Raw genomic sequence first — 57,671 nt, 5'->3', positions numbered from 1 at the left:
TGAGCTAATCTATTACAAAAGTAAAGTAAAGTTCGCGTGCCTTGCCGCGCGCTTATGTTCCCGAATTTCATTATGTATTCCCACAAAGAACCCTGCGAAGGGTTCTTTGTTTGTTTGTGAGAAAAGCCGACGTTCTCTCACTCATCACCTTAGGAAAGTGAACAACTGGGAGCTTCCCGTCCACCTTATTGGAAGCGCAACCTGGGATCGCTGGATCGGAATGGTGAATTGGACTAATACTTGATCCGATAACTAAATAAAAGCCCGCATTTAAGCGGACTATATTAAAAGAATGTTCTGTCCTAAGACGGAATAATCCCCTCACTCTAAGATAAATATGAAATACCTGTCAGAGACTCCGACACGTCCCACAACTGTTTGGTTATCTGAGGGTCATATTTTTTCATCACGGATGTATCAATTTTAGGATAGCCTTTGATTCCACCTTCTCCATCCGGACCGATGTATTCACTCCCTGTGAGCTTTGGATAAGTTGCTGCATACAGTGTCGGTAAAGCTCCCATTTCCGCTGATTGTGTTCCTAAGAGTATCTTCACTAATTTCATTAAGGGGCCGGTTTTATCAGATCCAAGCGAGAACAGATTGGTATTTGCTCTGCCAGGGTGACTGCCCAAACTGATAGTCTTTGAACCGCTTGCCTTCAGACGTACATTCAGTTCTTGGGCAAATAATAAATTCGCCAACTTACTCTGGCCATAGAATTTTACCCTGTTATAACCTTTACTGCCATCCAGATTTTCGAAATTAATTTTGGCTCCGTTTATAGCTGTGCTACTTAGAGTAACAACACGAGAAGATTGGATATTACTCATTGTAGGTAACAAAAGTCCTGTGAGTGCAAAATGACCGAGATGATTACTGCCGAACTGGAGTTCAAAACCGTCCTTGGTTTTTTGATACGGTGGGGTCATGACGCCAGCGTTGTTGATTAACAAAGTGAGTGAATCAAAAGTTTGCTGATACTCATGGGCAAAATTACGGACGCTGGCGAGATTACTAAGATCCAGTTTCATAAGTTTCAGAACTGCACCCGGATACTCCTTCTTAAGTTTTCTGGCGACCTCTTCTCCTTTTTCTAAATTACGGATTGCAAAAACCACCTCTGCCCCTTTTGCAGCAAATGCCCGTGCGGTTTCATACCCAATTCCACTGCTCGCACCTGTAATCACAACCCTTTTTCCCTCTTGATTAGGCATCTGATCAGTTGTCCATATGTTTCCCATAAACGTGACCTCCTATTTGTTTGTAAAATCAACACGCGTTGATTAATCGGAGCTCGTTGATTATCATTGCATAGAGCTGTGAAGGGAATTCAATCGCTATTAGGATCGCTTTTGTTCCTTATTCAACAACAAGAACGAAAGTGTTTATTTACTGGAGGAAGCAAGAGAAGCATGGGGATGCAACCAAAATTGTCAGACGAATTATTTAGACTAAAGGATGCCATTAACAAGGCTTTTCTGGAGCTTTTTCTGAAAATGAACTCGAACAAATCACCATCAAGATACTCGAACAATAAAGCGCCAACCAAAAGGCTAGCGCTCTACAAATTTTCCATTACTCTCTGAACATCGCAAGCTAAGTAACATGTATGTTGGTTAATTGAGCTTCGAGCAATCCTCCAGAAACACTAAAACAAATGAAAAGGAGACCCGTAAATGATCGATTCTCCTTTTCATTTATACCCTTGATGAATTATCCCTGAGACGTGGAACGGCTGAGCCAATCCTGGAAACGTGTGGTAGTAATGCGCGCGTTGCTATCGCTCGGAACGAGAGATTGATCATTCACCACTGATCCGAAGTAGAGCGCGTTGGCGTCTGTGACAACCTGACGTGTGTCTTGATTTGCGCTCAAGAATTGTCGAACGAGTTCGTCGAGACGAAACTGTTCTGGGCCAGCCACCTCGACAATGCCATTCACTGGCGCCCCAAGTGTGAAATCGACCAACACGGCTGCAAGATCATCCGAAACGATAGGCTGCGTAAGGGCGGAAGGCAAACGAACGGTTTCCCCTTCAGTAGCCACATAGGCGATGCTGCCGACGAACTCGAAGAACTGCGTCGCGCGGACGATCGTATATGGAACCTTGGAAGTCGTGATTAGCTCTTCTTGGGCCATTTTCGCGCGGAAATAACCACTTTGGAGAAGACGGTCGGTACCAACGACCGACAGCGCAACGTGATGACTTACTCCAGCGGCTGCTTCAGCAGCAAGAAGGTTCTTATTTGAAGTCACGAAGAACTCCATAACTGCCTCGTCCTCAAACGAAGGCGAGTTTGTCACGTCGACGACAACCTGAGCGCCGCTAAGCGCTTCAGAGAGTCCTACGCCAGTGATCGTGTTGACGCCTAAGGAAGGTGATGCCGCCACTACCTCATGGCCAAGCCCACGAAGGTTGTTTACAAGTTTTGATCCAATGAGTCCACTTCCACCAATAACTACAATTTTCAAATTAATTCCTCCTAGTTTATGCGTAATATAATGGCTAGAGATGTATAAACGTATACATTGCTTTTGTAAATAATTAGTTCAGACCAGCTTTTGTCAATCCAAATGCTGCGTCAGCCGAACCCGGTACAGTCTTGAAGGCTACGTTGATGCGATTCCATGCATTAATTGCCATAACTGAGAAAGTCAGATCCGAGATTTCTTTTTCAGACAACTGTCCACGAACAAGGTTATACAATTCGTCGGGCACACCTTGCTCAGGCAGTTTGGTCAGGATCTCGGTCCATGCCAGCGCAGCCCGTTCGCGTGGAACAAAAAGCGTCGATTCCCGCCATATCGAAATGTGATAGAGGCGAAGCTCGCTTTCACCGTGGATTTTTGCTTGCTTGACGTGCATATCCAAACAGAACCCGCACCCATTCATTTGCGAAGCCCTGATGTGAACGAGATCGAGGATCCTCTCTTCAATTACGCTTTCCTTCTCGGCGTTGCTGAATTCCATCATTCCTTTGAAGAGTTCTGGTGATTGCTGCATGTAATTTAAACGTTGAGTCATAATTGTGTTCCTCCTATTTTTTTGACACTTATAAGACAATTGGCGACTTCAATGTGTGACATAGAAACTTAAATTAATCATTCAATCTGTACCCCAGCGAAATATATCAAAGCGATTTCTGCTGGAATAGAAATCATGAATATAAGTAAAGGGTGTTTAGCGTGTAATCGAAGCACTGGAAACGTTAGAATGTTGAACAATTCGCATATAACCCAAGGAATAGCAAAGTAGTGCAAGCAAATAACATATTTCAACTCCAATATAGCTTTGAAAAGGGAACAAAGGCTGATGTTACCAATGAGAATAATTTTTTATCAAGTAACAATTCTATCTGAACAATTCAAATGTATAAAAAAACTGACCAAACCTCTAACAAAAACCGTCAGAGCTGGGTCAGCTTTTATGGATTGACTTAAAGACTTTGTAATGCTTGATGAACTTCCTGAACAATGGATAATGCTATACTTCGAGCGCTGGAGAACGCTAGTTCTGCAAGCTCGCCCTTACCTTTACAGCCATCTCCACAGAAAAAGAAAGATACATTTTCTATACGAGTAGGCAGTAATTTATTTGTGGAAATGTTTTTCACGCTGGAGACCATCGCTTTTTTGGAAACGCGTTTCACCGCGGTAACTTCACGCCAGCCTGGATAGTGCTTATCGAAGAGGGCTTCCATCTGCATATTTTTCTCATCCAGATATGTTTTGCGTTGTTCATCACTATCAAAGCGATCGCTCAAATAAGCAATCCCCTGCAGCAACTGTCCGCCCTCAGGTACAAGAGTATGATCGGTAGCGGAAACGTCGCTGATAAATATCTTGTTGTCCATATCACTCTAGGTTGTTTTTCATCTTGAATAGTTGATCGTGAACATTTCATCTTCCTCAAGATGTTTCTCTTTTGGATACTAATAAGACAATTGGTGATATAACTGTGTGACATCTACCAAGCATCTACTTTTTGGATATTGGAGAACCATACTTGTCCTGAAATAAAACAAGTAAAAGTACCTAAAAAACAAAAAAAAGCCGTAAACACGCGGCACTCTCTCTGTTACACTATTTAAATGTAATGCGCACTATTAAGTTATTAGTCAGTCGTTATTAACCGACTTGTGAGCACTTATCGTGTTAGCTTTTATTTGTTCTTTTTTCCAGGGATAGAATCAGTTCCCTCAATAAGCTTTTGGCCAGAGTAGGGTATTCCCGAGTTGCCCCCGTTCCTACATGCTGACATTGTTCCCGATTACACATCCAGATGGTGATAGCCATCTTTTTTGCTAGTTGAAATCGACCAAGTTTGAATTCCAGCGGTCCTTCCTTTAATTCGATATAACCAAAAGGCTCAACAACACCTACTAGGCAAACCGGACAATTGCTTAAGTTCAAGGTTTTTTCATCCTTTCTGAAAGCAACGATAATAAGTTGATGGAACTTCAAGAAAATCGACGTCATAGTCCAAGCCAATAATCAACTAAGATCAATCGGAGCGGTTGGTAGGCAATTAAAATGACGAAGGTATAGGAGTAGCAACGAAGTATGAAAGTTAGTGGTTATCAAATGTTTGGCTGGTTAGTATCTCTTCCATCATCGTGCTTTCTTACCTTCCTAACCAGTTAGAGGAACGGCAGAATTACAAAATTTAGTCATGCATCATAACACGCCAATGATCGTCATCTTGTTATGTTTGTTGTTTCTTATTTTTTATGTGGTTTATAGAGGGGGGATAACGTCTATTAGCCGCTGCTCGGAGGTCATTGGTCCCTTTTTCGTCTTCCTAATTATATGCGCAGCTATTCCTGAATCCTCAGGACATGGATTTGAATAGAATATGATCATCTATGCGGACTCGGGCTTGATTCACATTCTGAGGGTAGGATGATAGGCAGTATACGGCAACACGGTAAAACGTCGAATCTCAATTAACCTTCAATTTAAGTGCTGTAATTTATCTGGATTCGCTATGAAGTAAATTCGTTGAATAGTCATCGTTTGGGCATCCCATTCAAAACAAATGACCCCGGTTGGAATGCCTTCTTTTGTTAACAAAATTCCTGGTTGATCATTGACCTTGACCAGTTGTGCTTTTGTTTCGGGAAATCGTTTAGATGAAAGGGCGTTCAATAAGGCGAGCACGCGTTTTCTACTATATATAGGATTGATTGCGGCGGACACTTTCCCTCCACCATCAGCAATAAATATTACATCCTCTGTTAACATGTCCACCAGTGATTGAATGTTACCATTCGAAAGGGCAGAAATGAAGCGAGTCACCAATTCCTTTTCTTCTATAAGATGCGATGATAGCATTTCATCTTTTTCGGAGGATAAATCTACTTTTTTCTTGACACGACTGAAAATCTTACGGCAATTGACTTCTGATTTATTGAACATTTCGCCAATTTCACTATGTTCATATGCAAAGACTTCTCTTAAGATAAAGACAGCTCGTTCCAATGGCGTAAGTTTATCCATAAGTATAAGAAAGGCATAAGAAATCGTATCATGACGCTCAACGCTATCTAACGGACTATGATCGTTTAATTGCACTGTAGGTTCTGGAAGCCAATTACCAACGTAGCTTATTCTTTTTTTTCGTACAGATTTTAATTCGTTCAAACATCGATTGACCATCATTTTGCTCAAGTACGATTTGATATTATTAATATTATCATTTAGATATCCATGTATGCTTATAAACAAATCTTGAACCATATCCTCAGCATCTGATCTAGAGCCAAGCATACGGTAAGCAATTGAAAATAAATGAGGTTTGTAGGTTTTATACAAATCTTCAATGTTTTTAGTTGATGGATCAATTGTATAACTTTGCATAATATCCGCCTTTCATTAATTCGTTTAGTCTCACCCATATCTACTTATTATAGAGCAAATCGAAATGGTCCATTCTTTGAAATAAATAATCTATATAGAATGAACTCGTGTTTTAAACAACCGACCAATTCGGGTAATGATGTAGAAAAGACCGAAAAGGAAGGGATCAGAGATGAAAAAAGAAAACGAACTAGAGATACTCGTAACAGCAATGAAAGAAACCAATAGCACTCGGATGTATGAACGCTATCTCGCTGTGCGTCTTCACTTGGAAGGACGAACCTTAACGGAAATCGCGGGTATCTTAGGACGGACTTACCAAACCGTCAGCACGTATTGAAACACCTACCGTAACCAAGGGTTGTCGGGTCTCGATCTTGGACATTCGCCTGGAGGTCCAAAGAAACTCACTGAAGAACAAGAAGACAAGGTGAAGGCTACCCTCACGACTCTGCGTCCTGTCGACGTTGGATTCAAAGCCCGGCACACTTGGACCCTGAACATCATCCGGAAATGGATACAGCGAGAATTTGACCAGAGGTTTACAGAAAAGGGAGTTTCCAAGCTGTTGACGCGGTTGGGTTTTAGTTACACAAAAGCCACGTACTCAGTGGTCAACGCCAATCCAGAGGAACAAGAACTGTTCCGCGAAGTAACGCTGCCTGAGTTGAAAGAGCAGTTGGATCAAGGGGAAATCGATCACTTGCTCTTCGAAGACGAATCCATGATTCTCACCTACCTGGCTTTGCAGTATAACTGGTTTCCCAAAGGACAGCAACGAAAAATCCCAACTTACGGACATCACAAAGGAGCCAAACTCTTTGCTGCTATCGACTACGCGACGGGCACTGTCATTCATCGTGAAGAGGAGGACTATACAACTGCAGCCTTTCAGCGTTTTTTGATGGATGTCCTGATTCATTATCCTGAGGGAAACCTCGTTATGGTTCTGTACAATGCTCGCATCCACCACGCAGAAGCTATCCAACTTTTTCTTCGTGAGCACAAACGACTACGGCTTGTCTATCTGCCCAAGTACAGTCCTGAACTGAATCCCGTGGAAGGTTTATGGAAGTGGCTAAAGCATGATGTCGTGAACAATGTCTTTTTCAGCAAGTTTTATTATATTCGCTCTCATGTCATTGCTTTCATGAAACGGATCAATCGACATCCACTTGAAATGTATCGACCGACCTCTTCTTCGTGTATAAAAATCTTTAGTTCAATCTATATAGGTAAACTAAATATTTACGGATTAGCAGTTTGGAAATCATTATGTAACATCATCGTTGATTCCTCTGGTTTTTTAGTTAAATCACTGATTAGACAATTGGCGAGGTCAATGTGTGACATAAATCTCAATAATTCTGAATTCATCAGTTGAGACGAAAATCTATTCAGCAACTTCGTGCTGGTTCACTTACCATTGCGGCTTTTCCTGTAAGCTTTTTTCGCTACTATCCCTTCGTATGACTGCTCACCGTCCTTAGCCTCGCCTTAGCCTTAGGTCTTGCACACGGGTTACCAAAAAATTGGGTCACGTCATCGACTTTCCCCCGAATCCAGTCCTCCTAACTTACGAGATCTATGGGTATTGGACGTCCCCTTCTTTTGCAGGGTTTTCCGATCTCGCCAGCCAACTTGGTTTAGCCGCCTGTTCCGGGATTTGCCTTCAAGCCCTCCGCACGCATCCTCGCGGATTACGCACTGCCTGTCAGCTATGTACTTCCGCCACCTCGCGGTATACTGGAGACTTTCACTCCTTAGTCGATGCGCTGCCAAGCGCACAAAAGACAGCCAATACTATTGGCTGCCTTTCCCCTAATTATTAATCTCTTTTTCTTTTTAATATTCGCATTCTATAAGTCAAGATATTACGAATCCGCCGTCAACTCCGATGATTTGTCCCGTGATCCAACCCGATTCCGAGTCAGCCGAATTCACAATCCATCGTGCTACATCATCTGTTTCACCTCGTCGGCCAAGTGGGATCATCTGACGCTCCTGCTCCTTAACCTTATCGCTCTGCTCTTCTGTAAGTCCAATTCGCTCTCGAAGAAAAGCTAGAGCCTCTTTCTGAACATGAGTACTGCCCTCGCGCAGATTCACATTGACACCGTAACCCTCCTGTCCGAGGTAGGCAAAGAAAAAACATCAGGGTGTGTGACCGTTGGATTATGAACGCTAGGCAACTTGTATTTTAATGAGACGTTTGGCTAATCGTGTATGTGAAAGAATCAAGCCGATTAGAGTTAGACCAGAATGTGCGGTCAGCGTTTCCATCGACTGATCTAGGTTGAAGCTTACGGGTTTCATTATTGCACCTCCGGGGTGAAATGGAGAAAAACGAAGAAATCCTCTCAATTCTCCATTTTAATCCACCATACGCTTATATTCTATTGTTTTCATATATTCGTTTTCACGGATTCAGGTGATCTTTAGTTCAACTTATTTAGATTCACATTATCAGTTAAAAAAGCCGCGATCGGCAAATTTGCCGCGCGGCTTTTTATTCATAGCTTCATACAAAACAGTGAACCCGATTTTTTTCAACAATACATCAGCGTAATCTTCATAGCGCTCGAATTGACATCTGGCGAAAGGACAAAATGGCGTGATATTAATCTCTTTGGTCCGAGCAAATTCGACTACTCGCTTCACTAACGCCTGCCCTACGCCTTGACCGCGCAGACTATCGGAAACAATAGTATGGTCTACTACAATGATGTCATTTCCACTGTGAACATAATAGATTTTTCCTGTTCTCCCACATAAAAACCATTGGCATCTCTTTTATTTCGAGCATCGTAGTCACCCGTTTTTAGGTATATCTTTCCTTAAATATTCCAACGCGCCGCTTGGACATTTATGGATTTGAGATGCAATATTATCAGCCGTATCTCCATCAGCATGAACCCAAGGTCTCTTATTAACATCGAATACTCCAGGTAACCCGCTTATACAATTTCCAGAATGAGTGCATTTTTCCGGGTAGTATATAACTTCGATATCTTTCCCAACATATCGCTTGAATTGATCCGGCACTTCTTATCGCACTCCTTTTAACGTTCATTTTTCATCTCGGTTCGTATCTAGGATCATCGTAAAAAGAGAGATAATCCCAATTAAATTAATAATACTATATTATTAGATAAGTTGTTTAAAACTTTCGAGCTAATTCACGAGCTTGTTGAATTGATTTCTCTTTAATTGCCGGTGCTTGATCGGGTGTTGCAGCGACACCTTCTATAAAGATCCCTTCGAATGAAGGAACACCGAAAAACTTCATAATCATAGTTAAGTGACGATGACCTATTTCAAAGTCTGCAAATGGTCCCCCTTGCGAATAGAAGTTACCAGCTGCTTGAATATGCACAGCCTTTTTATCACCAAGTAGCCCAACTGGACCTACATCCTGAACGTATTTGAAGGTTTTCCCCGAAACGCATATAGAATCAATGTATGCTTTCATAACTGGTGGAAAAGAAAAATTCCACATTGGATTAACAAATACATATTTATCTGCAGCAACAAATTGGTCTACCAGTTCACCTAGACGACTTACTTTCGCTTTTTCTTCTGTGCTCAATTGAGTAAAATCAGTGCCAGAACTTAATTTTCCCCATCCGCTAAATACATCTGCATCAATTTGCGGGATATTTACTTGATAAAGATCAAGATGCAATACTTCATCGTTAGGATTAGCTTCTCGATATTCATTAATAAATTCTTTTCCAACACTTAAACTATAAGAGTTCTGGTGATCAAGCGGATGAGCTGTAATATACAATACTGTTGCCATTTTTGTTAGTCTCCTTTATTTTTCTTGTTTTGGACATTAATAAGACAATTGGCGACTTCAATGTGTGACATAAATACAAGTTTTTATTTTATGGCTATTTGAGAATGATAGTTCAATCGGTATGTTTTTTCATATGTAAAGAATTTCACAATCATTTAGAAAGCAAAATGATCTTCATCATCCCGGAACGCTGGGCAGCCTAGGCCGTAAAGACGGCATCGGCACGATTGGCGGAAATGACACGAAGCTGAAAGGCTAACCGGTTAAGCTTATGAAAGAAGCCAGCAACGTTCGCTATCTTTCCCACATTCATGGTCTATTCGCTTTAGATTATTAGGATACAATTTAATGGATGTCCCATAGCCTCTCTTGGCTAAGTGAGACATCCTTTTGTTTAGATAAATAGCCGCAGCTAGTTCTGCATTACAGTTTCTATTCCTTCTGTATCATTTTTTTGTTTGTAGGAGGATACATAATACCACAACAACTCACCTAAAGAACACATAATTACCAAGAATAAGATTCCGTAAACATTTTGATACGCTTGGACAGGTGGAACCTCTATGAAAAAGAACCGCCAAACTGAAACAGTTGCTCGAATTCAGCTTGCATAAGCGCAGCTAAGCTGTCGATAGATTTTCGAAGATCAGTGCTGCCGCAGGCCAAATACACGCGATATCGATGTTAGCCAGCGTCAACATGACAAATCTAGTGCCCGAACGATTTTACGAAGCAATTCGGGATTAAAACCTGTATGAATTTCAATTCCGACGAGTCCAACACGGACTGTGAGAGAAGATGAAGAAGTAGAGGAAGAAGGCTCATTCAATTTCCGGAGCAAGTATTTTAATTTGTGAATGGTAGGCCATGTGTCTGGCACCAAGCGGACAAGGTCAGTCCGCTGAATTTAAAATCTGTGATCCTAGCCGACTCATGGACTATTGAGATATTAAATGTGGGGAGCATTTGACGCTTACTTTTCTTGATATTTTCTTACTAAGTTAGCTCTGGTCATCTTTACACTCTCCTCCCAAGGATAAAAACAAAAGCCCCGACCAAATTGTTGGTCGGGGCCTTGGTGTACTCGATACTACTTTCGAAGAGTATCGCTTGCTCTAATGTTTTAATAATATCTTTCCCTTAAACAACTATCACCAGCTAAACCTCTATTTCGAAACTTTATTTATAAAAATAAAAATAAAAATATAGTTTTGAAGTGGTTAAGGTGTTCAAAAAAGCCTAAATACAATTAAGTTATGAAGTACTTCTGACACAACTAAAAGCAGTTGAGCCCTTTGAAGTTTAAGTAATTGGGCTATCTGAAGTTGAACCATCAGGATTCAATAAATACATGTAGACTTTATTATCTTTATGCACAATCGATTGGCTTTGTCATGTTCCATGCAGCGATCATAGCTGTGTTTATGGGACGGCTGGGCGGTAAGCTGGTAGATCGCCGCGGCACCCGTTATACCTTGTATGTGGCATTTTCGATGCTTACTATCGGTTTGTTATGTTTGTCAGCCGTGTCAGGGCTACTGCCCTGGGTCATCGGCTTATCGCTTATTTTTCTGAACAGTGCGCTCACCTTCATGCAATCGTCCCTGGCGAAAGAGGTTTCCTCGGCATTGCCCAAGGAGCAGACGGGTATCGGAATGGGCATTTATAATCTCATTATCTTTATGGCTGGAGCAATCAGCGGCGCGGTGATGAGCAAGGTGGTCGAGTTCAACTGGGGCTCCGTTAATTTCACCACCGTTGGTGTTCCTACGACCTTCGGAACGGTCTATTTTTCGCTCGCAGTGCTTGCTGTACTGAATATCGGCTGGGTGTATTTGAAAATCGGTCGACAAGAAGCAGCAATGCTGCGTGCAGCGGTCAAAATTTAACGATGTGTTTGGCAATTATGGCTTCATACACCGTTTGGAGCGAAGGCCGATGAGCTTTTCTACCGGTTCCCCGTTTTGAAATAAAATAACGGTGGGCAAGGACATGATCCCATATTGGGCTGCGATGTCCGGAGATTTGTCGCAGTCCACCGTCAGGATGCCCACGATCCTCCTATCGCAATACCGACCCCAATTCCTAAACTCAGGTTATCAAACAACAGACCGAAAGCTACTCCCATTGTAAGTCCTAAAGCAATTCCACTTCCCAATGCTTTCTTTGGTCTTTTACCATTATCCATGCCCATCCCCATCGATACACTCGACTGGTGTGTACATGTTCTTCTAATACGGAATTGCAAGCTTCTCAAAGTCGTAATTCGTCAGCGACTTGACCATTTCGACGTACTCCTTGTGTTCGACGATCACTATATTATTGGTGCTTAAAGGTTCAATCTATTTTAATCGCGACTTGTTAGGCAGTCTCATCCAACGTAATTTAGCCTTATAAGAAATTCATGTTCCTCAGACCCGAGATTTGCCGCCGACTTTCTTCAGATTCGACCTCGGGGGCGACACCCTTGTCATAAGCGAATGGCTACTAATGCCTTCACCATTCGGAACTTGTAACCTCCATAGTTTAGTATAATTGCCCCATTCTATAGATGTCTTAGTTTATCTGGATTTGCTACGGAATAAATCGTCTGGATCTGATTATTTTTAAAAGCAAATGAATATACATATTGAATACCTTCACTAAAGTTAATGCGAATCCCCGGCTGCCCATTCACGGATAGGAAAGTGTAACTGAATTTTCCCTCGTACATTTTCAGCAGGTTCTGATGTAATTTTATGACTTGATCGATGCCGATAATAGGAATCTGCGCCGCTCTGACTTTGCCTCCGCCATCCGAATAGAGCACTACGTTTTCACTTATCAGTTCAAGCAGCTTATTTGTATTTCCTTGCATAAGTGAGTTCACGAAATCCTTGACTTTCTCCTCCGCAACCGAGATCGACGGGGTCGGATCCGGTTCGAAGTGGATGCTATTCTGGGCGCGATGGAAAATTTGACGGCAATTCACACTGTTTTTTCCGATCATTTCGGCAATTTCGTCATATGAATAGTGAAAAATCTCGCGGAGAAGAAATACGGCTCTTTCCACCGCGTTAAGCTGTTGAAGGAGCAAAAGATAAGCCGTGGAAATAGATTCTCGTTGCAAATAAGCATCGGATGGGTCGGCTTCTAGGGCCCCTTGTTCAATCAGGGGCTCCGGTAACCAGGGTCCAACGTACATTTCCCGTTTTTTGGCTGATGAACGTAAAAGGTCAAGACACCGATTCGTTACGATTTTGTATAGATACGCTCTTTCATTTTGAATCGCATTAGCATTGGGCAATTGATCATAGCTCAGAAAGGCTTCTTGTACAATGTCCTCCGCATCCATGACACTTCCCAACATTCGATAAGCTAACGAAAAAAGTGGAGTTTTATAGGTTTTATATAATGTCTCTAAGCTCACGAAAGTGTCCTCTCTCCTTACTCTCTTGCGAGAGTATATGTTGTACGGCTCTTTTGGCGCTTGCTGTCGCGGCATCGACCAATAATTCACCATGTGTTACCCATTCTCCTGCCACATATAACCCCTTAATTTCCGGGACAGCGGGCCCTGGGTTCTCTTGACGTTTCGTATGCATAAAATCATAGCTAACCGTAATCTTTGGAAGGTATTGACTGACAATCAATTCATCCTTCCAACCCGGTTGAACCAAATCTAGGGTTTGTTCCAGCACTTGTAATTCCTTATCTGAATCCTCCCCATTTCCTTGATACTTAATAACGGATATGACTTGAGCCCCATCTTCACTTAGATAAGCCGCACGCGACTGGTTGGAGAGAAAGACCGTTTGATCAATTCCATAAACAAATTGTTGTTTCGGTTTTGGCAGACGTCGCAAAGCTACATCTAAACAAGCAGCCGTGATTTCAATCGCTTGTTCTTTCCAAATGTGAAGAGCGGTTGCTTCAGCATGGGGCACCAGTTGGCAAGTGATCGCAGGCGGAGATGTGACGATAATATTTTTCGCCTGTATTTTCGTTCCGTCTTCACAAACGACCTGTTGCACTATTCCGTTGTGATGATCAATAGAAACAACCTTGCTCTTCTTTAAAAATGTTACCCCATGGTCCGTTGCTTTTTTCTCTAATTCATCGACCGTTGCGCCCCAGCCTCGATCCAGATACAACACACCTTTAAGGGAATTTTGAAGTTGTTTTAATACAGGACCAGCAGCTTGTAAATCAGGTGCCACCACATAACTTGCCGTACGCAGTAAAGAGTAGAATAAATTCCGCACCATGAGATCATGTAAATTTCCTTCGACCCATTCACGGAGACTGATTTGATCATATCGGTGGGTATCCAGTTTTCCTAATTTCGTGAGCCAGGAGGCAAGCTCCATTTTACCCTTCCAAGTTAAGAGAGGAGTGGTGAACAGGGATTTAAATCCCATAGGCATAGTAAGTAATTTCCCTTTCCATATTCCATACCCATTGATCGAAGGTTGATTTCCTTGCAAACTCAGTCCCAATTCACGGAACGTTGCAAGAGCATCTCCATGATACAAGGCATGCCCGCCTAAATTAAAGTAAGCTCCCTTTTTCTTATTGGAAATGGCTCGACCTCCTAAGCGATCCTGTTTTTCAATCACAATCGTTTGTTTTCCCGCTTTTGCTGCATAGATTGCAGCCGTTAACCCTGCTATTCCTCCACCCACAACTGCTACTTCATATTTTAGCATCGGAATCATCCCTTTCGATTTTGTACCCGTATGACGGGGAAGGGAGGCGGAATGTGACACAATTAAAAAAGAAATTGTTGAAGAAGAGAAAAACAATACCGCCCAAATTTGGAATAAAAGAAAATAATCCTTGCTATTCAAGGCTTTTCGGGTATGTAAGTATGGTGCGGTCAAGAGAACTTGGTTTGACTATGTTGCCAATCCAAATAGTACATGAATCAGTTCAACTGTTGAAAGGACAAACGAATGATGAGTACATTCGGTCTATCCTTTTCTGATCATATACATGGCCTTGATTCCCTTTAATGCTGAAAGCAGTCCGGAACGATTTGAAACCATGTATGGGACTGATAATTTTTGTATAAAACCGGTGATCTTGCTCTACCATGTTGTTGAGGTACTTGGTTTGTCTGATAATGGGAACCGTGGATACTTCGTCGACTCTTGATTGGAGATCATCACACAAATCGGATTTCGTGACAAAAGATGTTGCATCACTGTCCCATGCAATCGACAAATACTGCTCAAGTCTACGCAGATTAAAATCGTTATCGAGTGCCTTACAGATAAAGACGTTTCGGAATATGCCCGTGTATCCCGTCAGGAAGATGCTCCCTGGCCAGTTTCTGCTTTGCGCAAATACGCCCCTGTTATGGAATGCTCGGCAGCAGCAAGATGGACTGGAGTGCCTTCGAATACAATTCGGCCACCCCGATGGCCACCTTCGGGACCCATGTCAATAATCCAATCCGCGCTCTTAATCACATCCAGATTGTGCTCGATGACCACCACCGTGTTGCCCCCGTCGACCAAGCGGTTCATAATGTCCATCAGACGAGAGATATCGGACATATGCAGTCCGGTTGTCGGCTCGTCCAATACATAGAGACTGCCTTCCTTGTGAAGTTCCCCGGCCAATTTGATGCGCTGGCATTCCCCGCCCGACAAGGTGCTCAGAGGCTGGCCCAGCGTTACGTATCCGAGTCCCACATCCTCAAGCGTCCGCATTTGACGGAGCAGTTCCTTTCCACTGAAGAATGCCGAAGCTTCCCGTACCGTCATAGCGAGGACGTCGCTGATGGATTTTCCGTTCAGCTTATACTGCAACACTTCATCGCTGAACCGCTTGCCCGCGCAAATTTCACATGTCGTCCTTACCGGCTCGAGAAAGGCCAAATCCGTGTAGATCATCCCAAGACCCTGACAGTTGGAACAGGCTCCCTTGGAGTTGAAGCTGAACAGGGAAGCGCTCACCTTGTTGGCTGCTGCGAACAGTCGGCGGATCTCGTCCATCATCCCCGTGTAGGTAGCCGGATTGGAGCGGATGGACGTGCCCACGGCCGTCTGATCAATGACAATCGCTTCCGGTTGCGACGGCAGGAATGCTCCGTTAATCAGCGTACTTTTGCCTGAGCCGGCTACTCCCGTTACCACGGTCAGCACACCGACGGGTATATCGACTGTCACATCATTCAGATTGTGCAGGCTGACGACGGCTACGGTCATCCGACCCTTGGGCACCCTGGTTGAAGTTTTCAAAGGCAGACTTTTCTTCAAGTACCGTCCTGTCAAGGTATCCGCGCGGAGCAAGCCCGCAAAGTCGCCTTCGTAGACGATTTCACCGCCGCGGGTTCCCGCACGAGGTCCGACATCGATGATGTAATCGGCGATCTCCATGACTTCGCGGTCATGTTCGACGACGAGTATGGTATTCCCTTTGTCCCGGAGCTGGCGCAGCATACCGTTCAGACGATGGACATCCCGCGGATGCAGCCCGACGCTCGGCTCGTCGAAGATGTAGATCATGTCGGTAAGACTGCTGCTCAGATGACGGACCATCTTGATGCGCTGCGATTCCCCGCCCGACAAAGTTGCGGTCTTTCGGTCCAGACTCAAATACTCCAGACCGATGGAGACCAGATGGTTCAGCCTGGTCAGAATCCCGTCAATCATCGGGCCGGCAACGGGTTCCCGAATGGATTCGATCATACGTATTAGCTCTCCAATCTCCATACCCGCGCATTGGGCTATGTTGTATCCGTTAATCCGGCAGCCCAAGGCCACTTGATTAAGCCGGCTTCCCCCGCAAAGGTTACACTCCCTAATGGATAGAAAGCGGTCAATGGTTTCGCGTTTGGCATCTGACAGCTCACTGCTGTCCCGTTTTAAATACAGGCGGGTGAGCTTGGGCAGCAGACCTTCGTAATCCGATTCAATATCGCCGCCTTTGGTTCGGTATACGATCTTGCTTTCTTTGCCGTGTAGGAGGGTATCCCAGTCTGCCGGCGTATAGTCGACGAGCCGCTTGTTGTTGTCGAACAAGCCGGAATGAGTATACGTATTCAAGTACCAACTTCCTACTTTAAATACGGGGAACAGGATTGCGCCTTCATTCAGCGATTTGGACCTGTCAAGCAGCTTGTCCACATCGAACTGCACCACCTGTCCGACTCCGGAGCATTCCGGGCACATGCCGGCTGGGTCGTTAAATGAGAAAACATGCGAATTGCCGGTAAAAGGTTTACCGATTCTGGAGAACAGTAGCCGGAGCATCGCATAAATATCCGTGATCGTGCCGACCGTCGAACGGGAGTTGCCACCGAGCCTTTTCTGATCGATCACTACCGCCGTAGACAAGTTCTCGATGAGATCGGTATCCGGCTGACTAAACCGGGGTAGCCGATTGCGGATGAATGCGGAAAACGTCTCGTTGAGCTGCCTCTGAGCTTCGGCGCCTATGGTGTCGAATACCAAGGAAGATTTTCCCGAACCCGAGACACCGGTGAAGACTGTGATTTTTCGCTTCGGTATACGGACATTCACGTTTTTCAGGTTATTCTCGCGTGCTCCTTCAATTACGATATCATAGACATCCATAGACTAAACCTCCGATTTCTATTTTCTAAGCTTTCACAGTATAACTGAAGAATCATAACAACAGGTGTCATGATTAGACGAATGTTCTCCGTGCAGATAAAGTTTGTTCGGCACCTGGAAGGCTAAAGATGTAGTGAGACTCGCCAGAGCAACTGGGACGAAAACAAAGTTTTAAACTGAACCCAATAAATGAATAAGCGGCGGTCGAAGACCAGAAAATAAAGTCGTAGACTTGCCGCTTTTTCATTTATTGGAATGTGAAATATAATTAGTTCCCATCCAAATGATAAATTAGTTGTACGACGCCTGAGGAGAACGTTCTTGTATTAACCATTTTTAAATTCAACCGCTGTTTTATATCCACAAACAGCGGTTTCCCTTCTCCCAAAACCACAGGGTGAACAGATAATCTAAATTCATCTACAAGTCCTAAATGGATAAAAGTTGTAATAAGACTTGCTCCACCATATAGCCAGATGTCTTTACCAGGCTTATTCTTTAATTCATTTACTTCTTCAAGAATACGCTCATTTATGAATATTGCTTTATTATCAGTCCCCATTTGCGTCCTGGAAAACACATATTTCTCTTTACTATGAACCAATTCCCAAAATTCTTTTTCAGAATCCGTATGTTCAATTCCCGGAGTAAATTGTCCCCATAAATCATAGCTTTTTCTTCCATATAAAATGGTATCAATTTGATTTAAAAAATTATTAAACCCCAGCTCAGAGTCCATAATGCACCAATCGACTTCACCATTTTTCCCTTCAATAAATCCATCTAAAGTAACCGCTAAATCTAAAATTATTCTTCGTCTCATGATTTTTTACTCCTTTCGTCACCTTATGTCATATTAATAAATATAAGAGAGGATATTTTTTTAACGATGCTATCCGTCAGAGCAATTCCAACAAGCATTTCTTCTGCGTGGGTTCTCATCGAATCTGCCCAACCTTATTTTATACGGGAAATCGTCCGATTGTTTGAGCACCTCATCATACGTAAGCCTGCCCATGATCAGCGCGCCGATGTTATCGTAAAACTTCTCATCCCCGTTGTCCCCGCCATCGCCTTCGACGCCAACAGCCAGTCCACCGACACGTCTGAACGGGCAGTGTAACCATCCAGACTCACCGCAATATACAATACTACTTTCGAGTTTTCCATTTCTTGATCGCTCCCTTCTATCCTGTATGTTACAATAGAATTACGACAAAAATTGACGCATTTAGGAGGATGCCATGAACGAGCGGAGATTAATCATGATGCGGATCATCGACTCCCGAAAGAAGTTTACGGCCCGCGAGCTGGCAGAACGCTTTAACGTTTCGGTTCGGACCATCCAGCGCGACCTGGATTACCTGCAGCAAATCGGTTTTCCACTGTACAGCGAACAAGGGGCCCATGGCGGATACCGCGCGCTGGAGAATCGCATCCTGCCGCCGTTGCAGTTAACCCGGAGCGAGGCGCTCGGCTTGTTTTTGTTGCTTGAAATACTGGAAAAGGTGCCCGATTTTCCGTTTGACGCGATTCGCTCCCACCTGGCCGTACAGTATTACGGAAGCTTGCCTTCCGATGTGCAGACGAACATCGATCAGATGCGCAGCCACATCTCCTTCCGGATGATTCAGCTATATGAACCTGCACCCTGGACGACGGAAATTTTGGAGGCGGCGATCACCAAGCAGGAAATCCGGATCGTCTATAGGTCCGCCAAAAGAGAAAAGGAGCACAAATTGTACCCCCTCGGCATATATTTCGAAAACGGCTATTGGTACATGCCTGCTCGTAACGAGGACAAGGTGCTCCTCTTTCGGGTGGATCGGATTCAAAACGTGAAGAGAACTGGCACGGTTGATCTCGAAGTCCCGTCCCTCGCCGAGTGGATGCAGACTCCCGATAATCGTGAGACAGCCGAAGTGTTACTTCGGTTTTCCCCTTTTGGTGCGCGCCTCGCCAAGGACGACCCAATTTTCTATACGGTTACGGACGGTCATTGGAGTGGCCCGGTTCCGATGGAAGAGTTTCCGTTTACGGCCCGGAAACTGATCCGCTTCGGCCCCGATGTACAGGTCCTATCCCCACCCCCTCTGAGAGATATGGTGCTCCAGCTTCTGCGAGACAGCATGGATCAGTACAAGGAATAGGTAAATGAGGCTGTCCCAAAAGTAACAATTGTTGATGATCGGGACAGATCCATGTGTTGGAAAAGGTAAATATGTGGATGAAAAAGGAGCTAAGCGGCTTGTACCGAGGCCGCTGAAAATCTTAAAGTATTTCGGATCGGTATAGAAGTAATCATAAAAAAAGGACTTCAATTCCCAGTTATTTGGAATTTGGGTCCTCTTTTTATATTAAAACAGACCTGTATAGTTAATTTCTTACATCATCAGCTTCAATATTCGCTTTAGATTAACCGCGAATATGGTCACAGATGCTTGAATCTCCATGCCTAATAAACCCGAGGCTGTGGCTATATCATACCCGTGTCTATGCTTAAGTTCGCTGTTCTTCGCTTCAATTTTGTATCGTTCCTTCGCTTTCTCTTTGAAGTACTCGCTTTCTTGGAAAGCCATTTGTTCCTTGTGCTCGTCAGATTTTATGCTGACCGAATAGGATTTACTTTTTGACCCTTCAGTGTAACATCCCTCTTTAAACGGACACCTCTTGCATTGTTCTATATCAAAGTAGTAAGTATCGGTTCGGCTCTTTCCTCCCTGTTTCTTTCCATGCCGCGCTTTCTGAATAGCCATATGACCGGCTTTACACACATACATGCCCGTATCCTTATTAAACTCGAATTCGTCTTCTTTTTTCGCTTTCCTTGCGTTATTTGTGGGTTGAGTTTTGCGACGAGCTCGATCTCACTGTCTGTGGTGTATTTCATGTTGTTTTTTTCAGAGTGCAGTAGAGGAGCTTCAGCCAAGATCAACCGGAATAAGAATATCGTATCCTTCTCATGGCGGGGAGCTTGAGTTACGGCCAGGCCCTTTTCCAGTAGATCAAGAGCTCATAGCGGAATATACCCTAATCGAGTGAACACGGAGTTCGAGGCTCTGAATTAGGCGCTTCGGATGCCGGTTCCGGCGGGACGCGGTGAGTGCGAGATCGAATTATGAAAGCTCGAAGAGAATTCAGGAGCGCACCGGCCTTTGGCCAATGACTTCCTGTACGCAATCATTTCATCGTTGTGTTCCCGGTTTTGATTGACTCTAGCTTCCGAATACCCTGTTGCCTTTACAATCAATATAAATAGGATTCCCCCTACTTGTAGTTGAAAAATTTAGAGAGCTGTATAAGCTGCATTAACTCTTCCCTTACCATAACGACGAATGGGAAACCCATTAATCGACAAAAGGGTTGAAAAATGATTATTCAGATGTTCTAGAATCACATTCAGCCGCTCGGTTCAATAAAAGTGCCCTTTCACGCTCATTCCTCGGATAAAGCATCTATGGAAACGATGTGGGTTGTTCGATAATTCTTATAATCTTTCCATTCGAGAAGAAACTTGTCTCGAAGTGCATTGTAATAAGTAAGAGCCATTTGAATTTTTTCTTCTTTAACACAAATGAAGACTGATCAGATGCCAACCCAGTAAAGTCACAATCAGTCCGGATCAGCGGACTAGGGTATGTAGTCCTTAAACTGTTGTTAGTGTGGCTGCAGCAATATTGAGGTAACCGAATCAAACTCGGACAAGTGGACTTTTACTTGCCCCCTCTATTAGCATGGTTGGTCGGCTTTTAGGGGCTGCATAAGGGTTGATAAATATCGCTTCGATAATCATCATGAGCAGCATATGCACACCGGATCCCAGGGACAATCGTAAAGAGGAATTCCTACATGTTTCTGCGCCGGAGTTGTCAATTTTTTTAAATTTCATTGCCTTTAGGCAGATATACGGTAAATATAGTACCTTCATCAGGCTGACTCGCAACGCGGATGAAGCCCCCGTGGGCTCTTATAAAATGATGGACGATGGATAATCCGAGCCCCGTACCGCCTGTATGCCGCGAGCGCGCTTCTTCTACGCGGTAAAATCGATCGAATAGGTGAGGCAACTCGTCCGCGGGTATTCCGATGCCGGTGTCGATCACCGAGACACACGCAAAGAAAGCATTCCGGTCAACGACCCAGTCTTCGATTTTAACCGTAATCTTCCCTCCACAAGGCGTATAACGAATCGCATTGGCCAGCAAATTAATGAAAACCTGCGTGATCCGTCTCGCATCCACCATCATGGTAACCGGTCTTGAATTCGTACAGAGGCGAATATCCAATCCGTTTTCTTCCGCTTCGTATCTCACGTCATCCACGATTCGTTCCAGGTGTGCAATCAGATCGAGCGGTTTGCGGTCGAGCGACAACCGGCCCGCTTCGGCGAGCGATAAGACATGAAGGTCGTCCACAAGCTGGTTGAGCCGGATGACCTCGTCATGAAGCCGAAGCAGCATTTCCGGCGAGATATGATGACCGGCCTGCTGATAATTTTCCAGTTTAAGCTGCATAACGGACAGCGGTGTGCGAAGCTCGTGAGCGACATCAGCCACCAACCGTCTTCGGGCTTCTTCGGCTTCACGCAGGCGAAACGTCATATCATTGAACGTTTGAGCGACTTTTCCATACTCATCTTTCGTGTCTACAGGTACTTTGACGTTCAGGTCACCCTGCGCCACGCGCTCTATGGCGGCTATAAGATTTTTGAGCGGGTGGGTCAGAACCCCCGATAACCAAAAACTGAAAATCAACCCGATCGCGCCAAAAAAGAGCAACCGCGCGCCATGCGTGGCTTGAAGCAGTGCGTCCAGCCGCGTGTTGCCAAGGAAATAAGATTTAAAGATTTCGAATTGCTCTTCGGGCGCGGCGCTCAAATAGTCGGCATTGATTTGTTCCCTTTGAAATTGATCGATCAAGTCGGCTGTATAGACTTGCGTTGTCAGAGAGAAAGTGAAGCTTATAATGAGCACGAGCAGTACCATATAAGCAAATATTTTCATGCGGACCGTCATCTTCATGAACGTTCACCGAATCGGTAACCGAAACCGTATACCGTTTGAATATAACGGGGAGTGGCTGGATCATCTTCCAACTTGCGGCGAAGATTCCGGATATGGGAATCCATCGTTCTTTCGTATCCCATGTATTCATCCTCCAAAGCAGCCTTTAACAATTGCAAACGGCTGAAGACGATACCGGGACGAGCTGCCAGCGTGAACAGAATTTTGAACTCGGTCGGTGTCAATTGGACTTCCTGACCGTCTTTGAACACCTGACATTTGGCCTCGGAAATGATCAAGTTGTCTCTTTCCAAGAACATCGACCTGTCTTCAGGTCCGCGCAGGCGGCGTAGTAGAGCCCGGATGCGAGAAGCGAGCTCACGCAAGCTGAACGGCTTCGTTAAATAATCATCCGCGCCGATTTCCAGACCGACGATTTTATCCGATTCATCCGATCGGGCCGTAACCATAATAATGCCGCAATGTGACGTTTGCCTTATTTCGCGGCAAACGTCGATTCCGATTTTCCCGGGGAGCATCCAATCCAGCACGACGAGATCAGGCCGCTCAGAATGGGCAATTAGGAGCGCTTCCTTGCCGGTACAGGCGGTCAATACCCGGAACCCTTCACGCTGCAAATAAGTTTGCATCTCCTCCAGCATGCTCGGTTCGTCCTCCACAAGCAACAATTTCGTTTCCATTCCCACCACATCTTTCCCCTTTAGTCTGCTTCCATCGACGAGAGTGATATCGCTTACCGAAATTATACCGTGATTTGGCAGGTTCTTAAAGAAATGCACGCAAAGAGAGGAAGATCTGCATAAGTTCTCGACATTTGTTGTGTAAACTGGCTGTGAAAGGAGAGAAATAATCATGAAAGTCAAACTCGTTTCATTCGCAATTTTTTCTGTATTTCTACTTGTGCCGACGATTGCCTTTGCTGAAGGGACTGGTGTTGGTTATGGTAGTATCACCCCCGGGCGGCTCTTGACTTTTGCGGCTGGGTTGATTGGGCTAAGCAGCGCGGTTGTTGCTGGGATCGCTCGCGCCCGTCCAACCAGTCGTTTTGCCACTGGTCAATGGCCTGTTATGTCTATCGTGTTGAGTCTGTTTTGTGTGCTTCTCTCTGCGTTTCATCTAGCCGTTACCCCTAGTAGTTTCAACACTGGCAACGGGCGTGCAGGAGCGATCCTAGCGATCGCGATTGGGCTGATCGGCTTGGTGCTTGCTGGAATGGCTTGGACCCGCGCTCTTCGTAACAAATAATTCGACTATTTTTTCTGTTCCTCTTGAGAACGTGCTTTTTGGAGGGCGCAAGAGGAGATTTTGTAATGACAGTGAAAGGAGAATAAGCGTGAAAATATTTTGTGTACTTCTATTTGTGCCAACATTTGCCTCAGCTGAACAGGTCTACGGTTTTACTTCCGCACGAATCAGTATTCTCGTGACCGTGGTGATGGGGTTGGGCAGTGTGGTCATCAGTTGGTGGTCTTTGGCCCGTGCCTCTGATCGTTCCGGCAAAGGTAATTGGCGAATTGGGACCATCGTGGCCGTTGTGTTGGCATTGATTGTCTATTTCATCGCTGGGCCGCATTTTGGTCACACTCCTGGCGATATTGGTTCCGGTAACGGGCGAGGCGGTGCCGCCTTTGCCGTCATACTGTCGATCATCACGATCGTCCTCTCTGGAATGGCTTGGATCGCCTCCCGATATCGCACTAGCTGAACCGAATTACAAGCCATTTCATAAACCAAATATGGCGAATGAACAGAGTGACGAGGCGATGTTCGATGGTAAGCGTGGCGAAACTTGTTTCTGAGCGAAGCGAGTTTTTTACACAAAGTATACGAGTATCGCTATGGCGCTAAAGCGCCAAGTCTCACTATGTTGCACCGTCCACCGAACGGCGACCCATAATATAATGCTACAAAGAAACTAGACAGCGAAAAGGAGTAGATTTAGTTGTATGACAAACAAAAGAAGAAAGTTCACTCCCGAACAAAAAGCTCGTCTGGTACTAGAAATGTTAAAAGAAGAAAAATTGGTTCACAGCCTGTCTCGGAGCATGGCATTCACACGAATGTCCTCAACTGGTGGAAAGCCGAAGCCGTCCAGAATCTCTCGGAACAGTTTGTAGATGATCGCAATGGCATCACAAAGAAGAAGAAAGACTACGAAAAGCATATCGATGGATTCTACGCTGAAGTGGGCTAGCTCACTACCCAATTATCGTGGATCAAAAAAAATCTGGCCTCTAATTGGTCTCGCTTGGAGCGTATGGATCTCCTCGACTGGGAACACCCCGACATTTCCGTCGTAGCTCAAGTGGATCTATTAGGCCTCAACCGCAGCAGCCTGTACTACCAGTCGATCCCACCCTCTCCGGAGGAAATTCGCCGCAAGCACCGGATTGATGAACTGTATACAGCGCATCCGTTCATGGGTTATCGAACGATTGCCACCGTGATGAATCGGGAAGGAGAGGATATCACGAAAACACCGTCAGACGCTTTATGCGTTAAATGGGTTTGATGGCCATTTACCCAGATCCGAATCCGAGCAAACGGGATTACCAGCACTGGACGTATCCTTATTTGCTCCGGAAGCTCCCATCACGCAGCCGGACCAGGTCTGGAGTGTAGACATTACATACGTGCGGATGAAGCATGGATGTATATATACGCTGTCATGGACTGGTATTCCCGATTCATTGTGGATTGGGAACTCGATCAAGTTTAGAAATCGTTTGTATTGGAAACGATGAAACAATAAATTGGAGGAATGAGCATATGAAAATGAAACTAGTTTCAATCGGAATACTCTGTACGCTTCTACTTGTACCAACGATTGCCTTTGCTGAAAATAAAGTCGGATATGTAATCACGACCGGGCGAATCTGGTCCACGGTAGACGCGTTAGTGGGGCTGATGAACGCAATCTTTGCTGGGCTGTCTCTATCCCGCTCCATCCGTCGTATAGGCAATGGTGGGCGAAACGGGGCCATCATATCCGTAGTGGTAGCGCTGATCGTCATTGTCTATGCTTTAATTCATATGACCATGTTCCCTGGTAATTTCGGCACTGGCGACGGAAGAGCTGCGGCTGTCATCGCCATCGTGACGGGGATCATAAGCTTAGTTCTTGCCGGTATCACTCTGATCCGCTCCCACCGTGCTGGCTGACCTAAATGGGTTTGAATATCTTGATCTGAATTTTAGGTAAAAGGTTATCTGGTTAATCCAAACCCAGATAACCTTTTTTGATAGGCTGTGTTAAATTTTATTACTGATTTTCGATTAAATCAAATAGGCCCATGAATAAATTCATAAGTATTGAACTCCAATTGGAAGATTTGTCCCACATTCCTCTTCCCGTGTGTCATACAATGTATTATCTAAATTAGCATGAAAAGGTTCAAGAGGGAAGGAATTTGTTTACAGAAATCGATTTCTTCCAGTCAATCGGGTACAATTCGGTCATCCCGATCTCATCAACAAATAACCGTCCCCAAAACTGAAGCTCCTCTGGGCACGGCATTATTTTCTTGAGTATAGATAACTATTTCCGCAGACATGTTGATTAACTAAATTTTGTAACTCTAACCTCATCAGAGACATACGTTTGAATAAAGCGCTGAATACAAACGATCCATTCAACGGGTAACTTAGCAAAGCGTTTAAGTGCCATCAATATCTACATGACCATGACCTGTATTCCCTACGCTGGCAAATCGAGAATTTATTTAAAACGTGGAAATCCATCTTCCATATTGACCGATGCAAGCCGGTCAAAACCGAACGTTTTGAATGTCATGTATACTGGCAGTTGATCGCCATTTTGCTTAGTTCTTCTCTCTTGTTTCAGATGGCAGGCTTTTGTTAATGAAGACAAAGAAAGAAGCCAGTGAATTCAAAGTAATATTGCTCACTACTGATGCCTACAATTTCCTGTCCCGTCAAAGCCCGATACATCTCTCTCTGAACATTTTATTTGTGACAGCGCTCATCGTTACGCTCCCCTTGTACCGCTTCCTTATCATTTGCACTGCTTTCGGAAATCCAGTACTCCAGATAGGTACAAAATCGACCCGCATATAGTATGAATTTCCCCAGTAAGAATCGATGAAAATATAGATTTAGACGTCCATGCCGCTAACGCGGCACCATCAGATGATGAAATACAGTTATTTCAGGATAGACTGACGCAAATATAAAACCAGCTGCAGTTTATGAGCTGAAAATAAGTTCTAGACTGCCGCTGAAAATAAAGTTTTTACAGTAATACAAACACATTCCAAACACTTTCTGTTTTTGTGATTTAACTTCCAAAGTTTTGGAAAATTGATTACAAAGCAAAGACTGGAGAACTTTTTTTCCCATAGTACTTACCCACCGCAGTTTAGTCCAATGGAATTATGTTTACTCCGTCGGGAATGTACTAAGGTTCTTGTCATTTATAGGAAATGTAATAAGGTTCTTGACATCAACCGATGACAAGAACCTTATTACATAACTAAAAAAAGCCGTAATTTAAGCGACTTTCAATGTAATAATGATGTTGACTTCCAACAGGTGAAAAAAATGATGATGTCGTAAAGAAGCAAAAGGAGCTGCTTCGGCAGCTCCTTCATCGTTTGTATAGTCCTTCATTGAACTAACGTACCCGTTCGTAATCAGCCAAATACTACGAAGCTTGAATGCGGTGTTATGCCAAGGCACCTTTCGAGCATATTTCCAAATTTCATATGTCCTCTCCTTAAAAGGTTACTATCACTTTTCCTTCGGAGTGGCCAGTAGAAATCTTTATTTAAAGCCATATTAATGTCATCAAAATTGTAAACTGAATCTATAGCGGGATTAATATCTTCATCCTCAACTAGTTTCGTCAGTTTTTGTAATTGCCTTCCATTGGCGGACACGAATAAGAAGTGATATTCTTTATTATGTTTAGCTGCTAATCGATCTAAACGAGCACCTACTAAACCAAATAATAGCTTTTTCCATATTGGAAATTTGTTTTCAGCAGCAAAGCGGTAATTGGGTAAAGCTTTCAATGATACCAATTTCCCTTGGGGTTTGAGAATAGCAAGTTCCGTTTTAATTTCTTTTGCCCCTAATGTATCGATAACATAATCAATATTAGATAGCAAATCAAAATAATTTTCCTCTTTATAGTTAATGAATTGATCAGCGCCGATGGACAGTGTACGTGATCTACCTCTTTCACTGCCGCTCGTAATCACATATAAGCCCATCGATTTGGCAATCGGGATTGCCATCATACCAAAGCCGCCGGTTCCTCCAGGAATAAATAGCTTTTTATCGGGCTGAACATGCAGTACATCATGCAAGGCTTGATATGCAGTCAAAGCCGTGAGGGGGACTGCGGCGGCCTCAATAAAAGAAAGATTTTTAGGCATAACGGAAATCGCATCCTCATGAACTGCCGCATACTCAGCAAAAGCTCCGATTTTATTTATTGGTAACCTTGTATAAACTGGATCTCCAACCTTGAATTTCACAACATCTTTTCCAACAGCCTCAATAACGCCGGATAGTTCGTTTCCTAAAGTTAAAGGGAAGTCATAATCGGCAACCATTCGAATACTACCATTTAAAATAAGGATGTCTAAAGGATTTACACCTGCAGCTTTTACTTTGATAAGAACCTCATGATTATTGATTTCCGGTATTTTTATATTGTTTATATCTACTTGGATTTGTTTTGAATATTTTTTCATTTGCGCCGCTTTCAATTCTTCATCTTCTCCTTTTTTCATTTATCTTAATTCCACATTCGTTTATTGGAAAAATTGATGGCGTACTTTAATTTGTACGCCATCATAAAGCAATATCCATGTTATTCTTTACTGTTGTTGAGATTGAAGTTCTTTCATCGTAGGATAATCTGTGTAACCCTCGTTTCCATGACTAGCGTACAATGTTTTACGATCTGCTTCATTCAAAGGAAAGCCTTCTTTAAGACGTTCAACTAAGTCCGGATTAGCTAATGACCAAACTCCGACTGGCGCCATATCAGCAAGGCCATTATCAATATCTGCACTAAGATCTTCTAGAGCTCGTCCAGCTCTATTGACTAATAATGGATTTGGCCAGATGTTGCGAATTTCACGGAGAAGTGTTTCGTTCCCTAAATGCATAACATGGAGGTAAGCTAAATTATATTGTGCTAATTCTTTTACAAGGTGAAGATAAACTTCAGGACCGTGTTCGCCCTCATCAATTCCGTTAAGAGGTGTTCCCGGCGAAATACGGAAGCCTGTTCGTTCGGCTCCAATTTCTTCAACGATTGCTTTCGTTACTTCAATTCCAAAGCGAGCGCGGTTCTCTATCGATCCACCGTATTTATCCGATCGTGTATTAGAATTCGCTCCAATAAATTGATTAATCAGATAACCATTGGCCCCATGAATTTCAACGCCGTCAGCTCCGGCTTTAATAGCTGCCGCTGCTGCTTTCCGGAAGTCTGCAATTGTCGTCTGGATATCTTTTTCACTTAACTCTCTTGGAACGGGTATTTCCTGCATCCCTTTCGCCGTAAACATTTCTACACCGGGTGCGATTGCAGATGGTGCAACGGGTTGACGATGATGTGGTGTATTGTCGGGGTGCGAAACACGACCGACATGCATTAATTGGATAAATATAAATCCACCTGCTTCATGTACCGCATCCGTAACCTTTTTCCAACCTTCAATATGCTTTTCCGTATAGATGCCCGGTGACCTTAAGTAACCTTGACCATCATCAGAAGGTTGTGTGCCTTCAGTAATAATTAAACCCATCGATGCTCTTTGAGCATAATAAAGGGAAGTTAGCTCTCCCGGGGTACCATCCTCTTGCGCTCTACTACGTGTCATTGGTGCCATCGCTAACCGATGGGGTAATTCCAGGTTGCCAATTTTCGTTTTGCTCCACAGTTTTTCCATTTTTAAAAACCCCTCTTTGAATTGAGTTTATTTTATTAGCTTCAATGTTTCTTTCGATTAACGGTGCACTTTAGCCTGTGCGGATCTGACCGCATTTATCATGAGCTTGCGAGGCAGCAACCGCGGTAAGAACGCCATGAACTTGTTACGCCCCCCTGTTATGATTAAAGTCTTGCCCCGCAAGAATTCGCGATATCCTATGTCAGCCACCTGCCCCACCTCCATGACGCCGCTTCTAAACAGCTTTGAGGTGGCTAGCCCAGCACGATCGACAAAACCAGTTGCTGTCGCTCCTGGACAGAGTGCGGACAAAGTCACACCTGTGCCGCGCAGCTCATTCTCCAAAGCCTCAGTGAACGATAGTACGTACGCTTTTGTAGCGTAGTAAACTGCCATCAGTGGTCCAGGAAAGAAAGCCACCAACGAAGCCACATTCAGTACCCCACCTTGGTGCCTTTTGACCATATCCGGTAAGAAAACCTTTGTCATTACAGTCAGAGCCTTGATATTAATGTCGATCATATTGATCTCTTGCTCCAACTCTGTCTCCAAGAATTCTCCGTATAAGCCGAAGCCCGCATTATTAACAAGAAAGTCGACGGTGATCCCTTTTTCTTTAAGCTCCCTGTAGATTTCCTCCGCCACGCCAGGTAACGCAACATCTTTGGCGAAGTATGTCGTTTGGACACGGTACTTTTCCCGATATTCCCTCGCGATATCCACGAGCTTTTCCTCGCTGCGTGCGACCAGCACCAAGTCGTATCCGTCTTTAGCGAAACGATCCGCCAGCTCTTTTCCAATTCCGCCCGAAGCTCCGGTAATTAGTACAGTTTTGCTCATCATTTAAGCTGTGGGTAAATAGCTGCTATACCGCCAGCGAGAGCACGCTGGAGTTGACGGCTCGGTTCATCAGCAAGAATTTCAAAGCTATCGGACTCTATTCCATCAATTGCAATTTTTGCAATATCAGCCGGGTTGGACTTAGGAGCTACAACGCCTGATGTCATGTCTGTATCCATAAAGCCCACATGCAAGCCAGTTACTCTCACATTTTGAGGATACAGATTTAAGCGCAAATCGTTCGTCATTGCCCACGCAGCCGCCTTTGCAGCCGAATAAGCGCCTTCACTCCCCCCACTACTGAACCATGATAATGCGGAAAGGATATTCAGTATGGATCCCCCACCATTATTAATAAGAATAGGTGAGAAATTGCGAATCATGGATAACGTGCCGAAGAAGTGCGTATTAAATTCCAACTGTATTTGATCGAGATCACCGTTAAGCAAAGTAGCTCCTGTAGCCGAGCCTGCATTGTTGATCAGAAGCGTAACATCTTGAGCGGCCATAGCAGCTGCCGCTACCTCTTGAGGGTTCGTAATATCAAGCTTTACAGGAATTGCACCGGGAATGTCAATGGACTGCGGATTTCTGGCTCCGGCATACACCTTAGCTCCTCTGGATAGAAGTTCAAGGGCGAGATACCGACCAAAACCTCGGTTCGCGCCAGTGACAAATGCAACTTGTTGAGAAATATTCATTGTTATGTGCTCCTTTTATTTATGAAAATGTTTTTTGAAGCTATTCGCGTTGTGATACGTAGTAGATACGGTAAGCGAGTATTGCTCGATATTCGTCCCTTATCGGGAACGACCATTCCCAATTTCACAAAAAAAAACTGCGTGCCTTGTCCTGTTGTTTTTGTGTGTTGTGTTGTTTGTTATTTTAACTGCCCTGATAAACTTCATTGTAAAGTAAAGCTTTAGAGCTTCTTTTTTGCGATTATTTTTGAGAATGTTCATTCTAAAATATGCATAAAATAAATCGATCTGAAAGAGCATGGATTAGCAGGGAAACTTTTCACAACTGAACTGACTACACTCATTCTTCCAAAAGTTTCATCGAAATATGAATAATACGGTGAAGCTTTTCTTTGGAAGCCGAGGTTCTTGCAATTACCCTTAACCCAATCCATACATTATGCAGGTATTCCGCCAATTCCTCAGCATTGTATGTGGAGGTGAATTCACCTTCACGCTGTCCCCAAAGAATAATCTCCTTGAGCAATTGCTCTGCTGTCGTGAATGCTTTCGTGGCCTTGCTGTCCACCTCGACGTCGCGCGCCGCCAATTCTACGGCCGAATTCACCATTAAGCAGCCGGCTGGCGAGTCCTCATCCCCGTCGATCATGAAGCTAAAAATAAACTGTAATGCCTCGAATGCGGTCTTGGATCGTTTAACCTCTCTTGCAAGCGCGGCGCTGATTTTGTCGTCAAACCGCTCCATCGCTTTCAAGAACAGACTATGCTTATCTCCAAAAGTATCATACAAGCTTCTTCGATGAATACCCATATGCTCAACCAACTCGGTCATGGACGTTTTCTCGTACCCCTGCTCCCAAAAGAGCCGCATTGCCTTATCCAAGACCTCTTTCTCTTCAAACTCCTTGCTTCTCGCCATTCCCATCTCCCTCCCTCAATTAATATAACATATTGAGAACGATCAGTAAAGAATCGAAATATGACACAATATTCCATTGAGTGCTACACCGCTAATGCTGATCGCGCGAAAGACGACGTCTGAGCAGCCGTTGAATATTTCTCCTGTCATCTCATCTAAGGAAGTGGAAGGCTTATCTTCTCCTACAGGAATCTGTTTTTGTCTCTCCACGTACACGTTCTTTGTTTTTCTTTTTCCGAACAACTTCCTAAGCATCGCATCCCTCCTCTAGCAGAGGTAGTTTTCGCATTTAACTAATTTTTATGTATCGATATCCAGAGGAAGCGAAAAACGAAAAAGCCCGCTTGTTAGGCGGGATAGTTGAAAGACATCATATGCCCTTACGAGGGTAATGAAGTAACCAAACGAGTTAGGAATTGCTCCCCCAAAATGACTTATAACTATTTCCTATCTCTTAGCGCTTATAACCTTCCCCACCTTTAAGAGCATTCATAATAAGTAGCATCCAATCATTCCTATTTCTTACATATCCTTACCATTCCGAATAACCCGTATGGTTTCAGTACATATTCCGATACAGAATCATTTCCTTCACATCTGAACGCACCCGAATTTGTAAATATGCTACGCCCCTCTACCTGGTGGAACGGCCCAAAAAGATTTCTCGGGCTGCCCATTACTTCAATATCAATGGAATTATCACCTTCCTCCAGGTATTCCGTGATATCTATTCGGTTTGCTGCACGCCACGGAACATAGCCAGCAGTTACACCATTCACCCTTACCTCGACCGTCACCGCATTATATTCTCCTAGCTCCAAGACAGCCCTTTCTCTAGTTTTCAGATTGGCATCCCAAACGAAATGGTACACAATACTACCTGGATAATTGGGGTAGCCTTGTAAGCACCAATCTCCAAAACGCAAGACTCTAGGCTCATTCACGATATTTCTTTCCGAATCCACCCCAAAATCTCCAATAATATAACAATCTTCTATTTCCATACGGTTTAAATACTCACAGGACAGATGCAATTCATTAAGACCTTTTTTTATTCCGGAAAGTCTTATTTTATTATAGTATTATCGGTGACTTTCATATCGCTCAGGATATCGCGCAGGAGTCTCCCATGAAAAATAAAGCCGAAGTAACTTAAAAAGACAATAGTTAATAAGACGCGGCTCATTCATTTTTTAAAAAAGAGTGCAGCGCCTGGGATAAAAAAATGGTAACTTGAAGAATTTAGGAAGCTCCAGTAATAGTCACAGAATAACCTAAGTTTTCTAGGCGTCGTATTGCGTACTTTACAATAGATTGTTGCTTTTGTTTGTCAAAATAATCTTCACCTAAGTCTACATACATTTCCTTACGTGTTAAAAGATAGAAGGAAATTCTTAACATAGCATGAGCCACATTTATGGCTGCTCGTTTTTTTCCTTTTCGTGTGGCTGTACGTCTATACATGGCACCGAGATAGTTTTTTGACGCTGCAACAGAATGGGCTGCTTCAACTAAGGCAGATTTCAGATATTTGTTTCCGTTCTTGGCTTTGGTAGATTTCCTTTTTCCTGCACTTTCGTTATGTCCAGGTACGAGTCCTGCCCATGAGCATAAATGTGCTGCACTCGGAAACTGCTTCTTAATGTTCGTCCCGATTTCCGCTAAGATTTGTTCTGCCATTCGAGTGGCTATACCAGGGATTGAATCTAAACGTTCAACATCTTCATGAAACGATTCTACCCGCATAGCAACTTCCTGATCGAGTACTTCAACTTGTTCACTTAAAAAATCAATGTGAGTTAAGATGGTTTTAATCATCAGACGCTGGTGAGGGTTTACATAGCCTTGAAGAGCCAATTCAAGTTCGTCCTTTTTTCGCTTCAGGGTGCGTCTAGCGAAGCTCACTAGTTTTTCGGGATCATCTTCACCATCTGCAATGGCACGCAGCATATCACGAGAAGAAACGCCCATAATATCTGACACAACAGAGCCGAGCTTAATATTTGCTCCTTCTAGCACTTTTTGAATTCGATTGTGTTGTCTTGCTCTTTCTTCAATGATACTACGACGATACCGAACCAGCTCTCGAAGCTCCCGTTGATTGCGATCCGGAATAAAACTTGCTTTGAGTAACCCATGACGAAGAAGCTTTGCAATCCATTCTGAATCCTTAACATCTGTTTTACGTCCAGGCAGTGCTTTCATATGCTGAGCATTGACCACTAAAAATTCAATTCCTTCAGCTTCTAATAGATTGACAATAGGCTTCCAAAATACCCCTGTGCTTTCCATAGCAACGTGAGTACATTCATGTTGTTTAATCCAATCGATTAGTTGTAACAGAAACACAGTTTTAGTTGAAAACGTTTGAATCTCCTTTCCCTTCGACGTAAGAATACATGCTGTAATGTTGTCCTTATGAATATCCATACCGCATGCTCGTTCAATGACAACTTCCATCTTAAAAACATCCTCTCTATGGCTCAATCAGAGTAGAGGCTGGTGCAAAAATCAGAGTAGGATTAGTCTCCCATGAGTGCTTCCCGAAAGGGAGCGACAATCTGTGATGCACCGTGATCGTTGGAGTCAGACTAACGGATGGGCTCTAACGCACCATAGCTCATCGACCTTCCTCTCCCAGCCATAGTAGCAGTATTGACGGATTCTTCGACCCATTTTCATCATCTGTGGTGCAGCGCTTGCGCTGCATGTATGACTAACGGGAGATTACTTTAACATGAATACGGAATGTTTCAGGGTTTGAGTTAAATATAATTAATCTTTCCCTTTATTGTGGGTGAACTTTATGTTATGATTCTGTTGCTGTAATAATAAATCGTAACGAGGTGAGGACAATGAAAACAAAAACAACATATACGTCCTATCCTCATATTGTTTTTTAGCTACTTTTTACGAATTCATTAGGCTCTGAGGGTAGGATTCCCCTCAGGGCTTTTATATTTAGACAGAAGGAAAGTTTAGGTTTTCTTTCCTGTTTATGACAGCCACTCAGGGAGTGGCTGTTATTTTTTTTAGTCAATAAGATTGGTCAAGGCAACAATAGTGGTTTTATTTTGAAATTGCTCGGGATTTAATCGTTTGGGGGAATAAGTAATTGAACTTGAATTACCTAGGCTGGAATTCATTTTTCGTGGAAAATTTCAAACAGTGCCGGTTTAAGTTTGAGCAGGTTCATAACTGGAGATTAGTGGGCGATGATACGTTTTGTCGTTGCCTTGTTCCAAAGGATAAGGGTCCCCCTTCTTGAGATATCGTTTTCAACTTCGGCACTTGTTTCCGTTATTCACCTCTTTCCAAATATGAAAGGATGATGTTTTATTAAAAGACTCGCTCAATATTTTCGATCATTACAATCCGATCAGTCAACTTACGGTATGATTTATGAAGGTTCATACTTGGATGATGGTGGTACGATATCTGACCCAACCTATTGGTATAATGATGTTGCTTATTATATTGAACGGACGCATAAACTCACTTTGGATAAACCATGTATCACCATAAAAATACCTTTTGACCGTCTCGGCTTAGACGAAACGAATCCAGTTGTTCTCTCCGATTTTGCATTAAGAGAATGGGTTAATCATATTGAAGCATTAAATAAATTGATTTATAACCGGTCACGTTCTGATAAGGAAAATGGTGCATTTTATTGTTTCCGCCCAACGAATGTGGTGTTAAAACGTAATGCATCGTTTGTCGAAAGCTTTTCAGAAAAATGGTATTTGTGCTTAATGATTACAGTCCAACTCCCATTTAAGAACAACGATAAGGCTATGCGTATGCTCTGCAAAATGCTTCCAAAAAAAGTGGAGGAGTTAATTTCAGGGTTTGATCACATCAAATTAAATGCTGCCGTCGAATTGGAAAATAAACAAAATTTGATTCGCGAATGGCTGAAATCCAGTGATTATTGTGCATTTATTGCCAATGGCAGCATTTTACCAAGAAATAAAGACAATAGCAGTCCACTGGAGGGTGCACTGCCTTTTACATCTCCGGAAGATATTGAAATTGAAATTTTTGGTTTTAGAGGGATGGGAATAAAACGTGGTGTGACCGTCATCACTGGCGGCGGCTATTCGGGTAAAAGCACAATGTTGGATGCGCTAAATTCGGGGATATACAATCACAGCCTAGGCGACGGACGAGAATTAGTGATTACAGACCAAACCGCAATGGAAATATCGGCTGAGGAAGGTCGTTCAATAAAAAATATCAATATCACGCCTTTCATAAAATGGATACCTAATGGTTCGGCTGAACAGTTTTCAACTGACTACGCCTCAGGTTCCACATCGCAAGCAGCGAATATTATGGAGGCAATCGACTACGGGTGTAAGCTTCTTCTTATTGATGAAGACAGAAGTGCCACGAATTTTATGATACAAGACATCAAGATGCGTTCATTAATCAAACGTGAACCTATTACACCTTTTACGGAACGTGTTAGGGAGCTTTATGAATCTGTCGGCGTTTCTTCCGTCTTGGTCATTGGAGGAAGCGGTGAATTTTTATCCGTTGCCGATCAAATTATCCTGTTGGACAATTTCGTGCCAAAAAACGTTACGCAGGAAGCAAAAAGTTTATGCGAACACGACAAACCATGCGAACGTATTCCCTTTACAAATTGGGAGATAGAAAGAAAAATTAGCGCAGATCGCTTTTCGAGCTATCCACAGGGAAGTGGTACAGAAAAGCTGATGGTTTCAACCATGGAATATATCGTGATAGGTGATGAACAAATTGATATCAGAGGGCTTTACAATATCACATCAAACGCCCAACTTGTAGCTATTGCCTTTTTGATTCGAAAACTCGCTATAAGTAATCAGGATAGCGTAATCTTTATTCAAGAAAAGATTAATAAAGCTCTTAAAGATATGGAAAGGGAAGGCTTAGATACTGTATTTTCTTCCTTTTTTCCTGGATTCGAAAGATGGCTTGAATTACCAAGAATTAATGAAGTATTATCTGTCTTTAACAGAATGAAACATTTGAATTTTATTCAGCTTTAGCCTTCAGTACACCTCTAATTAAGACATATTAATGGTTTGCATGTTACGCTAACGAGAGAACGTTAGTTTAACAAACAGGCTGCAATTGGTACATTTCTTACTCATAAAAAGAACTCTCCAGACGCGGAGGGTTCTTACATTTTTATCCATGTGTTTGCGGGTGGTGTCAGCTACGCTGGCATTACCCCTGGTATTGCGTCTAGTCTGAGTAATACCTTACGGCATTTTCATTGTTCTCCATGGTGAGCCAGATTTATACTCTGTTATAAGCCAAATTGTTTCCTTTTTTTCTATAATAACTTTATCATAGTAGGTTTGTTCATAGCCGTATCCATTCAGTGTTATTACGGCAACTGTGGCAATTCTTTTGTTTATTCCTGTCCACATAATACTTTTTATATCGTATCTCTTAATTTCTCCATACCAATGTCTATCATTATTTAATAAACCATGTGCCAAACTCGCTTTCTCTTCATTTGTTAAAATAGGGTTTTGAGAATAACCACTGAAATCTGTGTATTTATACATATTTGAATAGTCTTTTGCAATAAAAACATTGTAGAAGGCATTAATTAATGGTCCGATAGATTTGTTATCCATATTTCTTGTAAAAAAAATCCACCCTACCGATACCATTACTAGTACAATCAGTGATGAGTAGAAAATTTTTCTCATCTCTTACCCCCTAATTATAAATGGATGTCCTACATAGCCGAAATCAGCTTGTAGTCATTCCACCTATGGGTTTCCCCATATTACGTTCTGCATCATACCTTCTTTTCGCAAGCACTAAGTCTTGCAAAAGAGTAAGTGCATCCAATAAATTTTGCGGGAATAATATCTTTTCCTCTAGGTGCACTTTTGTCAGTCGTTAGAGTAATAGCCAAAATCGTCACCAACACGCTTATGATACCAACCAGTTCTCCGATCGCTATCTTTGTTCGTAACGTGTAGGAATCCCGTTCTTTTACACTATTTTACCAGTCCCCGAATTAACCCTAAAAATCATCTAGAGAATTTGGGTGTGTGTTTTTAATCCGAATTTCTTACGTTCAGCATGAATACTCCCGTCCGCTTTCTTGTGGAATCGCTTGGCTCCAGGGTCCAGTGGGTACCGGCTTCAGAGACAATCAACATCATGAGTAAATAAGCAGGCTAAGGAACCCTACCCCGTGAGTTATGGAGGAGGCCACTGCCGCTATTTACAGAAAGTTAATCTAAATAGTCTTCTACCAATGGTACAATAATTGGGTAGATTTACGAATGCTTTGATGAGTAGATTTACGAAGGCAATAAACCAAACGAAGAATACAGGAGGGAATTTATGTTGAAGAAAACGGGAGCAATGAAGTCAATACTGGTCAAAACTGTACTCACTCTATCACTGATACTCCCTTTACCGGCGGGGCTTAGCGGCGGATTTACCCCTGTCTATGCTGAAGGGCCAAGCGATCCGGCACCTTTTATTGCAGCTAAAGTGGTGAACGAGAATGCAGGCAAAAAAATACTATTCGACAACACTCACGGTCAAACGGCGGGTGCGGCGGATTGGGTGATTGACGGGGGGTTCTCCGATTTTGCAAATGGACTTGCAAGCAGTGGCTACGACGTGAAAGAGCTTCGTAAATCGACCCCTATTACCTTTGACGATCTAAAGGATTATCATGTTTTAGTTATTGGAGAAGCTAATATTCCTTATAAAATAAGTGAGCAAAATGCCTTGCTGCAGTATGTGAATAGTGGGGGCAGCATTTTCTTCATCGCCGACCACTATAATGCGGACCGTAATAAAAACCGGTGGGACGCTTCCGAGGTTTTTAATGGCTACCGTCGCGGCGCTTGGGAAGATCCCGCGAAAGGTATGAGCAGTGAAGAGCGCAGCTCGTCTCTTATGCAGGAGATTGCGAGCTCAGACTGGCTGGCAACGAACTTCGGTGTGCGCTTCCGTTATAATGCCCTGGGGGATATTATTACGGATCAGATTGTAGCGCCGGAGCAAGCGTTCGGAATTACAAGTGGCGTATCAACGGTGGCTATGCACGCCGGCTCGACTCTTGCCATCATCGATCCGACAAAGGCCAAGGGCATCGTATATTTGCCTCAGACGAATGAAGCTTGGCCTAATGCCGTGGATCAGGGCGTATACAATGGCGGAGGCATAGCTGAAGGGCCGTATGCTGCGGTGGCCAAAGTCGGGGCGGGCAAAGCGGCGTTCATCGGGGATTCATCCCCGGTTGAGGATGCAACGCCCAAATACCTCCGCGAAGAAACGGGCCAATCCAAAACCACGTATGACGGCTTTAAGGAACAGAACGATGCAGCACTGCTTGTGAATACGGTGAATTGGCTTGCCAAGAAGGAAAGCTATACTTCCTTATCGCAAGTAAACGGGCTGCAGCTTGACCAGCCGACGGTACTATCCGCAGCTGAGTTGCCGGTAAATTCCACAGAGCCGCAGGCAGAACCGTGGGCCGCACCCGCCGCCGGATATAAATGGTGGGATGCTTCTACGTTTAAACCAGGTTCGTATGGTGGTCCCACGGCTGCAGCAAATCCGGCATACGGCTTCGTTAAACAAGCCCAACTGCCGAATGCACAGGAATTTCAAATTAGAGTAACCGCTGATAACTTGGCTCCAGGCGCCACACTTTCAGGGTTTTCTCTGGGTATTTATTTAACGGGAGGCACACAGGTCGCCATAGTGCAGAATTCGGATGGCACTTGGCCGACAAGCTATGGATACAGCAGCGCTTTTACTTTAACTGCCAATAGCACGGGTCATGCCTATAAAGATGTAACTCTTCGAGTAAAGCCGGGTTCGGAGGGAGCGGCTAATCTTCGTTTCAGGCAAGGCAGTACGAACCTGAAAACCGAATCCGTTACGCTTGCCAATGTTGCGGCTGAACCACTTCCGCCAGACGGTCCGGTCATACCGGCTAAAATTTCCGTAGCGGAAGCACGATCGAAGACGGCGGGCACTACGGTTACCGTAGAAGGAGTAGTCACCACGGAGCCTGGCTCCTTCGGCGGACAAGCATTTTACCTGCAGGATGCAAGTGGAGGCATCTACGTGTTTCAGAGCCAAGCAGGGTTTCATCAAGGAGATCTTCTCTCGGTCTCCGCACCGACAGCGTTATTTAACGGTGAACTGGAATTGACCAGCCCAATTGCAATTAAAAAGACGGGAACCGCGGCTCTGCCCGCTAAACAAGTTGTAACCTCCCTATCGGAAACGAATCAAGGCCAATTGGTCGAATTACCAAATGTAATCATTAAAAATATGGTCAGCGCAGCACCGACGGGATCTTTTGAATTTGATGCCGTTTCCGGTCCAACTACGATCCATGTACGCGTAGATGGACGTACCGGACTTAACCAAACTGCATTTCCCTACCACGAGGGACAGGTGGTAACCATTGGCGGCATTTCTTCGATCTTTAAAGGAATCTATCAGCTGAAGCCAAGAGGATTAAGTGATTTCTCAGCCGATACAGTCGCACCAGTTACTACCTATCAGTTGTCTGAAACTGCAAATCCGAATGGCTGGTTTTCGAGGGATGTTACCGTTACGTTATCAGCTTATGACACTAAAATCGGAGCTTCCGTGACACATTTAAATCTTAACAATAGTGGGTGGACGACGTATACAACTCCGGTTACCATTCATACGGAGGGCATCAATACGCTTAAGTTCTATTCCATAGATGCAGCAGGCAACACGGAAGCGGAGCAGTCAGTGGCAGTTTCCATCGATAAATCGGCACCCGTTGTTACGCTAACGGAATCAGGACAGCCCATTCATGATGTAAAGTCAGGTACCAATCTAAGCTTCGAGCTTAAGGCAAGTGACGGATTATCAGGCATAGATCAAATTAAGCTTTTTCTGGACGGAAAGAAAATAGGGTTGACCGAAACCATTCCCACCTCTCAAATTGCTATCGGTTCGCATACGGTGAGCTACCGTGTAACCGATCAAGCCAGCAATAAAACCGAGCAAAGCTTCAGCTTCCAGATTGGCACAAGCTTCGAGACGATCCGTACGATAATTGGACAGTTTGTCCGTGACGGGCAAATCAAGAATGGCGGGATAGGCCAATCCCTTATGGCGAAGCTGGAGCAAGCCGAATCCCAGCTTTCCAAGGGCCATGACAAACAAGCATTTAAGCATGTGAACGATCTGCTGCAATTCGTGAAAAATCAGCAGGAGAACGGTAATCTGTCTGCAAAGGCTGCTGATGTATTGATTCAGCACATCAATTACATGCTACCGCAGTAAAAGATGGGAGCGTAAGAAACAGGAGAAGAGCAAATGAAACCCAATATTGATCAACAAGCAAAGAGAGTGTCCCAAACTAACATGGCCTGACGGCCACCACCATGAATGAAAATGTCTTGGCTTGTGAATCTGTATGTTCCATAATGGAACTGCAGGTCACAGGCCGAGACTTTTTTGGTAGGAAAACTCTGAGTCCCAAACCGGCCGACTGTATCCCGCAAGCACCGCCAATTGTTGCTGAGAGCACGTGTATAAAAACTCTTTTACTCTGAGGGTACATGACCTGCATCACTTAAACTATTTCAGGAGTGATATGTGGGATGGAAGCAATCTTAGAAAGATGTGCTGGGCTTGATGTCCACCAAGAAACAGTAGTCGCCTGTGTTCTGTATGGGGAATTAGATCGCAAACCTAAGCAAGAAATTCGTACCTTTTCCACGACGACCAAGGGACTGCTGGCCCTCTACAATTGGTTGAATAACTGGGAGTGTACGCACGTTGCCATGGAGAGCACGGGGGTGTATTGGAAACCAGTTTGGAACATTTTTGAGGAGCAATTTACGCTTATTCTAGCGAATGCTCGACGTATCAAAAACGTACCCGGGCGTAAAACGGATGTCGCCGATGCAGCCTGGATTGCACAACTGCTTCTATAAAACCATCTAAAGTAACTCTCTTGCTGATATTCAGCAAAGGGCTTCATAATATTACTGTCCTCAAACAATATTCTGGTATGCTGCAGACATAACTTACCCGAGTGTATGACTAAAAGACTCATGATAATATTGATTTCTCAAGCACCCTTTTCAAAGTGTCTTTTCAAACTGCATGTAAAGCGTACCGCTGATGTCTGATACGAAAGCCATCTTTTTCTCAATGATCTCTGACTTATTAAGCAGATAAGCGTGGACTTCATCAAAATACGGCTGGCTTTTGCCTGACGACGTTGTTTTGAATACGAGCACGGCATTGTCGATCTTACAAGTTGTTTTCGCTGTCTCTACTAACTCATCAATTCTGACTCGGCTTCGAACGTTCATGATACCGATAATGTTGATTGGGGTGTACTCTCGGTCACAGAACAGCTTGTCCAAGGTTTCCATATCTTTCTTGAAAAAGTTCTCCCGCTCCATGTGGAGGATAAAGTCGTGCCAATACTCTCCATCGTAGCTGCCCCACCATGACAAGTCCATCGGTCGGACGGCTCCGCTACATGTGTCCTCCGTGAAGGGATGATACCCCCAACATAGAGCCGAGCCTTGAGAAATATTCTATCTCCCTCATTGTGAATGAGTGCTTACCGTGATGGATCGTCAGGTTAAATGTGTGGTAGTTTCTGACGTAGCCGTTGAAAAGTTTCATAAGGTCTAGGTGTATTATCAATTAGCTCCTAATTATTGATTGGTCATGTAGTATTGTCTGAGCCAGTTAAAGGATCTAGTTGGTGCATTGCTTCTTTTTCCAAACTCACTATCCTGATCTAGATAATCTTTAATGTACTGGTCAATTTCTTTTGGAATTTTCTTAGCAGCCAAAACCTCCTTAATTCGCTCTTTAAGTAAATCCAATTTTTCTTGGCTGTATGAATCTTCATAATGATAGAGATCGTAATTTTCCCATGTACCTAATTGTGCTCCTATAGTAAACAACTTTATCTCTTCAGGTCCTAACCAACGATTTAAATTACGTATAGTCACTTCAAGCTTTTCTGCAAACTCGTTAGCATTTTTCCAACTCTTCACCCTTCCTTCACATACTTTATCTATTTCATTCTTGAATTTACTTAATGTATCTAATCTTTTAGGTAATTGTTCTACACTCGCAATAACGGTAATGGCCTCCTCTAGCAAATCAAGCATAGAACTGAACTCCCTGATATCTTTTTCTGAACTCCCCCAATCCCCAAAGGAAATCCCCATGATTCGTCTTATATTCAAACCATAAAATCCAAGATCAAGTGCACTAATATTTCGATTCCCACTTACAGAAGGTTGTGTTGGCAAGTTCGTAATAAATTGACTATAGTATTTTTGGAAAAGTAGCTTGCTTTTTGCTATTTCAGATTGAATATCCTCCCAAAAAAGAAGGTGAATCCTAAATTTACCTTCTGCTTTTCGCTTTTTACTTTCAATACGTACAGATTTTTGGAGTTTACTATTTCTTTTTCCTGTGGTAGCTATATAAAATACCTTGATTGAAGGTTCAAATGCTTCAGCTTTTGCAACTTCATCAACTACAGTTTGAAGGTTTAAATTGTCAGTATTTTTACATTGGACTCCAACAAATATATTTTTATGATTTGCTCCATATATGTCAACTCCAGCTTGTTCTTGACCTTGTCTTCCATTCATTTCAAGATTAGGGGAAGACCATCTCTCACTCAAAACATCGCGTGTCATACTTTCAAATTCCTGCCAGTCTTCTGGTGGTGGTAGCTTTGAAGTCGCTATTAATGGCATAAGTCTCCTCTGCTTCTCGTTTATTTATTATTATCAAAAAGGTATATATTCCAAGTGTGAAATTATCTAATAATTTTATTGAGGATCTCTTGGTTCAGAACAACCATTAAGAATATAACTAACTTCGATGTCTGAATTGTGTTCTATCGGCTTACATAATGGCATCAACACCGGCTTGTTCGCATGCTTTTCCAATTTTTGAATACATTTAAGTATTCGATAAACAGGAGGACACAAGTCATGTCACAACACGGGCAATCGTTCATGAGAGGTACGCTGGTCTTGTCTGTCGCTGCATTCATCAACCGTATTCTCGGTTTTATTAGCGGCATGTATATCGCTCGCGTCCTGGGCGCAGAGGGAATCGGCATCTTGATGATGGCGCATCCGCTCGTCCCGCTCGTCATTACGATTACGGAGCTTGGATTGCCGGTGGCAATTTCAAAGTTGGTCGCAGAGGCCGACGCTCGCGGTGAACGGACGAAAGTGAGGCGCATTCTGCATGTCTCGCTAGCTGTCACGAGCGTCTTGAGTGTAGCGCTCACGACCATATCGTTACTTGGATCTGAGTGGATCGCATCCATACTGCTAAGCGACCAACGCGCTTATTACGCGATGCTGGCGATTACGCCGATCGCGCCGATCGTAGCTGTCTCCGCCGTATTAAAGGGATATTTCCGCGGCATGCAGCAGATGAAGACCATTGCAGCTTCCGATGTGTTGGAGCATACGGTGCAAATCGCCTGTGTTCTTGCGCTGGTAAACCTCTTGCTGCCTTACGGTGTCGCTTATGCGGCAGCCGGAGCAATGGCTGCCTCTGTTGTTAGCGAAGCGATCAGCCTTCTATACCTTGTGACAAGCTACAAGTTATACGGTGAACCTAAGATGCCGGGCGAGACTTGGGAAAACCACCTGAAACAAGGAAGAAGCATACTCGGCGAGCTGCTGCAGATCGGACTGCCGACAACTGGGCACGGTGTCATTCATTCGTTATACAGCACCTTCCAGCCGCTTCTTGTTACAACCAGCTTAGCGCTCGCCGGCACTGGCACGGCGTTAGCCACGAAGCAATTCGGACAACTGGCCGGCTATGCGTTTCCGCTGCTTTTCATGCCAAGCTTTATCACGCAATCTTTGTCCACCGCTCTCATTCCTGCGATTGGCGAGGCAGCGGCGAACAAGAACAGTCTGCTCATACATGAGAGGATGAATCAGGCTATGATCTTGGGACTCCTGATCGGCGCACCGGCAACCGTTATCTTGTACGAGTGGGCAACTCCACTAACGACACTTGTCTATAATGCCCCTGAAGCAGGACTGCTTCTAAAAATACTGGCGCCGATGTTTTTCCTGCATTATTTCGACGCCCCGCTTCATGCGATTCTGCTTGGCCTTGGCCACGCGAAAGTTACGCTGTGGAATTACGTAATAGCTACAGTATTCAAGGGTGTCTCGATCTTCGTGTTCGGCAGCCAATTTGGTATTATTGGCGTTGCGTACGGCATCGGTATCGGCATTGTGATGCAAACACTACTGAACTTCTTTTCCATCTCAAGCTCGATTGGATTTTATTGGAGTATTCGCCCTTATGTCAAGGTTGGGATATGCATGATGCTGATGATGATATGCGGACACTGGACCTATATCTATGTTTCCAGCCATGGTATGCCACAGTTATGGTGTGTAATCATTTCAATCGTCTGTTCCTTGTTTCTCTATTTGGCCGCACTCGTATTGACGGGTACGTTGAATTGGAAAAGTACGCGCTACAGATTCTCGATCCTATGGTAAGTTTCAATCAGGATCACATTCTTAATCTGAATATGGTCCTTCAAACATATCCTTAGGATTATTTGAAAATAGCATTCATTTTTGCAGCTTTGATTACACTGACATCAAGATGTGGACATTCTTCTCCTTCAAAAACCAAGGAACCCGTGAATTATGAGGATACTACAACACCACGCTCTGCATTAGTTACTTCTGTACCTGCAGCCTTTCAATCGGCAGCTTCATAGTCCACGTCCCCTCTGCAGACAAAAAGCTGGTCGATGCGAATGAACACAAGGTTGAACGAATAATATTTAGTCCATCTGTGGTTAAATCAGAAAAATATATCCCATTCTCCTACCCCCTCAAATAACTAGAATAGTTTGCCATCACGCTCTACTGCCAATTAGCACAACGCGGCCGCTGATCCATGCCGGCATCTGCGTGTAGGGTGATTAAGGTGTGATATCCAATTTCACAAGCGATACGCGGCGTACAGCTTGCTGAAGCAATCACTATTTCACATATATTACTAGTGATAACTCCTTTTGAAAGTGATATTTTTACGTATTTGATATCTCCAGCTTCAAACAGACGATATGGTTATGTTTGTTATCCTTCGAAACAACTCACTTCTGGATCAAGTTCAAATAATAATACTACAAATAGTGTCACAAACCGATTCTGCTAAGGTTGTCGGGAATCGGACAATGTTCTTGTCACCAATCGGGAATCGGATCAAGTTCTTGTCATCGCTAATTGACAAGAACTTGATCCGATTACTAAAAAAGCCCACGGTTTCCGTGGACTTCATTCGGATAATGTTCTTGTCACCCGACAGTTGGTTGATTGTTTGTTGATGGCTGTTATCGATACCACAATAACCATAGCTGCGGATACCATACCCGCGTCAACTGCAGCCGTCCCAATAACCAATGTTCCAACAATAGACACTGCCTGCCCGATAGCGCGAGGCATTCGAATCCCAGCCTCGCGCAAAATTTCGAAGCTGACTTCCATGATAATTGCCTCTATAAAGGCTGGAAATGGAACGCTCTCCCGCTGTGCTACCAAGCTGATAAGCAGGTCGGTGGGGACCATTTCCTGGTGAAAAGTTGTAATGGCAATATATAGGGAAGGAGCCGATAAAGCAATGAAGAAACAAAAAAAACGCAATATACGAAGAAGGCTGGCAATATCCAACCGATGATAATAATCTTCTGCGGCCTGAAACATGAATTGCCACTAGGCTGCTCTTTTTGTTGAGGCTCGTATTAAGGGAAAATATACTGCTGACTATAAGCAGTATTAAAGAACTCCAAATCCGGTGTGTCATTTCGCTCTTGTGATGTGATACCAAAATCAGGAAACCCGGATCTCGTCAAACGTGAAATTGCAGAAGGACACGAGGTGGCAAACCATACGGACAATCACGTTTATTTTAAGGGTAATATTAGACAGAAAACGATTGCGGCTGAGATTGAAAACGTTCAGAAAAAAATAAAAGCCGTAACCGGGCAAGATTGTCCATGGTTTCGGCCCCCAGGTGGCTTTTATAATGATACGGTTATTCAAATAGCAAAACAATACGGATATACGGTGGTATTATGGTCTTGGCACCAGGATACAAAGGATTGGAGCGCCACCCGGGTAGACAAAATTGCGAATAAAGTACTGAACAATGCACGTAATGGGGACATCGTTTTGCTGCACGATCATATTAACGGATCGACACAAACGGTTGAGGCTTTGAAAATAATACTTCCGGAATTAAAAAAGAGGGGCTATCGGGTAGTTACCGTCTCAGAATTGATGGCACATAAAAAGAAATAAACGATGGTTGTAAAAGACAGCAGTCCCCTATTGAATTGAATATTGGTGGGGGTATTAGGTTGCTTATCTAAATATGGCAGTAAAGAGCGACATTTATTTTGTCGCTCTTTACATGTACTTATTTCTCCTTCGATCTTAATGGCACCCCAAGTAGCCCATACACGCCTCCTACATATTTGTGGTTGTTTCGGTTAATATCTTAGCAATAGAAACACGGGGTTACTTTGTATAGGCATACCTTTCCATCGGCATAATATCCCACAGAGGAGGTGTTTATTGTGCAGTGTGTTTATTGCGAAAACGTAAGGCAGGCTAAGGGAAAAAACTATAGATGCTTCGTTTGCGGAATTATAAAGCCCCGATAAGGGGCTTTTATCATGTGTGAAGACCTGTATCTTAGAGTAAGAAACTTGGTTGTTAAACTATAATGCCCGATCCCCTCCCTCTCTCTCGGCTACTTGTCATAATGAACTATACCTCAAACTGACGTCAGAATATCTCAAGAAAAACGTCAGAATTGGGTTGTTATGAATATTAATTGACACTTTCGAAAAAGGGTTATAGATTTATTCCTGACACTTTTGGGATGAGGAGCTTTTTTTATGAAGGGACAACGTATTGGCTATGTCCGTGTAAGCAGCTTCGAGCAGGATACAGAACGAAAACAACCGGTTGAAAAACTGATTCTGGTATCATACCTTTTCCAGAACGGTATGGTTGTTTATGCTAGGGTGCATTTCCCGCGGGGATCACAAAAGAAACCGAGGTGCCTTCACCTTCCTTGCTTTCAATCAAAAGGCCGCTCCCGTACATTTGCTCCAGCCTCCGATTCGTATTGAACAACCCGATGCCGCCCCACCCTTTCTTGGCCGGATGTTCCAGCACGTACTGAATATCTTCCTCCTTCATCCCTTTGCCGTCGTCTTTCACCTCAATCATCGTGCAATCATCCATGCGAATCGTGCGGATGCGTACCGTCCCTCTACCCGCTTGGCTTAGGACGCCGTGCTTGACTGCGTTTTCCACCAGCGGCTGGATACTAAGCGGCGGAAGAAGCAGCTCGAAGTCCGCATCTCCCTCCCATACGACGGTGAGCTTGTCTTCGAAACGCTCTTTTTCGATATACAGATACGCCTTTACAAGCTCCATCTCATGGGAGAGCGCAACCAGTTTGCCTGAATTTAGAAAATGAAAGCTAATTCGCAGGTAATCGATAAAAGCGTCACCAAGCTTGCGCATTCTCTCCGTGTCCAGATCGCTGAGTGCCATAATGGAGTTCAGTGTATTAAAAAGAAAATGGGGCTGGATCTGAGCCTGAAGATATGCTGCTTCCAAACGCAGCCGTTCATGAACCGATTGCTTCAACGCAGTCAACGACCTGATACGGTACCTCAACTCAAGGGCGTCGACCGGTTTGGCGACATAGTCGTTCGCGCCAGCCTTAAATCCCGCATAGATGTCCGCAGGTGCACTGCGCGCGGTCAGCAGCAAAATCGGGAGCTCTGAAACAGAGAAGCGCTCCCTTACCTTTCGCGTCAAATCATAGCCGGACATTTCAGGCATCATCACATCGGCTACAAGCAAATCCCACTGCTGCGTTCCGAGTAGCGACAATGCTTCTTCCGCCGAAGCGACCAATTTGACGTTGTAAGGCTCCGATCTCAGGATACCTGCAAGGACCTTCAGGTTCACAGGGTCATCGTCCACGGCAAGGATATTGGCCAGCCCTTCCTCGAATGGCAGCGATTCAAGCTGCAGGACAGGGAGTTCGCTGGCGGGTTCTTCCGAAAGGAATTGCGCGGCTGCTATTTCCCCGTAGACCTCAAGCCCCCTCTCAGGAATTGTCTGCGAATCCGCGAGAGGGAGTGAGAAACGAAATACGGAGCCTTTCCCGGGGTCGGAGCGAAGCGTAATTTCTCCGCCGTGAAGCTCTACGAGCTCCTTACAAATACTTAAGCCGAGCCCCATCCCCCGATCGTCATTTTGGCCGTGAAAGCCCTGCTCGTAGCGCAGAAATACGCGTGATTGCGTGTCCTCATCCATACCGGACCCTGTATCGGATACTTCAATCTGTGCCTGCCCGTTTTCGATTTTGGCAGAAACGGCCACCGTTCCTTGCGTCGTATACTTTAGCGCGTTATGCACGAGATTAAATAAGATTTGTACCAGTCTTTTTTCATCCGCAAAAACCGGCGGCATCGGCTCCGGGATATTCATTTTCAGTCTGATGGGCTTGCCCTCCGTCATAAAGGCAAGCATGCCGAATACGCCGGAAACGATGGACCGCACCTCTAAAGGTTTTTTCTTCAACACGATGCGCTTCTCCTGAAGACGTACCACGTCGAGCAAATCGTCGATCATGTGCGACATGCGGCTGCTGATCGTGATGAGTAGATGCATATCCTCCAGGCTTTTACTGTCCAGCACGTGCCGCTGATTGGTCATGATGTTCTGAGCGATATTCATTATGCCGTGCAGCGGCGTTCTTAGCTCATGCGACGTATTGGCGAGAAATTGATCTTTTAGCCTGTCGGACTCTCTGAGTTGCTCGTTCAGCCTGGCGTTTTCTTCGGAATTGCGGAAATATCGTTTAAACCAATAAGCCGAGAAAACGACAATAGCCGCAATCAGATCGACCGGATAGAAGACGCCGCTTACCTTTTCGCTGAAATTATAAGCCCCCCAAAGGATGCTCGACGCAACGCTGATGACCGCAAGCAGCAGATAAATGGAGTCATGCTGCTTTCTCATCACCATTTTAACGGCCAAATAAACAAACCAAGCCATTGGAAAAAAATACAGAAAAGCGTAAAGCATGGCTTTCCTTGAATAATAAATGAGCGGAGGCGGTGCGAACAGCGTGAACACCGAATAGATGATGAGCAGGACGACATAAGCCCGATACAACCTACGGCCTTCCTCTTTAGCGTATAGGGTCCTGGTCAGGTATAAAATAAAATAGGAAGCTCCCATGTATGAAAGCAGTCTGATTTTTTGCTCGTACATATAGCTCATCGGGAACCAAATCTGCATTATTTTATCGTTATCGGAAACGACGGTGACGCTGGCGGCCAGCAGTAGCAGGAAAAAAACGAACAGCGCCTTCTGCCGCGGGTTGAACAGGTACAGGATGCAGGCATATAATGCGTGCAGCAGAAGAACAACGCACAAGATAAGCTGAAAGCCGATGGAATACGAGTGCTCGAAGTCGATCGCCACCTGCGAGCCGAAGCGGATCGATTTTGAAATGCCACCGACAAAAGGGTGTTCAAAATTGGCGACGCGCACAAGCAGCTCGATTTCCTTCGCGCCATTTGCTTCGTAGGAGACGGTATACGGAACGTTGCCAGGCGTATACGATTGCGGCTGTTCCGCAGGATTTGCAAGCGACTTATGCATTTGACCGTTGATTTCAACAGCGGAAGAAGCCTGAACGTCCCTGATCCAGAAGGCGTAGGGTTGGTCCACCGAAGAATCGACCAATATGCGAAGCCGGTATGTCCCGTAACCGTACGACGATTTCGTGCCTTCCGGAAAAGCGCTGTGCCAGTTTCCCGGAACCTGAACATAACGCGGAGCGGCGGCCGAAAGCTGCGCAGCGTCTTCGTGCGAGATAAAGGCCGACGGATAAAACTCCCACTCGCCATTAAGACTGATAGCGCGGGATTTCTCGAAATCCCAACCGCGCATGTCGAGCACGCCTTGAATAGCCTGAGGATACTCCGGGGCTGGAAACACTTCGGACCAAAGCCACCGAAAGCTTAGAAGAACAGCGAGAAACAAAGTGATAACGACTATATATTTTACTCTATACATGTGACACCACAATTCTTGTTATTATGAAGCGTTCTCAGGCGTTTCGATGGCCCTCCACTCTGGAATACGGATACCGCGCCTTGCGCGGCGTCCCGCTAGTCATAGAACACCTGCAATGACCGTAAATGGATGTGTGCAGAACCCGGCTCTGAAAGTCGGACAGTATCATACCTAAAATACGCTGAAATGATACGAACTGTTTCTCGCATATTTATCCAGTTGGTCAAGGCCCGTTCTGCATGTCTGGAACGAGCTCAAATTTTACTAGCTGCGGCAAGGCGAAATCCCTCTTGCTTCAAAATTTTCGTCCTTACTTATGATACGGTTCTCCGTAACGGGGGAAACTGCGAAAAATGCGAAAGGAGAATGCCGCGGCAGCCCCATTCTTGATGTCGGATGAACGAACAAATCAGTTCAGCAACGGCCACGTAACCCGTCACATACAACTGACAGGATGCGCTCCGATAATCCGGAATCATCATTGTATTCAAGAGTCCGCATAACACTGAATAGAATAGCTGTTATATCGGTTACCTGAATGTCATTGCGAACGGAACCCGCTTGCTGCGCACAATTCAGTAGTTCCCCTATTGCATTTTGAAAATCCAGAGAGATGCCAGAGAGCGGACGATGGATGTCCGCGCCAGAACGGGCCAGAGCGGCGATGAGCGCTTTGTTTCCCATACCCTCTCTCACAATTAGCGACAAAAAGTTAAAAAAAGCCTGACCTGGATCGTCTTGATCGAGCATCCCCCTTGCTTTCTCGATGAGACGTTGCTTAAAACTGAAAACCACAGCTTCAATTAATTCTTCTTTCGTCGGAAAGTGACGATATACCGTTCCAATCCCCATCCCTGCACGATTGGCAACTTCATCTATTGGAATCTCCAATCCCTCGGTGGCAAAGACTTTCGTTGCAACGTCGAGTATTCGTTCTCTGTTTCTTCTGCCATCCGCTCGCAGTGATTTTCCTGCAGGACCTGCATCGATTGAATTTGAACCCTTATTATCTTGAGCGCGCGAAGGCTCCTTTTTTGGCATATAAATGACCCCCCTCTCCCAATTTATTATACACCAAATTGACAAACGGAGTATTGACTCCGCATACTGATATAAACGGAATCAAAACTCCGTTTTAGGTATATCACTTTATAATGGAGGTATGAAAGATGTCATTGCAAAATCATCGAGCCGTCATTGTGGGCGGTACTTCGGGCATTGGTCTGGCCACCGCGAAATTATTTCTTTCTCGAGGTGCTCAGGTCATCGTTGCCAGCCGTTCACAGGAGAAAGTAGACGCGGCAGTGAAGGATCTCGGGTCAGCACAAGGATATGCCCTGGATTTCCAAGATGAAAGCCAGATGAATCCGTTCTTCGAAAAGATTGGTGACTTCGATCACCTCGTCGTTACTGCTACCGGCGGCGGGTCTGTCAATGGTCCCTTTGGTTCTTTGGGAATCGATGTTGCGAGAGCTGAGTTTGACGGAAAGTTCTGGGGGCAATACACAACAGTGAAAGCCGCTTTACCTTATATCAAGGAGTCCGGGTCTATCACCCTGACTTCCGGTGTACTTGCCGCACGGCCGACAAGGGGCGCCTCGACGCTGGTTGCGCTAAACTCAGCCATTGAGGGCTTTGCCCGCGTATTGGCTATGGACTTGGCTCCAATACGAGTCAACGTTGTTTCGCCAGGGATGGTGGATACGCCTGTTTACAGTGGAATGGGAATGGACACTGAAAGTTTGGCATTGATGTTCCAAACGGTTGCCCAGTCACTCTTAATACAACACGTTGCAAACCCGAAGAGATCGCTGCGGCTTACGTGTACTTGGCGACAAACACATACACGACCGGGTCTGTGCTTCAAGTCGAAGGTGGTGCAATATTGGCTGGTATCTAAACAATTGAGGGTCATACCACAGCAGCACCTATGCTTAGGAGCAGCGGCCGATCGATGACTGCTTACGGGTTGAGCAGGAGATAAGTACATGGATATCATAAACCTACCCAAGATCAACATATTGAGCAACGCCGAGAACAAATTCGACTATCAAATATGGGTGGAGACGAACTCTCCACCTTCTGCTTGTCCTCATTGTCGACATTTTAGAGCATCCAAATGGACACCCCATTTGCATGTATTCTCGCAGTCAAACCTTATTCATGAGAAATCGACTCTTTCAGGATTTCTCTAAAGCTTTTCGAAGGCCGGGCGATCAAATTCGCTTGAGCAAGATCGACTTGCGCGAAGTCTCTCCCTGACGGCTCGCTAGATACATCCCCATCCGCATATTTATGCTCGTTTCCGGCACGTCTCGATACAACGCGGACCCAAAACTCTTCGTCCGACGATCCTGCGGATGGTCTGCCCCAAGACTTCGGAAGCGATTGTCGCAATCCCTTCCATGTCAACGGACTCGGATCCCGTAAGATTGGGGGGCATGCCATGCAGATTTTGCTCGCTTATGATCGTCGCCGCAGCCTCGGCCAGATCGAAGTGGGCTGTCCAGGCAACCGGACCTTCCTCAGGAGTGATAGATTTCCCTGTTTTTATTGCATCGCCGATCATCATGAGTGCCGATGCCGTGTAGTAGCCACTACGGAGCGACGTGAAGGCTATACCTGAAGTCCTGCGCAATTTCGGGAATCGGCATTGCCTTTCTTCCTGAAATCGTGGTGGAAGCGGAAGTTGAACGGAGCGAACTTGTTGCTCTTCCATGGCAAATTCCAGACCTTCACGTGTATACACAGATGTCATGGCATAAAGACAAGTGGCTTTCGCCCATCATGTTATCTTTCATAGAAGTAGCAAGGGGGGTTCTCCCAAGATGAGAGCGCGTCCAAGATCGGTCGATGCGAATTCCAAGCCCGTAAGGATTGACAGCTCAAAATTTCTCCCTACTCATGATAAGGTTCACCGTGCTGTCGGAACGGCAAGCTTTAGGGCCATCCTTTGCGGGAGGCCCTGAAGTTGATACTTTACAATTATCGTACCCATGAACACCCTAATTGCCATTTATAGAGATATAGACTCCTTAAAAAAATCCCTTAGCTTCATCGGAGGTCGACCGATTAAATCAGCTAGATCCTTGGTCGCTTGTGCGAAGTCCCCATTGCGGCTGTTGAAAAATGTCTCTAAACTTTCACCTTTTGCTAAATTCAAATCATATCCCGCATTTTCAATATCCCAAGAATTTAAAACTTTGACTCCATCTCTATTATAAACTACAATAAAGGACCCGTGCTTACCGGAGTCTATTACACCTATCATTTTTTCTAGCGATTTTCCGATTTCCTTCTTTGAATCATTGTAAGGGAACTTTGATTGTATTAATGCTGATTTTACTTTTTCATATGTTTTCAAATTGTTATCTGTATTAACACGAATCGTAAGGCCCAAGTCTGCTCCATATAGAGATTCTTCCGAACAACCTGACCGATCACTAATATCTTTGTAAGTGACCTCAATATTTAGTCCCATTTTATTAAAACGTCATTATATCTAATTTTGATACTTCCAGCTAGTGCCGATGTTATTTTAGGCTCTTGTAGTCATAACCACCGGCTTAGCCGGTGGCTTCCTTCAGCCCTATAAGGGCATGGTACCAGCACGCGCCTCAAAGGCGCATCGAAGTTCTGCCAACCGCGTGACTATCACAGGCTGGCCCCTAAAGGGGCTACGTTATCTGCCCTTTTTGGCCGACTCGCCCGTAAACGGGTCGATCAGTTCTTTCATGGTGAGTTGTTCGTAGTTCTTATCTTCTGTCAGTTGATTGCGAATGTACTCTTCGATCGCTTTCTTGTTTCGACCTACCGTATCTACGTAATACCCTCTGCACCAGAATTGCCTGCTCCCATACCGATACTTTAGATTAGCAAATTGATCGAAAATCATCAGTGAACTTTTTCCCTTCAGATATCCCATGAATTCCGATACACTGAGTTTTGGCGGGATACTCACTAGCATGTGGATATGATCAGGGCATGCTTCCGCTTCTATTATCTCTACACCTTTTCGCTCACAAAGACGCTCCGGTTTGGGATGTTGGATTTCAGCAACAGATGAATCTGCTGCTTAATGTCCGGGCGAAGCTTCTTCGTTATGCGTTCCCTTCCTGCCTCTGTGTAAGTCGTGAGTTCTTGGCTGAAACTCAATGCATTAACTGTTTTCACATTGGCAAGCGGGAATAGATACACATTCGCCACCTTAAACGTTCTGAAACCCGTGCTGTAGAATTTCTTGTATGTAGGCGGAGGATTTGCAGGATGTTTATGTTTCCCGACCAGTTTTAGACGATTGTACATGAAAGCTCTGAGATCGTAGGCAAGACGTGAGAAGGCGACATTAACATGTGTAGCCCGACTGAAATAGTTATGGATTCCTAACACAAAGCTGTTGAAAAGTATTGCAGTTTGGGCGGTTGGAGAAGCTCTTAATATTTGTATGCGTCTTTTGGCTTCAGCCCTAATTTTCTGCATTTTACTGGCTTTAATGCCCGTATGCGCTACTCTTTTATTACCCTTTTTGCTAGCACGGATGGTGAATCCAAGAAATTCGGACTCTCGTTTTCGTAGATTAACGATCTGCGATTTCTCCGGGGATATGTCCAATTTCAGACGGTCTTTCAAGTAGAGTTTGACGGCGTGATACCATTTTTGGGCAGTTCTCCAGTCCCTGCAGAGTACTTTAAAATCATCTGCATATCGCACAATGTAACCTTCTTTAAGATTACTGAGGTGTTTAAGCGACTGGTATTTGGAGCCTTGTTGTCCGAATGCCGTTTCGAAATTCTCCCATTGGCCGGCAATCCATTGATCGAGGTCATTAAGGACGACGTTCGAAAGTTTTTGACAAGAACTTTATCCCATAAAACACAAAGGCCGCGATTTACGCGGCTCTTAATGAGATAATGTTCTTGTCACCCGACACTAGCCATTCATCAAAAATAAGTTCTGTTTTAAAAAGTTCGTGGGAATACTTTCCTTAAGCGAATCATAGTTTCATGGAAGAACGAATCTCTCGCCTGAACCGTTACCTCATGGGATGGATAGGCTATTTCCGCCTAGCCTCAGCGAAGACGCACTGCCAGAGCCTTGACCAGTGGATTCGCAGGAGACTCCGCATTGTCTTTGGACACAGTGGAAACGGGTGAGAACCCGCATCCGCGAGCCCCGGGCGCTCGGAGTCCCCAACTGGGCGAGCTTCATGATGGCCAACTCACGCCGCGGCGCATGGGAAATGTCCCGGAACACAAATAATGCCCTTCCGACCTCCTTCTAGGAGACGAAAGGGCTGAAAAGTCTGCTTTCACGTTACTTGGAGCTGTGTTAATCTTTTGGAACAGCCGTATGCGGACCCGCATGTACGGTGGCGTGAGAATACGGGGGCTAGCCACCCCCTCTTACTCGATTGTTTCCCTCGGGCCTCCTTGACTCATAGGTCCAGAACCGCCCGCTTGTAATCCGTCACAACAGGCTGCATAGGAGCCAGCAGTCGGTCTGCCACCTTCTGCATCCGTTCGTTGCCGGGCAAAATCTGGATAACAAGATGCGAGGCATTCGTCCTCAGCATCCTTTGCGCGGACTGCGCGGCCAGGCTCAGCCCCAGCCCATGATCGCGATACGCCTCGCGGATATATAACGTCCGGTACAGCAGCGTCTCCGCCAGCTGGCGATCGACGATCGACCAGCCGACGATTTCCTCGTCCAGCTTCAGCACCAGGCTGCAGTCGCGCTCGATCACGCCCTCTGCGCGCAGCGGCATGAAGTAGGCGTTGTAATCCTTTTCCTGAAGTTGGTTCATCAGGGACAGCTCACCTCTCCTCAGCTCGTTCCAAGGAATTACGGTGCAGCGGGACGACAGCTTGAACCGGCTGATCCACTTACTGTCCCGGCCGGCGGCGATGTCGCATCGGTAGAAACTGCTGTACACCGAGGGAGGCTGCCAGCCTGACTTGGCCAGCACCCGCTCCAGTGCTTCATAGCTGTGCAGCGCGTAATATTCTACGCACGCTTGCTCAAGGTCCATTCTGCTCAAGGATGCCTTCAGCTCCTGCATAAGCGCCGTAGCGATGCCGAGCCCCCGGTACGGCTTGTCAACAAATACGGACAGCACCCTTGCGGGTTCATCGTCCACGGGAGGATGGGCCAATAGCAGGCCGACCGGCCGACCCATGAAGGAGGCGCCGAGAATGATATTCTGCGCGTCAGCCTCCTCTTCAGTGCCGGCAGCCGGTTTGACCAGCCAGCCGCGGTAAGAGCGATACGTAAAAGACTGGTAAGACGCCGCCCTCCCCTGGGCAAGCCGAACAATTTCGAACATTACTTTTTCTTTGTGCGCTCCGGATAAGGAGGACCGTACAAGATAAACGCCGAGAACGACGTGCCGCCTGCTACCTGCTCCAATTCCGCTTCATCCAGCTCGCGCTCTGCGTCAGAGGACGGAGCCCCGAACAAGGTTTTCGCCTGGATTTCTCCGTGCTCGTCCTCCGTGATTACAACCTCGACGCCTTCCGGCAGCTCCAGCCCCGTCAGCTCGCGAATCGCCCGTTTCGGGTCGCTCAGCGCCAATGCCCGGAACTCGGCGTCCTCCGAAGCCCGCTGCTTAAATACCTCAAATAGCTCATTGGCTTTCTCCATCGTCCAGCTCATGCTTTCGCCTCCTGCGTTATAGTGAACAGCTACGCCTCATTATAGCGGGAAAAAAGGCAAAAATCCGTACCCCAAACGGGGTATCTTTGGTCCGATCACACTACCTGGCGCGCAGCGAGCCTAGCGAACAGCCCTTCCTGCCGAAGCAGTTCCTCGTAGCTGCCCTGCTGGACGATCCGCCCATT

At 44.7% G+C, this 57,671-nt stretch carries 49 protein-coding genes and 14 pseudogenes; 20 read left to right on the top strand and 43 right to left on the bottom strand.

The genetic code is table 11. The annotated features are described in order from the left end of the window. Positions 1-326: 326 nt before the first annotated feature. The 5 genes from LRL21_RS38890 to LRL21_RS38870 form a co-directional block, all read right to left on the bottom strand. Entirely contained in the window at positions 327-1,244 is a 918-nt protein-coding gene (locus LRL21_RS38890) for an oxidoreductase (RefSeq protein ID WP_240421179.1), read from the bottom strand. Positions 1,245-1,716: 472 nt separating this feature from the next. Next, complete coding sequence (locus tag LRL21_RS38885; RefSeq protein WP_240421178.1) at positions 1,717-2,475, bottom strand: SDR family oxidoreductase; 759 nt, start codon at positions 2,473-2,475, stop codon at positions 1,717-1,719. A 73-nt stretch (positions 2,476-2,548) separates the two neighbouring features. Then, complete coding sequence (locus LRL21_RS38880; protein WP_240421177.1) at positions 2,549-3,028, bottom strand: carboxymuconolactone decarboxylase family protein; 480 nt, start codon at positions 3,026-3,028, stop codon at positions 2,549-2,551. Between the two features lie 412 nt (positions 3,029-3,440). After that, positions 3,441-3,857 (bottom strand): hypothetical protein, encoded by a 417-nt coding sequence (locus tag LRL21_RS38875; RefSeq protein ID WP_240421176.1) that lies wholly within the window; start codon positions 3,855-3,857, stop codon positions 3,441-3,443. A 301-nt stretch (positions 3,858-4,158) separates the two neighbouring features. After that, positions 4,159-4,416 (bottom strand): hypothetical protein, encoded by a 258-nt coding sequence (locus LRL21_RS38870; protein ID WP_240421175.1) that lies wholly within the window; start codon positions 4,414-4,416, stop codon positions 4,159-4,161. 238 nt (positions 4,417-4,654) lie between these two features. On the opposite strand from LRL21_RS38870, the pseudogene LRL21_RS47065 reads away from it, so the two are divergent. Further along, positions 4,655-4,855 (top strand): annotated as a pseudogene (locus tag LRL21_RS47065) (GerAB/ArcD/ProY family transporter); the annotation flags it as partial. A 101-nt stretch (positions 4,856-4,956) separates the two neighbouring features. Here LRL21_RS47065 and LRL21_RS38865 read toward each other — a convergent pair. Next, positions 4,957-5,862 carry an RNA polymerase sigma-70 factor gene (locus LRL21_RS38865; RefSeq protein WP_240421174.1) on the bottom strand — a complete coding sequence of 302 codons (906 nt, stop codon included), beginning with the start codon at positions 5,860-5,862 and terminating at the stop codon, positions 4,957-4,959. A gap of 172 nt (positions 5,863-6,034) precedes the next feature. Here LRL21_RS38865 and LRL21_RS38860 point away from each other — a divergent pair. After that, positions 6,035-7,036 (top strand): annotated as a pseudogene (locus LRL21_RS38860) (IS630 family transposase); the annotation flags it as partial. A 692-nt stretch (positions 7,037-7,728) separates the two neighbouring features. Here the strand turns inward: LRL21_RS38860 and LRL21_RS38855 are convergent. The 4 genes from LRL21_RS38855 to LRL21_RS38840 all read right to left on the bottom strand — a co-directional run bounded on the left by LRL21_RS38855 (position 7,729) and on the right by LRL21_RS38840 (position 9,664). Next, positions 7,729-7,971 (bottom strand): SDR family oxidoreductase, encoded by a 243-nt coding sequence (locus LRL21_RS38855; protein WP_240421173.1) that lies wholly within the window; start codon positions 7,969-7,971, stop codon positions 7,729-7,731. A 357-nt stretch (positions 7,972-8,328) separates the two neighbouring features. Next, the gene (locus LRL21_RS38850; RefSeq protein WP_240421202.1) at positions 8,329-8,568 is read right to left on the bottom strand and encodes a GNAT family N-acetyltransferase; all 240 of its coding nucleotides are present in this window, start codon (positions 8,566-8,568) and stop codon (positions 8,329-8,331) included. A 105-nt stretch (positions 8,569-8,673) separates the two neighbouring features. Then, positions 8,674-8,907 (bottom strand): (4Fe-4S)-binding protein, encoded by a 234-nt coding sequence (locus LRL21_RS38845; RefSeq protein ID WP_240421172.1) that lies wholly within the window; start codon positions 8,905-8,907, stop codon positions 8,674-8,676. A gap of 115 nt (positions 8,908-9,022) precedes the next feature. Further along, positions 9,023-9,664, bottom strand: a complete 642-nt coding sequence (locus LRL21_RS38840; protein ID WP_240421171.1) for an FMN-dependent NADH-azoreductase — start codon at positions 9,662-9,664, stop codon at positions 9,023-9,025. Between the two features lie 184 nt (positions 9,665-9,848). Between LRL21_RS38840 and LRL21_RS38835 the strand changes: the two are divergent. Continuing rightward, positions 9,849-10,001 (top strand): annotated as a pseudogene (locus LRL21_RS38835) (NAD(P)/FAD-dependent oxidoreductase); the annotation flags it as partial. Positions 10,002-10,225: 224 nt separating this feature from the next. Here LRL21_RS38835 and LRL21_RS47060 read toward each other — a convergent pair. Continuing rightward, a complete protein-coding gene (locus tag LRL21_RS47060) occupies positions 10,226-10,336 on the bottom strand; it encodes a hypothetical protein (RefSeq protein WP_420832547.1) in 111 nt (36 codons plus the stop codon). A gap of 638 nt (positions 10,337-10,974) precedes the next feature. On the opposite strand from LRL21_RS47060, the gene LRL21_RS38830 reads away from it, so the two are divergent. After that, entirely contained in the window at positions 10,975-11,553 is a 579-nt protein-coding gene (locus LRL21_RS38830; RefSeq protein WP_240421170.1) for an MFS transporter, read from the top strand. 15 nt (positions 11,554-11,568) lie between these two features. On the opposite strand, the gene LRL21_RS38825 is transcribed toward LRL21_RS38830, so the two are convergent. The 8 genes and pseudogenes from LRL21_RS38825 to LRL21_RS38790 form a co-directional block, all read right to left on the bottom strand. Continuing rightward, positions 11,569-11,718, bottom strand: coding sequence for a thioredoxin family protein (locus tag LRL21_RS38825; protein WP_240421169.1), 150 nt, complete (start codon positions 11,716-11,718; stop codon positions 11,569-11,571). Next, positions 11,706-11,852, bottom strand: coding sequence for a glycine zipper domain-containing protein (locus LRL21_RS38820; protein WP_240421168.1), 147 nt, complete (start codon positions 11,850-11,852; stop codon positions 11,706-11,708). The genes LRL21_RS38825 and LRL21_RS38820 overlap by 13 nt, the downstream gene beginning before the upstream one ends. Before the next feature lie 357 nt (positions 11,853-12,209). Beyond that, on the bottom strand, positions 12,210-13,073 hold the full coding sequence (locus tag LRL21_RS38815; RefSeq protein ID WP_240421167.1) for an RNA polymerase sigma-70 factor: 864 nt from the start codon (positions 13,071-13,073) through the stop codon (positions 12,210-12,212). Continuing rightward, positions 13,051-14,493: a phytoene desaturase family protein gene (locus tag LRL21_RS38810; RefSeq protein ID WP_240421166.1), complete on the bottom strand. Its 1,443-nt coding sequence runs from the start codon at positions 14,491-14,493 to the stop codon at positions 13,051-13,053. The genes LRL21_RS38815 and LRL21_RS38810 overlap by 23 nt, the downstream gene beginning before the upstream one ends. A gap of 172 nt (positions 14,494-14,665) precedes the next feature. Beyond that, positions 14,666-14,761 (bottom strand): annotated as a pseudogene (locus LRL21_RS47055) (IS6 family transposase); the annotation flags it as partial. 191 nt (positions 14,762-14,952) lie between these two features. Beyond that, positions 14,953-17,229, bottom strand: a complete 2,277-nt coding sequence (locus LRL21_RS38800; RefSeq protein ID WP_240421165.1) for an ATP-binding cassette domain-containing protein — start codon at positions 17,227-17,229, stop codon at positions 14,953-14,955. A 268-nt stretch (positions 17,230-17,497) separates the two neighbouring features. Further along, positions 17,498-18,052, bottom strand: coding sequence for a dihydrofolate reductase family protein (locus LRL21_RS38795; protein ID WP_240421164.1), 555 nt, complete (start codon positions 18,050-18,052; stop codon positions 17,498-17,500). A gap of 141 nt (positions 18,053-18,193) precedes the next feature. After that, positions 18,194-18,399, bottom strand: a pseudogene (locus LRL21_RS38790) (dihydrofolate reductase family protein); the annotation flags it as partial. A gap of 74 nt (positions 18,400-18,473) precedes the next feature. On the opposite strand from LRL21_RS38790, the gene LRL21_RS38785 reads away from it, so the two are divergent. After that, positions 18,474-19,379: a helix-turn-helix transcriptional regulator gene (locus LRL21_RS38785; RefSeq protein WP_240421163.1), complete on the top strand. Its 906-nt coding sequence runs from the start codon at positions 18,474-18,476 to the stop codon at positions 19,377-19,379. A 234-nt stretch (positions 19,380-19,613) separates the two neighbouring features. Here the strand turns inward: LRL21_RS38785 and LRL21_RS38780 are convergent. The 3 genes and pseudogenes from LRL21_RS38780 to LRL21_RS38770 form a co-directional block, all read right to left on the bottom strand. After that, a pseudogene (locus LRL21_RS38780) lies at positions 19,614-20,137 on the bottom strand (transposase); the annotation flags it as partial. A gap of 970 nt (positions 20,138-21,107) precedes the next feature. Beyond that, complete coding sequence (locus tag LRL21_RS38775) at positions 21,108-22,250, bottom strand: sensor histidine kinase (protein ID WP_240421162.1); 1,143 nt, start codon at positions 22,248-22,250, stop codon at positions 21,108-21,110. Then, positions 22,247-22,933, bottom strand: coding sequence for a response regulator transcription factor (locus LRL21_RS38770; protein WP_240421161.1), 687 nt, complete (start codon positions 22,931-22,933; stop codon positions 22,247-22,249). The genes LRL21_RS38775 and LRL21_RS38770 overlap by 4 nt, the downstream gene beginning before the upstream one ends. A gap of 172 nt (positions 22,934-23,105) precedes the next feature. Here LRL21_RS38770 and LRL21_RS38765 point away from each other — a divergent pair, with 172 nt between their 5' ends. The 6 genes and pseudogenes from LRL21_RS38765 to LRL21_RS38740 all read left to right on the top strand — a co-directional run. Further along, positions 23,106-23,498, top strand: coding sequence for a DUF6223 family protein (locus LRL21_RS38765; RefSeq protein WP_240421160.1), 393 nt, complete (start codon positions 23,106-23,108; stop codon positions 23,496-23,498). Between the two features lie 88 nt (positions 23,499-23,586). Then, positions 23,587-23,958 carry a DUF6223 family protein gene (locus tag LRL21_RS38760; protein ID WP_240421159.1) on the top strand — a complete coding sequence of 124 codons (372 nt, stop codon included), beginning with the start codon at positions 23,587-23,589 and terminating at the stop codon, positions 23,956-23,958. 237 nt (positions 23,959-24,195) lie between these two features. Next, positions 24,196-24,447, top strand: coding sequence for a hypothetical protein (locus LRL21_RS38755; protein ID WP_240421158.1), 252 nt, complete (start codon positions 24,196-24,198; stop codon positions 24,445-24,447). Positions 24,448-24,501: 54 nt separating this feature from the next. Next, positions 24,502-24,765, top strand: coding sequence for a hypothetical protein (locus LRL21_RS38750; RefSeq protein ID WP_240421157.1), 264 nt, complete (start codon positions 24,502-24,504; stop codon positions 24,763-24,765). A 263-nt stretch (positions 24,766-25,028) separates the two neighbouring features. Further along, complete coding sequence (locus LRL21_RS38745; RefSeq protein ID WP_240421156.1) at positions 25,029-25,415, top strand: DUF6223 family protein; 387 nt, start codon at positions 25,029-25,031, stop codon at positions 25,413-25,415. Positions 25,416-25,935: 520 nt separating this feature from the next. Next, positions 25,936-26,183: pseudogene (locus tag LRL21_RS38740) on the top strand (transposase); the annotation flags it as partial. A 579-nt stretch (positions 26,184-26,762) separates the two neighbouring features. Here LRL21_RS38740 and LRL21_RS38735 read toward each other — a convergent pair. The 9 genes and pseudogenes from LRL21_RS38735 to LRL21_RS38695 form a co-directional block, all read right to left on the bottom strand. Beyond that, complete coding sequence (locus LRL21_RS38735; RefSeq protein ID WP_240421155.1) at positions 26,763-26,951, bottom strand: hypothetical protein; 189 nt, start codon at positions 26,949-26,951, stop codon at positions 26,763-26,765. 37 nt (positions 26,952-26,988) lie between these two features. Next, a pseudogene (locus LRL21_RS38730) lies at positions 26,989-28,012 on the bottom strand (NADP-dependent oxidoreductase). An 87-nt stretch (positions 28,013-28,099) separates the two neighbouring features. Next, complete coding sequence (locus LRL21_RS38725) at positions 28,100-29,182, bottom strand: alkene reductase (protein WP_240421154.1); 1,083 nt, start codon at positions 29,180-29,182, stop codon at positions 28,100-28,102. Positions 29,183-29,239: 57 nt separating this feature from the next. Further along, complete coding sequence (locus LRL21_RS38720; protein ID WP_240421153.1) at positions 29,240-30,025, bottom strand: SDR family NAD(P)-dependent oxidoreductase; 786 nt, start codon at positions 30,023-30,025, stop codon at positions 29,240-29,242. Continuing rightward, positions 30,022-30,723, bottom strand: a complete 702-nt coding sequence (locus LRL21_RS38715; RefSeq protein WP_240421152.1) for an SDR family oxidoreductase — start codon at positions 30,721-30,723, stop codon at positions 30,022-30,024. Before LRL21_RS38715 ends, LRL21_RS38720 begins: the two co-directional genes overlap by 4 nt. Positions 30,724-31,063: 340 nt before the next feature. Beyond that, positions 31,064-31,642: a TetR/AcrR family transcriptional regulator gene (locus tag LRL21_RS38710; RefSeq protein ID WP_240421151.1), complete on the bottom strand. Its 579-nt coding sequence runs from the start codon at positions 31,640-31,642 to the stop codon at positions 31,064-31,066. A 42-nt stretch (positions 31,643-31,684) separates the two neighbouring features. Next, the gene (locus LRL21_RS38705; RefSeq protein WP_240421150.1) at positions 31,685-31,897 is read right to left on the bottom strand and encodes a hypothetical protein; all 213 of its coding nucleotides are present in this window, start codon (positions 31,895-31,897) and stop codon (positions 31,685-31,687) included. 260 nt (positions 31,898-32,157) lie between these two features. Continuing rightward, on the bottom strand, positions 32,158-32,646 hold the full coding sequence (locus LRL21_RS38700; protein ID WP_240421149.1) for a hypothetical protein: 489 nt from the start codon (positions 32,644-32,646) through the stop codon (positions 32,158-32,160). Between the two features lie 238 nt (positions 32,647-32,884). Then, positions 32,885-34,102 carry an IS110 family RNA-guided transposase gene (locus tag LRL21_RS38695; protein WP_240421148.1) on the bottom strand — a complete coding sequence of 406 codons (1,218 nt, stop codon included), beginning with the start codon at positions 34,100-34,102 and terminating at the stop codon, positions 32,885-32,887. A gap of 956 nt (positions 34,103-35,058) precedes the next feature. Between LRL21_RS38695 and LRL21_RS38690 the strand changes: the two genes are divergently transcribed. Further along, positions 35,059-36,681 carry an ABC-ATPase domain-containing protein gene (locus LRL21_RS38690; RefSeq protein WP_240421147.1) on the top strand — a complete coding sequence of 541 codons (1,623 nt, stop codon included), beginning with the start codon at positions 35,059-35,061 and terminating at the stop codon, positions 36,679-36,681. Between the two features lie 216 nt (positions 36,682-36,897). Here the strand turns inward: LRL21_RS38690 and LRL21_RS38685 are convergent, their stop codons facing one another. After that, on the bottom strand, positions 36,898-37,356 hold the full coding sequence (locus tag LRL21_RS38685; protein WP_240421146.1) for a hypothetical protein: 459 nt from the start codon (positions 37,354-37,356) through the stop codon (positions 36,898-36,900). 649 nt (positions 37,357-38,005) lie between these two features. On the opposite strand from LRL21_RS38685, the gene LRL21_RS38680 reads away from it, so the two are divergent. Further along, complete coding sequence (locus LRL21_RS38680; RefSeq protein ID WP_240421145.1) at positions 38,006-40,957, top strand: OmpL47-type beta-barrel domain-containing protein; 2,952 nt, start codon at positions 38,006-38,008, stop codon at positions 40,955-40,957. Positions 40,958-41,277: 320 nt separating this feature from the next. Next, positions 41,278-41,607, top strand: a pseudogene (locus tag LRL21_RS38675) (IS110 family transposase); the annotation flags it as partial. Positions 41,608-41,763: 156 nt separating this feature from the next. Here the strand turns inward: LRL21_RS38675 and LRL21_RS38670 are convergent. Both LRL21_RS38670 and LRL21_RS38665 read right to left on the bottom strand, forming a co-directional pair. Then, positions 41,764-42,150 (bottom strand): hypothetical protein, encoded by a 387-nt coding sequence (locus LRL21_RS38670; RefSeq protein ID WP_240421144.1) that lies wholly within the window; start codon positions 42,148-42,150, stop codon positions 41,764-41,766. 201 nt (positions 42,151-42,351) lie between these two features. Then, positions 42,352-43,416 carry a hypothetical protein gene (locus tag LRL21_RS38665; RefSeq protein WP_240421143.1) on the bottom strand — a complete coding sequence of 355 codons (1,065 nt, stop codon included), beginning with the start codon at positions 43,414-43,416 and terminating at the stop codon, positions 42,352-42,354. 240 nt (positions 43,417-43,656) lie between these two features. Here LRL21_RS38665 and spoVB point away from each other — a divergent pair, with 240 nt between their 5' ends. After that, complete coding sequence (gene spoVB, locus LRL21_RS38660) at positions 43,657-45,207, top strand: stage V sporulation protein B (RefSeq protein WP_240421142.1); 1,551 nt, start codon at positions 43,657-43,659, stop codon at positions 45,205-45,207. An 834-nt stretch (positions 45,208-46,041) separates the two neighbouring features. Here the strand turns inward: spoVB and LRL21_RS38655 are convergent. Beyond that, a pseudogene (locus LRL21_RS38655) lies at positions 46,042-46,419 on the bottom strand (spore germination protein); the annotation flags it as partial. 177 nt (positions 46,420-46,596) lie between these two features. On the opposite strand from LRL21_RS38655, the gene LRL21_RS38650 reads away from it, so the two are divergent. Next, on the top strand, positions 46,597-47,019 hold the full coding sequence (locus LRL21_RS38650; RefSeq protein ID WP_240421141.1) for a polysaccharide deacetylase family protein: 423 nt from the start codon (positions 46,597-46,599) through the stop codon (positions 47,017-47,019). Between the two features lie 726 nt (positions 47,020-47,745). Here the strand turns inward: LRL21_RS38650 and LRL21_RS38645 are convergent. Beyond that, a complete protein-coding gene (locus LRL21_RS38645; RefSeq protein WP_240421140.1) occupies positions 47,746-50,835 on the bottom strand; it encodes a hybrid sensor histidine kinase/response regulator in 3,090 nt (1,029 codons plus the stop codon). Positions 50,836-51,249: 414 nt separating this feature from the next. Continuing rightward, on the bottom strand, positions 51,250-51,876 hold the full coding sequence (locus tag LRL21_RS38640; protein ID WP_240421139.1) for a TetR/AcrR family transcriptional regulator: 627 nt from the start codon (positions 51,874-51,876) through the stop codon (positions 51,250-51,252). 128 nt (positions 51,877-52,004) lie between these two features. On the opposite strand from LRL21_RS38640, the gene LRL21_RS38635 reads away from it, so the two are divergent. Next, positions 52,005-52,793: an SDR family NAD(P)-dependent oxidoreductase gene (locus LRL21_RS38635; protein WP_240421138.1), complete on the top strand. Its 789-nt coding sequence runs from the start codon at positions 52,005-52,007 to the stop codon at positions 52,791-52,793. Positions 52,794-52,992: 199 nt separating this feature from the next. Here LRL21_RS38635 and LRL21_RS38630 read toward each other — a convergent pair whose 3' ends face one another. Next, positions 52,993-53,247 (bottom strand): hypothetical protein, encoded by a 255-nt coding sequence (locus LRL21_RS38630; RefSeq protein WP_240421137.1) that lies wholly within the window; start codon positions 53,245-53,247, stop codon positions 52,993-52,995. On the opposite strand from LRL21_RS38630, the gene LRL21_RS38625 reads away from it, so the two are divergent. Continuing rightward, positions 53,241-53,426 carry a hypothetical protein gene (locus tag LRL21_RS38625; RefSeq protein WP_240421136.1) on the top strand — a complete coding sequence of 62 codons (186 nt, stop codon included), beginning with the start codon at positions 53,241-53,243 and terminating at the stop codon, positions 53,424-53,426. The genes LRL21_RS38630 and LRL21_RS38625 overlap by 7 nt on opposite strands. A 31-nt stretch (positions 53,427-53,457) precedes the next feature. Next, positions 53,458-53,667, top strand: a pseudogene (locus LRL21_RS38620) (LysR substrate-binding domain-containing protein); the annotation flags it as partial. 184 nt (positions 53,668-53,851) lie between these two features. On the opposite strand, the gene LRL21_RS38615 reads toward LRL21_RS38620, so the two are convergent. The 3 genes and pseudogenes from LRL21_RS38615 to LRL21_RS38605 all read right to left on the bottom strand — a co-directional run. After that, complete coding sequence (locus LRL21_RS38615; protein WP_240421135.1) at positions 53,852-54,316, bottom strand: hypothetical protein; 465 nt, start codon at positions 54,314-54,316, stop codon at positions 53,852-53,854. A 201-nt stretch (positions 54,317-54,517) separates the two neighbouring features. Beyond that, positions 54,518-54,865 (bottom strand): annotated as a pseudogene (gene tnpA / locus LRL21_RS38610) (IS200/IS605 family transposase); the annotation flags it as partial. After that, positions 54,841-55,656: pseudogene (locus tag LRL21_RS38605) on the bottom strand (reverse transcriptase domain-containing protein); the annotation flags it as partial. The pseudogenes tnpA and LRL21_RS38605, both read right to left, overlap by 25 nt. 182 nt (positions 55,657-55,838) lie before the next feature. On the opposite strand from LRL21_RS38605, the pseudogene LRL21_RS46510 reads away from it, so the two are divergent. Beyond that, positions 55,839-56,116, top strand: a pseudogene (locus LRL21_RS46510) (group II intron maturase-specific domain-containing protein); the annotation flags it as partial. A 153-nt stretch (positions 56,117-56,269) separates the two neighbouring features. Here LRL21_RS46510 and LRL21_RS38595 read toward each other — a convergent pair. After that, positions 56,270-57,157: a GNAT family N-acetyltransferase gene (locus tag LRL21_RS38595; RefSeq protein WP_240421134.1), complete on the bottom strand. Its 888-nt coding sequence runs from the start codon at positions 57,155-57,157 to the stop codon at positions 56,270-56,272. Beyond that, a complete protein-coding gene (locus LRL21_RS38590) occupies positions 57,157-57,486 on the bottom strand; it encodes a hypothetical protein (RefSeq protein ID WP_240421133.1) in 330 nt (109 codons plus the stop codon). The genes LRL21_RS38595 and LRL21_RS38590 overlap by 1 nt, the downstream gene beginning before the upstream one ends. Positions 57,487-57,671: the final 185 nt, after the last annotated feature.

The organism is Paenibacillus periandrae, assembly GCF_022458865.1.
Taxonomy (GTDB): domain Bacteria; phylum Bacillota; class Bacilli; order Paenibacillales; family NBRC-103111; genus Paenibacillus_S; species Paenibacillus_S periandrae.
This window is presented reverse-complemented; position numbering and strand designations above follow the sequence as displayed.

What these genes read in the sequence shown, in the direction of transcription:
- LRL21_RS38890 (WP_240421179.1), bottom strand. Translation starts at nt 1,244, where the DNA reads ATGGGAAACATATGGACAACTGATCAGATGCCTAATCAAGAGGGAAAA.
- LRL21_RS38880 (WP_240421177.1), bottom strand. Translation starts at nt 3,028, where the DNA reads ATGACTCAACGTTTAAATTACATGCAGCAATCACCAGAACTCTTCAAA.
- LRL21_RS38875 (WP_240421176.1), bottom strand. Translation starts at nt 3,857, where the DNA reads ATGGACAACAAGATATTTATCAGCGACGTTTCCGCTACCGATCATACT.
- LRL21_RS38865 (WP_240421174.1), bottom strand. Translation starts at nt 5,862, where the DNA reads ATGCAAAGTTATACAATTGATCCATCAACTAAAAACATTGAAGATTTG.
- LRL21_RS38840 (WP_240421171.1), bottom strand. Translation starts at nt 9,664, where the DNA reads ATGGCAACAGTATTGTATATTACAGCTCATCCGCTTGATCACCAGAAC.
- LRL21_RS38820 (WP_240421168.1), bottom strand. Translation starts at nt 11,852, where the DNA reads ATGGATAATGGTAAAAGACCAAAGAAAGCATTGGGAAGTGGAATTGCT.
- LRL21_RS38800 (WP_240421165.1), bottom strand. Translation starts at nt 17,229, where the DNA reads ATGGATGTCTATGATATCGTAATTGAAGGAGCACGCGAGAATAACCTG.
- LRL21_RS38795 (WP_240421164.1), bottom strand. Translation starts at nt 18,052, where the DNA reads ATGAGACGAAGAATAATTTTAGATTTAGCGGTTACTTTAGATGGATTT.
- LRL21_RS38785 (WP_240421163.1), top strand. Translation starts at nt 18,474, where the DNA reads ATGAACGAGCGGAGATTAATCATGATGCGGATCATCGACTCCCGAAAG.
- LRL21_RS38775 (WP_240421162.1), bottom strand. Translation starts at nt 22,250, where the DNA reads ATGAAGATGACGGTCCGCATGAAAATATTTGCTTATATGGTACTGCTC.
- LRL21_RS38770 (WP_240421161.1), bottom strand. Translation starts at nt 22,933, where the DNA reads ATGGAAACGAAATTGTTGCTTGTGGAGGACGAACCGAGCATGCTGGAG.
- LRL21_RS38765 (WP_240421160.1), top strand. Translation starts at nt 23,106, where the DNA reads ATGAAAGTCAAACTCGTTTCATTCGCAATTTTTTCTGTATTTCTACTT.
- LRL21_RS38745 (WP_240421156.1), top strand. Translation starts at nt 25,029, where the DNA reads ATGAAACTAGTTTCAATCGGAATACTCTGTACGCTTCTACTTGTACCA.
- LRL21_RS38725 (WP_240421154.1), bottom strand. Translation starts at nt 29,182, where the DNA reads ATGGAAAAACTGTGGAGCAAAACGAAAATTGGCAACCTGGAATTACCC.
- LRL21_RS38720 (WP_240421153.1), bottom strand. Translation starts at nt 30,025, where the DNA reads ATGATGAGCAAAACTGTACTAATTACCGGAGCTTCGGGCGGAATTGGA.
- LRL21_RS38715 (WP_240421152.1), bottom strand. Translation starts at nt 30,723, where the DNA reads ATGAATATTTCTCAACAAGTTGCATTTGTCACTGGCGCGAACCGAGGT.
- LRL21_RS38710 (WP_240421151.1), bottom strand. Translation starts at nt 31,642, where the DNA reads ATGGCGAGAAGCAAGGAGTTTGAAGAGAAAGAGGTCTTGGATAAGGCA.
- LRL21_RS38705 (WP_240421150.1), bottom strand. Translation starts at nt 31,897, where the DNA reads ATGCTTAGGAAGTTGTTCGGAAAAAGAAAAACAAAGAACGTGTACGTG.
- LRL21_RS38700 (WP_240421149.1), bottom strand. Translation starts at nt 32,646, where the DNA reads ATGGAAATAGAAGATTGTTATATTATTGGAGATTTTGGGGTGGATTCG.
- LRL21_RS38695 (WP_240421148.1), bottom strand. Translation starts at nt 34,102, where the DNA reads ATGGAAGTTGTCATTGAACGAGCATGCGGTATGGATATTCATAAGGAC.
- LRL21_RS38685 (WP_240421146.1), bottom strand. Translation starts at nt 37,356, where the DNA reads ATGAGAAAAATTTTCTACTCATCACTGATTGTACTAGTAATGGTATCG.
- LRL21_RS38680 (WP_240421145.1), top strand. Translation starts at nt 38,006, where the DNA reads ATGTTGAAGAAAACGGGAGCAATGAAGTCAATACTGGTCAAAACTGTA.
- LRL21_RS38670 (WP_240421144.1), bottom strand. Translation starts at nt 42,150, where the DNA reads ATGGACTTGTCATGGTGGGGCAGCTACGATGGAGAGTATTGGCACGAC.
- LRL21_RS38665 (WP_240421143.1), bottom strand. Translation starts at nt 43,416, where the DNA reads ATGCCATTAATAGCGACTTCAAAGCTACCACCACCAGAAGACTGGCAG.
- spoVB (WP_240421142.1), top strand. Translation starts at nt 43,657, where the DNA reads ATGTCACAACACGGGCAATCGTTCATGAGAGGTACGCTGGTCTTGTCT.
- LRL21_RS38645 (WP_240421140.1), bottom strand. Translation starts at nt 50,835, where the DNA reads ATGTATAGAGTAAAATATATAGTCGTTATCACTTTGTTTCTCGCTGTT.
- LRL21_RS38640 (WP_240421139.1), bottom strand. Translation starts at nt 51,876, where the DNA reads ATGCCAAAAAAGGAGCCTTCGCGCGCTCAAGATAATAAGGGTTCAAAT.
- LRL21_RS38635 (WP_240421138.1), top strand. Translation starts at nt 52,005, where the DNA reads ATGTCATTGCAAAATCATCGAGCCGTCATTGTGGGCGGTACTTCGGGC.
- LRL21_RS38625 (WP_240421136.1), top strand. Translation starts at nt 53,241, where the DNA reads ATGTCAACGGACTCGGATCCCGTAAGATTGGGGGGCATGCCATGCAGA.
- LRL21_RS38615 (WP_240421135.1), bottom strand. Translation starts at nt 54,316, where the DNA reads ATGGGACTAAATATTGAGGTCACTTACAAAGATATTAGTGATCGGTCA.
- LRL21_RS38595 (WP_240421134.1), bottom strand. Translation starts at nt 57,157, where the DNA reads ATGTTCGAAATTGTTCGGCTTGCCCAGGGGAGGGCGGCGTCTTACCAG.
- LRL21_RS38590 (WP_240421133.1), bottom strand. Translation starts at nt 57,486, where the DNA reads ATGAGCTGGACGATGGAGAAAGCCAATGAGCTATTTGAGGTATTTAAG.